Source organism: Kineococcus aurantiacus (genome assembly GCF_013409345.1).
Lineage (GTDB): Bacteria > Actinomycetota > Actinomycetes > Actinomycetales > Kineococcaceae > Kineococcus > Kineococcus aurantiacus.
Genome location: NZ_JACCBB010000001.1, coordinates 4,246,132 through 4,301,872, shown reverse-complemented (window position 1 = coordinate 4,301,872; position 55,741 = coordinate 4,246,132). Strand labels below are relative to the sequence as shown.

The window sequence follows — 55,741 nt, the reverse complement described above, 5'->3', positions numbered from 1 at the left end:
GGGCCCGCGCCGGGGGCACCTTCCCGACCTGCGAGGCGCGGATCGTCAGCCGGCGGGAGTGGAAGCCCTCCCCCAGCCCGACCTGGACGCTGCGGTCGCCGTACCAGCTCAGCTCGGCCAGCAGCCCCTCGTCGCCGAGCAGCTGCAGGCCGGTGGTCAGGCCCGCGCCGGTGCCGCTGGTGTGCAGCACGACGTCGCGGCCGCGGCGGGCGTCGTCGGGGGCGACCAGGGCGAACCCGAGCCGCTCGGCGGCGGCGGCGCGGTCGGTGCGCACGTCGACGGCCTCGACGTCGGTGCCGGGGACCCGGGCGGCCAGGGCCGCCACGAGCAGGCCGAGCACGCCCGCGCCCACGACGCTGACGCGGTCGCCGATGCCCACCCCCGCGTCCCAGACGCCGTTGACGGCGGTCTCCAGCATCCCGGCCAGCACGGCCCGCCCCGCCGGGACACCGGCCGGGACGGGCAGGACGGCCGCGGCCGGCACGACGTACCGGTCCTGGTGGGGGTGCAGGCAGAAGACCCTGCGCCCCACCAGGTCCAGCGCCCGGGGACCGGCCTGCTCGACCGTGCCGACCGACAGGTAGCCGTACTTCACGGGGTAGGGGAACTCACCGGCCTGGAAGGGGGCGCGCATGACGTCGTGCTGGCTGGGCGGCACGCCCCCGGCCAGGACCAGCGACTCGGTCCCGCGGCTGACGGCGGAGAACTCCGCCCGTACCTGCACGTCCGCGGTCCCGAGGACGGGCAGGAACTCCTCACGCAGTTCCACCGTCCCGGGCCCGGTGGTCCACAACGCGTGCGCGACGCTCACCCTCCGACCTCCAGCTTCGACGTGACGAACTCGGTGACGGCCGACTCCCACCCCGCGGGGTCGACGTTCCACTCCTTGGTGTGCCGGGCGGTGGAGCTGCCGACGTACGTCACCAGGTCCGGGCGGGCCCGCGCCAGCCGCTGCGAGGGGCCGGACGGGACGTAGTCGTCGGCGTCGGAGTGCAGCAGCAGCACGGGCAGCGAGAGCTCCTCGGCGCGCGTGACCCAGTCCATGGTCCGCAGGTCCACCGGGCCCTCCAGCCCCACCAGCCGGCGGCCCAGCGGGTGCCCCAGCAGCTGCACCCCGTAGCGGCCCAGGCGGACCGGCACGCCGCGCTGGCGCGCCTGGTGGTCCAGCACGTCGAACCAGTCGACGACCGGGCCGTCCAGGACCAGCCCGACGACCTCGGCGGCCAGGTCCGAGCGGGCCACGAGCTGCAGCAGGATCGCCCCGCCCATGGACCAGCCCACGAGGAGCAGGCGCTGCGCGCCGTGGTCCAGGGCGTACCGGGCGACGGCCTCCACGTCGTGCCACTCGGTGTCCCCGAGCCCGTACAGGCCCGGCTCCGCCTGCGGGGCGTCGGCGTCGTTGCGGTAGCTGGGGACCAGGCACGGCAGGCCCAGGGCGTGCAGGGCGGGCACCGCGCGCAGCGCCTCCTCGCGGGTCGCCCCGCGGCCGTGCACGAGGACCGCCCACGTCGGGGAGTCCCCCGGGACGAACCAGCAGGGCAGGTCGCCGACCGCGCTGCGGACCGTGAGGTCCCGGTGCTCCAGGCCCAGGGCCGTCGTGGGGTCCCCCGCGTAGTAGTACTGGTTCCAGCGGGCGTGCCCGGGGACCGGGGTCCCGGCGTCGACGCCGAGCAGTTCCCGGGTGACGCGCCCGGGGCCGGCCTCCAGGACGTCCCCGACCCGGAAGTGGCCCCGCCCGCCGTCGGTCCACACCCCGTACCGGCCGGGCACGACGGTGTCCGCCGTGGCCGACAGGACCACGCGCCGCGGCCCCACCTGCAGGACCTCCAGGTCGTCGGGCTTGTGCCGGCGCGGCGTGACGACGGCCCGCGCGAAGGACACGGCCGCCCCGGTCAGCGCCACCCCCGTCACCGTCGCGGCGGCGGTCGTGGCGAGGGCCCCGACGGCCGCGGCCCGGCGCCCGTTCACCGGCCGGCCGCCGCGACCAGGCGGATGAGCGGCACCTGCAGCGGCAGCCGGGCGGTCGTCACCGCGCGCCGGGCCACCGACCCCGAGCGCCAGGCGTCCAGGGCCATCTGCGCGTTGGCGGGCCAGACGGCCAGCAGGAGGACGACCCCGGCCCGGCTGGCGGGCCGGCGCGTGGCCGGCAGCGCCAGACCGGCCGCCAGCGCCAGCTCGGCCCACCCGGAACCGGTCGTCCACCACCGCGGGCGGCCCGGCAGGACCCGGGGCACGATGGCGTCGAAGCCCTCCGGCCGCAGCAGGTGGGCCACCCCGGCCACCCCGAAGAGCGCCGCGGGGGCGGCCCGGCGCAGCCGTCCGGAGCTGATCACGGCCCGATCCTGCCGGACGCGGCGGTCCCGGGCGCACGCACCCCCGCCCCGGGCCGCCGTTAGGGTCGTGGCCGTGCCGACCGCAGACACCCAGCCCTGGACCGTCGTCGTCCTCACCGAGGAGGCGTTCGGTGACGTCGACGCCCGCAACGTCGCCGGGCTGCACGCCGCCGAGCGCGCCGAGGGCCAGGACGTGCGCCACCTCGTCCTGGTGCCCGCCGACACCCACCGCAACCTGCTCGCCGACGTCCTGGACCGCCTCAGCCTCGGGGAGCTGCGCCAGGCGCTGGCGGACCTGCGCGCGGGGCAGCCGGCCCCCGACGCGGCGCGCGCCGACGCCGAGACCGCGCTGCGCGCCACCGTGGAGGCGCTGCGCGCCGAGGGGCTGACCGTGGAGGGCCGCACGACGGACGACGACCCGCTGCCGGCGGTGCGCCGGGCGCTGGCGGAGGAGCCCGACGCGCGCGAGCTCGTCGTCGTGACGCGCCCGCACGCCGTCGAGGACACCTTCCACGCCGACTGGGCCTCCCAGGCCCGCGACAGCCTGGGGGTGCCGGTCCTGCACGTCTACGCCGGCACCACGCGGCTGGGCTGACGGAACACCACCACGCCCGGGAGGGTTGGACGGGACATGACTGCGCACACCCCCGAGACCAGCGGCAAGACCTACAGCGTCACCAAGTCCGACGAGCAGTGGCGCGCCCAGCTGGACCCGATGGAGTACCACGTGCTGCGGCAGGCGGGGACCGAGCGCCCGTTCACCGGTGAGTACGAGGACGAGGAGACCGAGGGCGTCTACGCGTGCCGCGCGTGCGGGGCCGAGCTGTTCACCAGCGACGAGAAGTTCAACGCCCACTGCGGGTGGCCGGCGTTCTACGACCCGAAGGACTCCTCGGCCGTCGAGCTGCTCGAGGACGACTCCCTGGGCATGCGCCGCGTCGAGGTGCGCTGCGCCACCTGCGGTTCGCACCTGGGCCACGTGTTCGAGGGCGAGGGTTTCCCGACCCCCACCGACCAGCGGTACTGCATCAACTCCATCAGCCTCACCCTGCGGCCCACGCAGGCCTGAGGCAGGCTGGGCTGCATGAGCGAGCAGCCCTACGAACCGCGCGACCCCGACGTCGACCCGCTGGCGGACCCCGACCTCCAGCAGGTCGACCCGGACGCCTCCCCCTCCGCCGACGACCCCGAGGTCCTGTCGACCGACACGCTCATGCGCGACGACCAGGACGACCAGGGGTGGGAGCCGGAGTACCGGCTGAGCGGCTTCACCGCCGAGCTCATCGCCGACGGCGACCGGGACGACGAGACGCTGGAGACGCGCCTGGCCCAGGAGGAGCCCGACGTGGACCCCTCCTCGGCCGCGGCGTCCGACTCCGACCAGGACTACCGCCAGGTCTGAGCCGGCGCGACCGGGCCGGGGTCAGGGCAGGGTGGAGACCAGCTCCCCCAGCTCGACCCGGGGCCCGGTGAAGAACGGCACCTCCTCGCGGACGTGGCGGCGGGCCTCGGTGTTCCGCAGCTCGCGCATGAGGTCGACGATGCGGTGCAGCTCGTCGGCCTCGAAGGCGAGGATCCACTCGTAGTCCCCCAGCGCGAACGCGGAGACCGTGTTGGCCCGCACGTCCTCGTAGGGGCGCGCCGCCAGCCCGTGGTCGCGCAGCATCTTGCGGCGCTCGTCCTCGGGCAGCAGGTACCAGTCGTAGGACCGCACGAACGGGTAGACGCTCATGTAGTCGCGGGCCCGCTCCCCGGACATGAAGGCCGGGACGTGGCCGCGGTTGAACTCGGCCGGGCGGTGCAGCCCGACGACGGACCACACGGGCGTCAGGTGCCGGCCCAGGCGGGTGGTCCGGAAGCGGCGGTAGGCCTCCTGGACCAGTTCGACGGTCGGGGCGTACCACCAGAACATGAGGTCGGCGTCGGCGCGCAGGCCCGCGACGTCGTACAGGCCGCGGACGACCAGCCCCTTGCCGGTGAGCTCGTCGAGCAGGTCCTGGACCTCCTGGGCGTACGCGGCCCGATCGGCCTCGCCGAGGGTCGTCTCGACGGCGAAGACCGACCACATGGTGTAGGCGATCGTGTCGTTGATCTGGTCGGCGGTGGGGGCTGCGTGCTCGGACATGCCCCGATTCTCCCTCAGCCCCTCGCGGTCACCGCGCCGGCCTCCGCCCCGGGCCGACCCGCGAGCTGCGCGGTGACCTCGGCCGCGGCCCGGCGGGCGGCGGCGACGCACGCCGGGACCCCGACGCCGTCGAGCACCGACCCGCAGACCGCCAGCCGGCCCGTCGCGGCGACGGCCGCGCGCAGCCGCGCGACCCGGTCCACGTGCCCCACCGCGTACTGCGGCAGCCCGTCGGCCCAGCGGACGACGGCGTGGTCGACGGGGCGCAGCGGGCGCCCCAGCAGCCGCCCGGCGTCCTCGGCGGCCCAGCGCACGACGTCGGCGTCGTCGGCCTCCAGGGCCTCGCCCTCCCCCGCCCGGCCCAGGGAGACGCGCAGGACGGCCAGGTCGCGGCTCTGCCGCCCCACCCAGTCCCACTTGTTCCCCGACAGCGTCAGCGCCTTGGCGCGCAGCCCCTGCGCCGCGCCCACGACGGGGGGCACCAGGACCCCCGAGCCGGCCAGGCCGGCCAGCTGCCCCGCCGGGACGGCCAGCGCCGCGATGACCACGCCCGCCGTGACGACCTCGCGCAGCTCGGCCGCGGCGGCGGGGACGGCGGCGGCCAGCAGGCGGGCGGCGACGGGGGCGGGCACGGCCAGGACGACGGCGTCGGCGGGGGTCCCGTCGACGAGCCAGCCGGTCGGGGTGCGCTCCAGGCGCGTCACCGGGGTGCCCGTGCGGACCGCGACGCCCCGGGCCCGCAGGCGCTCGGCCAGGACGAGGGGCAGCCGGGCCAGGCCGCCGGCCAGACCGGCGAAGACCGGGGCCGTGCTCGGGGCCGGGGCCGGGCCCAGTCCGGCGAGCAGCGAACCGCCGCGGCGGGCGTGGGCCCACAGGGCCGGGACGGTCGCCCGCAGGGACAGCTGCGCGGCGTGGCCGGCGTAGACGCCACCGAGCAGGGGCTCGACGAGGCGGTCCACCACGGCGGGGCCGACGCGGTCGGCGACGTACCGCGCCACGCTCACGTCGTGCTCCAGCGGGGCGGCCGGGTGCGACGGCTCGTCGCGGACCCGGTCGACGTCGGCGGCGGCGAGCAGGCCCCGCACGGAGTCGGCCGTGCGGGGCACGCCCATGACGGTGCCCGCCGGCAGGGGCCGCAGACCGTCCTCGGTGGCCAGCGACGCGCGGGTCGTGGCGGGGTGGACCAGGTCCAGGCCGAGCTCGGCGGCCAGGCCGGTCGCCTCGGGCCGGCGCGCCAGCACCGACTCGGCGCCGACGTCGACGGTGAGCCCGCCGACGTCGCGCCGCTGCAGGACGCCCCCGACGTGGGCGGCGGCCTCCAGGACCTCCACCTCGTCCCCGGCCGGCAGGTCCTGCGCGAGCTGCCAGGCGGCGGTGAGGCCGGAGACCCCGGCCCCCACGACGACTACGCGCGCCACGCGTGGACCTCGTCGACGACGCGCTCCAGGACGGCGGGGTCGGCGGTCGGGGGGACGCCGTGGCCGAGGTTGACGACGTGCCCGGCACCGGCGAGCTCGCCCTCGCGCAGGATGCGGTGCAGGTCGGCGCGCAGCACCTCCCACGGGGCGAACAGCAGGGCCGGGTCGAGGTTGCCCTGGACCGCGACGGGCCGGCCGGCCCCCTCGCGGCCGCGGGCGGCCCCCACGTGCAGGGGGACGCGGAAGTCGACGCCGAGGACGTCGACGCCGCCGTCGACGGCGGCCATGGCGCCCAGCAGCTCACCGGTGCCGGTGCCGAAGTGGGTGCGGGGCACGCCCAGGTCCCCCACGTGGGCGAGGGCGGCGGCCGAGTGCGGGGCGACGAGCTCGGTGTAGGTGGCCAGCGGCACCGAGCCCACCCAGGAGTCGAACAGCTGGACCGCGGAGGCGCCGGCGAGCACCTGGGCCCGCAGGAAGGTGCCGGTGATCTGGGCCAGGCGGGCGGCGAGGTCGTGCCACAGCCCCGGGTCGGCGTGCATGAGCGCCTTGGTGCGCAGCAGGTCCCGCGAGGGGCCCCCCTCGACGAGGTAGCTGGCCAGGGTGAAGGGGGCGCCGGCGAAGCCGATGAGCGGCACGTCCCCGAGCTCCCCGGTCGTCAGCCGCACCGCGTCGGTGACGTGCGCGAGGGCGTCCAGGGACAGCTCGGGCAGGCGGTCCAGGTCGGCGCGGGTGCGGAACGGCTCGGCGATGACGGGACCGGTGCCGGCCACGATCTCGACGCCGACGCCGGCGGCCTCCAGCGGCACGACGATGTCGGAGTAGAAGACGGCCGCGTCGACGTCGTACCGGCGCACCGGCTGCAGGGTGATCTCGGCGACCAGCTCGGGGCGGTGGCAGGACTCCAGCATGGTCGTCCCGGCGCGGACCTCGCGGTACTCCGGCAGGGACCGCCCGGCCTGGCGCATGAACCACACGGGGGTGCGGGAGGGGCTGGTCCCGCCGCGGGCGGCGTGCAGGTAGGGCGAGTTCACGGGGGCGATGCTCCCACGGCGTGGCAGCACCCCCCGCCGGGGTGCGGTGCCTACGCTCCGTGGCGTGAGCGTGCGTCGACCCCCGGGTGCGCCCGTCGCCCCGGCGGCCTTCGAGGCCGCGGTGGCCGCGGTGCGCGAGGTCCGCCTGCGCTCGGAGGTGGTGCTCACCGAGGTGCCCGCGCCGGCCCGGATCGCGCCGCACGCCTGGGCCGTGGCCGGTGACGTCGTCGTCGACGGCGAGGAGCTGGCGACCGGGCGGTTCATCCTGCTGCACGACCCCTCCGCCCCGCAGGAGTGGGGCGGGACGTTCCGCGTCGTGACGTACGTGCGGGCCGACCTGGAGGCCGAGCTGGGGTCCGACCCGGTGCTGGGCGCGGTCGGCTGGTCGTGGCTGGAGGACGGGCTGGCCAGCGCCGGCGCGCTGGCCGGCGGCGTCGGGGGCACGGTGACGCGGGTGCTGTCGGAGGGCTACGGGGCGCTGGCGGACCGGGAGGCGTCGGTGGACGTGGAGCTGCGGGCGTCGTGGACGCCGCAGGACCCCGACCAGCTGGACGCGCACCTGCGGGCGTGGGGCGTGCTGGTGTGCACGGTGGCGGGTCTGCCGCCGCTGCCCGAGGGCGTCATGTCCCTCGGACGCCGCAGCCGCTGAGGCCGACCTGCACCAAACGTTCAAGGCCACCCCCCGGGTGGCCGATCACCTCCTCAGCAACCAGAGGCGTGCCCGCGAGGGGTGCGCCGTTTCCGCTGCAGGAGGACGACGGTGACTGCGCTCGTCGAACGCCCCGGGATGGCCGTTCCTTCCCGTCTCGGCCGCTTCGCGGCCCTCGTCGCCGTCGCGGACCCCGCGGTGCGCGAATCGGTCACGCGCACGCTGCGCATGCTCGGCGCCGTGAACGTCGAGCACGCCACGAGCGTGGCCCAGGCCCGCGCGATGGCCCGCACCGGCCCGCGGGCCCTGTTCATCGCCGACGCCGGCCTGCCGGACGGCTCGGGCGCCCAGCTGGTCTCGGAGCTGCGCGCGGCCGGCTGGAACCGCTGCGTCGTGCTGTCCTCGAACGCCGACCCGTTCGCCGTGCGCGGCGCGGTGGCGGCCGGGGTGCGCTGCTACCTGGTGACGACCCGCCCCGAGGGCGTGGGCTTCGAGGGTCGCGGCGGGGAGTCCGGCGTGGACTCGCTGTCCGAGCGCGAGGTGGAGGTGCTCCAGCACGTCGCCGACGGCCGCTCCAACAAGGACACCGGCGCGCTGCTGGGCCTGTCGGCGCTGACGGTGAAGAGCCACCTGGCGCGCATCGCCCGCAAGCTCGGGACCGGCGACCGCGCCGAGATGGTGGCCATCACGCTGCGCGCGGGTGTGATCCAGTAGCACCGTGACCCTCGCCGCCCGACGCGCCGCCCGCCTCCGGTGGGCGGCGTTCGTCGTCCCCGTCCTCGTGCCCGTCCTGGTGCTGTCCGCTCCGCACGCTGCGGCGGCCGAGGATCCCGGGTGGCCCGCGGGCTCTCCGCGGACGGCCGGCTCGGACCGGTTCGAGACGGCGGCGCTGCTGGCGCTGCGCACGTTCTCCCGGGCCGACACCGTCGTCCTGGCCAACGGGGTCAACGGGGGGATCGACGCCCTCAGCGCGTCCTACCTGGCGGGTGTCCTGCACGCCCCGGTCCTGCTGAGCACCGCCGATGAGCTGCCCGACGTGACGGTGCGGGCGATCGAGGCCATCGACCCCGAGCAGGTCGTGGTCGTGGGCGGGGCGCCGTCGGTCTCGGACGAGAGCCTGGAGGTCCTCGACGACGACGGCTACGCGCTCTCGCGGATCGCCGGCGAGGACCGGTACGCCACGTCGGTGGCGGTGTGGCGGGCGGCGGCCGCGTCGGGTGCGCCGGCCCCGGCGGAGGTGTTCGTGGCCCGCGCCGACGTGGCGGCCGGGGACGTGGCCGCGGACGCGCTGGCGGCCGCCCCGGTCGCCTACCGCGCGGGTGTGCCCGTCGTGCTGACCGCCCGCGACCGGTTGCCCCCGGTGAGCGCCGCGGCGCTGGCGGCCAGCCCGTCGGTCACCACCGTGACCGTCCTGGGGGCGGAGTCGGCGGTGAGCACCGCGACCGCCGCGGCCGCCGCGCGCGCCGCCCGCCTGAGCGGGGTGCGACGCCTGGCCGGCGCGGACCGGACCGGGACGGCTGCGGCGATCGCGGACGCGTACGGCCCGCCGGCCCCGGCCGAGGTGCTCGTGGCCAACGGGTACCGGGTGGACGCGCTGGCCGCCGGGCCGGTCGCCGGGGAACGGGGGGCCAGCGTGCTCCTGGTGGCCGGACCGGACGCTCCCGGCGCCGCGCAGTCGTTCGCCAGGACGCACGCCGCCTCCTTGCGGACGGCCGAACTCGTCGGCGGCTGGGACGCGGTCAGCAGCTCCGTCTTGGAGCGGATGCGCGCCGACGCGCCGTCGCTGGCCGCCGAGTCCGGCCGCTGGCCGGACGCGTGGGACGGCGCCGTGGGGCAGACGGCGGTGCTGATCTACACCGGGCAGACCGCCGGACGGTGGCCGGGTTCGGTGACGGGGGTGGTCGACGGACGTGAGGTGCGGTTCAACCTCTGGCCGGTCTGCTACTCGGTGGACTGCCCGGGGTGGACCTACCCCGACGGCGTCCCGCAACCGACCTTCGTCGACGACGGCGACCGGACGATCTTCACCGACCGGTTGCAGGTGGGCGACGTCCTGACGGCCACCCGGATGCCGAGCGGCGAGTTCGCCTTCGGCAACCCCTTCGGGCTGCAGGAGGTCGAGGGGTACCTGCGGTTCGCCGGGGGCAGCCCGCCCGACCACGTGGACCGGGTCGACGTCGGCGTGGTGCGGGAGGAGGCCGTACCGGGCGAGACGAGCGGGTCCTCGACGACCTTCCGGCTGTGGCTGGACCCGGCCACCGACGTCTACCTGGACGCCGCGGGGGCGCGGGTCGACCAGCGCACGTTCCTCGGCAGCTACTACGAGGGTCTGCGGGTCGAGGTGGTCAGCTACGACAGCCGGGGGGCGACACCGCTGGTCCTGCGCCGCCTGACCTGAGGGGTCACGTACGGTGGGGCGGTGACTTCCACGCCGACCGAGCCGGACCAGGTCGAAGAGCCTGAGCTCCCGCTCCTGTCGGCACCCTCCGACGGCCTGCCGCCGGTCGTGGCCGACGAGGCCGCGCTGGCGCAGGTCGTCGCGGCGTTCGCGGCCGGCACCGGGCCGGTGGCGGTGGACGCCGAGCGCGCCTCGGGGTACCGGTACGGGCAGCGCGCCTTCCTCGTGCAGCTGCGCCGGGAGGGCGCCGGGACGGCGCTGATCGACCCGGCGGCGCTGCCGGACCTGTCGGCCCTGGGCGAGGCCCTGACCGGCGTGGAGTGGGTGCTGCACGCGGCCAACCAGGACCTGCCGTGCCTGGTGGACCTGGGGATGCGGCCCACGACGCTGTTCGACACCGAGCTGGGTTCCCGGCTGGCGGGACTGCCGCGGGTGGGGCTGGGCGCCGTCGTGGAGGAGCTGCTGGGGCTGCGGCTGGCCAAGGAGCACTCCGCCGTGGACTGGTCGACGCGGCCGCTGCCCGCGCCGTGGCTGAACTACGCGGCCCTCGACGTGGAGGTGCTCGTGCCGCTGCGCGAGGCCCTGGCCGCGCGCCTGGCCGCGCAGGGGAAGCTGGAGTGGGCGCGGCAGGAGTTCGCGCACGTCGCGGCCACTCCCCCGCCGGCGCCGCCGGCCGAGCCGTGGCGGCGGGTCTCGGGGTTGCACGCGGTGCGCTCGCGCCGCCAGCTGGCGGTCGTGCGGGAGCTGTGGCTGGCCCGCGACGGCGAGGCCCGGGAGAAGGACACCTCCCCCGGCCGGCTGCTGCCCGACTCCGCGATCGTCGCGGCCGCGCGCGCCGTGCCGCGCACCGCGCAGGCCCTGGCCTCCACGCCGGGGTTCACCGGCCGCGCCTCGCGGTCGCGGCTGCCGCTGTGGTTCGACGCCGTGGCCCGCGGCAGCGCCCTGCCGGAGGCCGACCTGCCCGCGCACACCCCCCGCAGCGACGGTCCCCCGCCGCCGCGGGCGTGGGCGGCCAAGGACCCGCTGGCGGCCGCGCGGCTGACCGCGGCGCGCGCGGTCGTCACGGCGCTGGCCGGGGAGCTGGACCTGCCGGTGGAGAACCTCCTGCAGCCGGACGCGCTGCGCCGCGTGGTGTGGTCGCCGCCCGCGCCGCTGGACGCGGCGGGGGTGCGGGCGGCGCTGGCGGCGCGCGGCGCCCGGGACTGGCAGCTGGACCTGGTCGTCGAGCCGGTCACCCGGGCCCTGGTCGAGGCCAGGGTCGAGGCCCCCGTCGAGACCCCCGTCGAGACCGTGCCGCCGCAGGGGCCGGGCGGCGGGACCACCGCCGGCTGAGCACGCTGACACCTCCCGCCTTGCCGGGTCCCCGTCCGTGCGTCATGGTCGGGTGGTCACGACGCGGTGACGACGGCCGACGCTGACGGAGGTGGACGTGGAACGTCTCACCCTGGACGAGCACCTGTCCGCCGCGGCGATGGCGCGGCACTGGGTGTGCGACCACTGCCCGGACGAGCACCTGCCGTCCGCACGGCGGTGGATCGCCGAGCTGCTGACCAGCGAGCTGGTGCAGAACGCCCTGGACCACGGCCGCGGGCCGGTCGTGCTGACGCTGAGCCACGACGACGAGGGGATCCTCGTCGGCATCACCGACGCCGAGGGCCGCGGGCCGCGGCTGATGCCGCAGACCCCGCAGGCCGTCGGGGGCCGGGGCATCGCGCTGGTCGACGCGCTGGCCACGACGTGGGGCGTCTACAGCAGCGACGGCGGCGAGCAGGACGGGCAGGGCTGGCCCCAGCCGTGGGAGGGCGGCGCGCCAAGCAAGACGGTGTGGTTCCACCTGGCGACACGCTGACCCGTCCGGGCGACGCCGACGGGGTCCGGCGGCCGCCCTCGCCTACGGTCGGTGGGGTGAGCACCGATCAGCCGTCCCCCGTCCGGGCTCTCCTGCGGCGCTGCGTGCTCGCCACCAGCGTCGTCGACGACCTGGACCTGGAGCTCGACGACGAGGGCGTGCGCCTGCCCGGGACCGCCGACCTGGCCTGGGACGACCTGGCGCGCGCGGCCGGTGAGGCCCCGGAGGAGACCGCCCGGCTGCGGGTGGCCGCCCTGCTGCACGCCCACGCCGAGCTGCACCGCGACGACGCCCGCGTCGTCCCGCTGGCCGTCCCGGTGGGCGCCGACCGGCACCCCGCCGCCGGCTGGGCCCACCGCGGGCTCCTGGGCGGGGCGCTGGACCTGGGGCTGGGCGTCGTCGTGCCCCGCGGGCGCAGCGAGCGGCTGCTGCCGCTGCCGGAGGTCTCGGCCCGGGCCACGGGGCGCCCGGTCCTGCCGGGCGAGGCGGACCTGGCGCGGCTGGAGGGGTTCGGCGCGCTGGTCGTGGAGCGGCTGGTGCGCGACGCCGGTGGTTCCGGCGACGGCGTCCTGCGCCCGGTGGGCGGGTGCGACGTGCCGACGCTGCTGGCGTCGCGGACCCTGCGCGAGCACCTCGTCGCCGGTCCGGACCGGTCCCCGGGGAACCTGCTGCGGGCGGTCGCCGTCCCCGACCGCACCCGCGGCTGGTTCGATCTGACCCGCATCGACCCCGCGTACGTCGGCGCCGCGTGGGTGGCGACCGACCCGGCCGAGCGGGGCCTGCGCCGGCCGGTGCTGGTGACGCGCGAGGAGGTGGCGCTGGCGCCGACGAACCCGCGGCTGGTGGAGGAGGTGCTGGCGGGCAGGCAGTAGCCGGCGGCGGGCGGCGCGGCCGGACCGCGAGCCGGGTCACGAAAGTGACACGGAGGTGGTTCGTCCGGTCCAATGGGGGCGTGCAGCTCGGAGCCACAGCGGCGGAGTCCGTCTCGATCGTCGGCAACGACGTCTTCCTGCGCGCCGAGGGGCGCACCGAGGTCTACGACCTGGCGTACGCGCGGATGCTCGTGCCCTACCTCCTGGGGGAGAAGCACGTGCCGCCCATGCGGATGGCGCACTTCCGCCCGGGCATCAAGCCGTGGATCTGCCTGAGCGTGATCGAGGACGACGGCCACGAGCCGAACCTGTCCGGCATCGCGATCTACTCCGGTCTGGGCACCCACCGGGAGCTGGGCTTCCACCTCAGCCGCGCCGAGGCGTGGCGGCTGGCGGACATGCTCGAGCACGCGGCCCGCGAGCGCGAGGCGGCCTGACGCCGGAGGCGACGGTGGTGGCGACGGTGACGACGATCAGCGCGGTGACCCGTCCCCTGCCGGGCACGGGGGCCTCGGTCGGCACCAGCGGGGGCCGCTCGGTCGTCGTGGACCGGCCCGAGGGGGTGGCCGGCGGCGCCGGTCTGGGGTTCAACGGCGGCCAGCTGCTGGCCCTGGCGCTGGCGGGGTGCCTGGCGAACGACCTCCGGTACGCCGCGCCCGACCCGCTCGACCCCCGGCTCGACGCCGTGCGGGTGCACGTCGACGTCGACGTCGAGGAGGGCCGGGTGACGGGGGCGCGGGTGCGCTTCGAGGGCGTCGGGGACGGCGCTCAGGGCCTGGCGGAGCTGGTGCGGACGGCGCTGGCGGGCTCGACGGTCCTGGCCGCGGTGCGCGGGGGCTTGCCCGTGCAGGTCCTGCCCGGGTGAGCGTCGAGGACCACCTCGCGCGGGTGCGCGCCGGGCTGGACCGGCTGACCCCGGCCGAGCTGGCCGTCGAGCAGCGCGCGGGCGCCCTCGTCGTGGACACCCGCACCCCGGCGCACCGGGCCGAGCAGGGCGAGTTCCCGGGGGCGCTGGTCATCGACCGCACCGTCCTGGAGTGGCGGCTGGACCCCACCTGCCCGTGGCGCATCCCGGAGGCCACCGGGCCGGACCTGCGGGTGGTCGTGGTGTGCCGGCACGGGTTCAGCTCGTCGCTGGCGGCCGCCTCGCTGCGGGCGGTCGGGCTGCACCGGGCCACCGACCTCGTCGGGGGCGTCGAGGCGTGGGTGGCCGCGGGGTTCGGCGTGCACCGGGGGCCGGTGGACCTGCGGGTCTGACCCCGCCGGGCCTACCGCGAGGGGAACTCCTCCGCGCGCGGCGCCACGCCGTCCGGTTCCCCGGCGGGCCCGGGCTCGCCCGCCTGCCCCGGTCCCTGGCCCGCCTCCTGGGCGACGGCCTCGACGAGGGCGCGGGCGACGTCCTGGGGGGCCAGGCCGGCGGCGTCGAGCAGGCTCTCGCGGTCGCCGACGTCGAGGAACCGCTGGGGCAGGGCGAAGCCGTGCACGGGGGTGGCGTCGTGGCGCTCGCGCAGGGCCGCGGCCAGCGCCCAGCCCAGCCCGCCGACCTCGCAGCCGTCCTCCAGGACCGCCACGTGCCGGTGGGTGCGGGCCAGCTGCACCAGGGCCTCGTCGACGGGCACGACCCAGCGGGGGTCGACGACGGTGACGCCGACGCCGTGGGCGCGCAGGCGCCGGGCGACCTCCAGGGCCCGCGGGACCAGGGAGCCGACCGCGACCAGCAGGACGTCGTCGCCGGTGGCCCAGCGCTCGCCCTCCAGGACGTCGGCGTGGCCGGTGCGGGCCAGGGCGGGGATCGCCGCGGGGACCTTGCCCTTGCTGTAGCGCACCACCGTGGGGGCGTCGGCGACGGCGACGGCCTCGCCGAGCTCCTCGCGCAGGGTCTGCGCGTCGCGGGGGGCGGCCAGGCGCAGGCCCGGCACGAGGCGGCACATCGCCAGGTCCCACATGCCGTGGTGGCTGGGCCCGTCGGGGCCGGTGACCCCCGCGCGGTCCAGGACGAAGGTGACCCCGGCGGCGTGCAGCGCGACGTCCAGCAGCAGCTGGTCGAAGGCGCGGTTGAGGAAGGTGGCGTAGACGGCCACGACGGGGTGCAGGCCGCCGGCGGCCATGCCGGCGGCGGAGGTGACGGCGTGCTGCTCGGCGATGCCGACGTCGAAGACGCGCTCGGGGTGGGCCTGGGCGAAGGCCTCCAGGCCCACCGGGATGCGCATGGCGGCGGTGATGCCGACCACGTCGCGGCGGGTGGCGGCGATCTGGACCATCTCGTCGGAGAAGACGCTGGTCCACGACGAGCCGGAGGTGGCCTGGGCCTCGCCGGTCTCGGGGTCGATGACGCCGACGGCGTGGAAGTGGTCGGCGTCGTCGGCCAGGGCCGGCTGGTAGCCGCGGCCCTTCTGGGTGATGACGTGGACGATGACGGGCCCGCCGAAGGACCGCGCCCGGCGCAGGGCGTGCTCGACGGCCTCGGTGTCGTGGCCGTCGACGGGGCCGACGTACTTCAGGCCCAGGTCCTCGAACAGCCCCTGGGGCGCGACGATGTCCTTGATGCCGCGCTTCATGCCGTGCAGCGTCTCGTAGGCCAGCCGGCCCGGGACGCCCCCGCGCTTGAGGGACTGCTTGCCCCAGTCCAGGAGCTTCTCGTACTCGCGGGTGGTGCGCAGCGTCGCCAGGTGCGAGGCCATCCCGCCGATGGTCGGGGCGTAGGAGCGCTCGTTGTCGTTGACGACGACGATGACGGGCCGGTTGGCCGCGGCGATGTTGTTCAGCGCCTCCCAGGCCATGCCGCCGGTCAGGGCGCCGTCGCCGATGACCGCCACGACGCGCCGGTCGACCTCACCGCGCAGCTCGAAGGCCTTGGCCAGCCCGTCGGCCCACGACAGCGACGTCGAGGCGTGGGAGTTCTCCACCACGTCGTGCTCGCTCTCGGCGCGCGAGGGGTACCCCGACAGGCCGCCGGCCTCGCGCAGCCGGCTGAAGTCCTGCCGCCCGGTGAGCAGCTTGTGGACGTAGCTCTGGTGGCCGGTGTCGAAGACGATCCGGTCGCGCGGGGAGTCGAAGACGCGGTGCAGACCGATGGTCAGCTCCACCACACCGAGGTTGGGGCCCAGGTGCCCCCCGGTGCGGCTGACGGCGGCCACGAGGAAGTCGCGGATCTCCGCGGCCAGCTCGGGCAGCTGCTCGGCGGTGAGAGCTGCGAGGTCCTGCGGCCCCTGGATCGTGTCGAGCAGCCCCATGCGGGGTGGCCTCCTGAGTCGCGGGGTCGAGCGGTCTGACTCGGCGAGTGTAGGAGGCCGCCCCGGCAGCGGCGTCCTGAACCCGCCCGCGCGGCGCAACCGTGCACGAGCAGTTCACAGACGGGGCACGAAGCGCGTGCCGTCGAGGGCCTGCTGGAGCAGGTCGACGGCGCGGGCGACGCGGCGCAGGCGCAGGTCCTCGCGCTCCAGGACGTCGAAGACGGCCGGGGCCACCTCCGGGGGCAGCCGGTGGGCCAGGTCGCGGCGGGCGGTGCCGGTGGCCCGCCGCACGGCCTCGTGCTGGGCGGCGACGTGGTGGGCCACCAGCCAGGCCAGCAGCACCGGGTGGTGCCGCACGACCCGGTAGCCGCGGAACTCCGGCGGGGCCTGGTCGAGCAGCCACGCGACCGCGTCGGCCCGCCAGTCCTCCACGTCCTCGGCGTCGGGGGGCGGCACCTCCTGCGGCCACCCCGGCGGGCCGTGCCGCCGCCGCCCCCTGTCGAACACGCGTTCGACGGTACGCGACGGCGGCGGGCGGGGCCCGCCCGGCGTCAGCTCCGCATGCCGGTGAGGAAGCCGCTGATCTGCGAGCGCAGCTCCTCGGCCAGCTGCGACAGCCCGCTGGTGTCCTGCGCCGAGCTCCAGTCCGAGGACCCGTCGACGGCGGTGCGCACCCCCTCCACGAGGGTGTTCATCTCCCCGATGGTCGTGCCGATGCCCGTGATCGCCCGGACGGCGTCCTGGGCGTTCTGGCGGATGGAGTCGACGCGCTGGCTGACCTGCTCGGTCGCGCGGCCGGACTGGTCGGCCAGCTCCTTGACCTCGGCCGCCACGACGGCGAAGCCCTTGCCGGCCTCCCCGGCGCGCGCGGCCTCGATGGTGGCGTTGAGCGCCAGCAGGCGCGTCTGGTCGGCGATCGCGTTGATGACGGAGACGACCTGCTGGATCTCCCGGGAGGCCTCGGTGAGGGCCTGCATCGTCAGGGTCGCCTGGTCGGCCTCGACGCTGGCGGCGCCGGCGGCCGAGGCCAGGCCCTGCGCCGAGGCGCTCAGCTCCGTGGAGGCGGTCGCCAGCTGCTCGGAGACCCCCAGCACCCCGGCCTCGAACTCGTCGGCCAGCGCGAGGCGGCTGGTGCGGGCGTCCTCGGCGGCACGGCTGCCCGCCTGCACGGTCGCGCGGCCGGCGTTGATGGCGGCGGCGGCGTGGCGGAAGGCACCGCCCAGGCCCCCGGTCAGCAGGCGCCGGTGGAAGCGCCCCTCGGCGGCCGCGGTCAGGACCTCCCCGGCTTCGCGCACGAAGGCGTCGGAGACGTCGAGGGACCGGTTGACCGCGTCGGCGAGCCGGCCCAGCTCCGGGACGGCCGCCGACCCCGGGACCTCCCCGACGCGGGCCTCGAGGTCACCGGCGGCGGCCTTCTCGCAGACCGCGGCGACCTCCTGGACGACCCGGCGGTACAGGGCCGCCTCGTCGGTGGCCGAGCGGGCGGTGCGGCGGAACGGGTTCACGGACGGGCCTCCTCGGGGACGATGGACCACACGAACTCCTCGTAGGTGGTGCCGCGCTCGGCCAGCATCCGCGTCAGCAGCGCCGAGGAGGCCTCGACGGCGGCCTTGCCGGTGCCGTGGCGGCGCTCCTCGGCCAGCAGCACGTCGTACAGGCCGCTGGCCGCGCGCACCCCCTCCGGGGCGGGGCGGCGGCGGTTGGAGTGGTAGCCGGTGATCCGCCCGGAGGCGTCCTTGCTGGCGGTGACGTGGGCCAGGACCCAGTAGTTCGCGCCGTCCGCGGCGAGGTTGTTGACGTAGGCGAACAGCTCGTGGCCGCTGGAGACGGTGTCCCACAGCAGCTTGAAGACCGCCTTGGGCATGTCCGGGTGGCGGATGAGGTTGTGCGGCTGCCCGATCACCTCGTGGCGCTCGAAGGCGCCCACGCGCAGGAAGACGTCGTTGGCGTAGGTGATGAGCCCGCGCGGGTCGGTCTTGGAGACGATCAGCTCGTCGGCGGAGAAGGTCCGCTCCTGCCCGGTGGGCCGGACCTTCGCCCGTGACCCGTGGGTCGTGGTCGTCATGGTGGACCTCCCGGTCGCTGGGTCGCCGGGTGACCTGAGGGCCCCGGTTGGACGGTTCCCCATCGGCTCGCGGCACCGGGACTTGAACCGGCACCGGTCCCGATCCCGGTCCCGACGCGCGAGGACTTGACGCCGGGCCCCCGGTGGACGATGGATGGAACGTGAGTTCCGACGTCGCCGGGCGCGGGCGGCTCCCGCGGCGCCGCGCCGGCGGGCCGCGGGTCGTGGTGCGCCCGCTGCCCGCGCGCGCCCGGCGATGAGCGTCGCGCGGCGGGGGGCGCCGCACGCGCGCCCGCGGCCCACCGGTCCGCTCCGGCTGCTGCCGACCCGCTGGTCCCTGGCGCGCTGGTCCCTGACCCGGCTCGTCCTGGTCGCCAGCGCCGTGGCCCTGGTGGTGGTCCTGGCCACCGGCGCGCTGCTGCTGTCGAGCACGCAGGGGGTGTCGGTGGCGCGGTCGCGCCAGAGCGCGGCCCAGGACGCCCGGCAGTCCCTGGCGCAGCTGACGACGAGCTACGTCGACCAGGAGACCGGCCTGCGCGGTTACCTCGTCAACGGCGACCCCCGGCTGCTGGAACCGCTCAACACCGCTCAGACGACCCTGCCCCGCCTGGAGCGGGAGGTGCGCCGGAGCGCCGCGGCGCTGGGCGCCCGCGCGGGGCTGGTGGACGCGCCGATGGCCGCCCACGACGTGTGGGCGCGGTACGCGGCGGTGCAGCGGCAGCGCGTCCTCGACGGCGACCGCGCCGGGGCCACCGAGCTGTCCGAGACCCTGCGCGGCAAGGGGCTCTTCGACCGGGTGCGGGCCGGGTCGGCGGCGCTGGACGGCTGGCTGGCCCGGGAGGAGGCGCAGGAGCAGCACCGCGTGCGCGCCCTCCAGCGGCGGCTGCAGGTCGTCCTCGTGGTGGCGGTGGCTGCGCTGGCCGTCGCGCTGGTCGCGGGGTTCCTCGTCCTGTGGCGCGGGGTGACCACCCCGCTGGCGCGGCTGGCGCGCGCCAGCCGGGCCGTGGCCGACGGGGACCTCGCCGCGGAGCTGCCCGCCGGGGGGACGACGGAGGTGCAGGCGCTGGCCGGCGGGGTCGCCGCGATGCGCGACCGGCTGACCGCCGACCTGTGGCGCACCCGCCGCGCGCTGGAGGCGCTGGCCCAGGGCGATCCCGCGCTCGACGCGCTGCAGCGGGACCTGCTGGGCCCCGGGCAGGGGGAGTCGTGGGCGCCGTCGGGCGCCGGCCCCGCGCTGCCGCTGCGGTGGCCGGACCTGGACGTGCAGGTCCGGGTCGAACCCGCCGAGGGCGTCCTGGCCGGTGACTGGTGCGACGTGTTCGAGGTCGGCGCCACGCGCGTGGCGGTGGTCGTCGGCGACGTCGCCGGTCACGGTCCGGTCAGCGCCGTGTTCGCCTACCGCCTCAAGCACGTCCTGCGGACGGCGCTGACGCTGGTGCCCTCCCCCGGTGAGGCGCTGGGGGCCGTGGCGCGCCGGCTGTCGGGGGTGGACGCCGAGCTGTTCGCGACGCTGGTCGTGGCCGTCGTGGACCGCGCGGCCGGGCAGCTGACCTGCGTCAACGCCGGGCACCCCGCGGGTCTGCTCACGGCGGCCGACCCGGCGGTCGCGGCGCCGGTCGCGGCGCCGGTCGTGGCGCCGGTCGTGGCGCCGGGCGCGAGGCCCGGGCAGGAGCGGCACGTCCTCCTGGAGCAGCCCGGCGCCGGGGACGGACCCGGCGGCACCGGGTGGTGGCGGGAGCTGCCGGCCACCGGGCCCATCCTGTCGCCGGTGCTCCCCGACGCGCAGTGGTCGGAGGTGGTCCTGCCGTTCCCGCCCGGGCAGCAGCTGCTGCTGTTCACCGACGGGGTGCTGGAGACCCGCGACCGGCAGGGACGGGAGTTCGGCCCGGAGGGGGTGCTGCGGGCGGTGCGGGACAGCCACCGCCAGCGCTCGGGCCGGGTGGTCGACGCCGTGGAGGCCGCGGCCGTGCGGCACGGCGACTTCGCGGCCCGCGTCGACGACCACACCCTCCTCAGCCTCACCCGCCGCCGGGCCGGGGACGGGTAGCTCGGGGGTCCCGGCCTCCACCGCAGGGGCCCTCCCCCGGCCGGGCGCGTCGCCCGAGCGGCGCATCCAGCGCGCGGGCCGGGCACCCGACGCTCATCCCGTGTTCTCCCCCGTCCTCACCGCGGCCCGCGTCGTCGGGTTCACCCGCGAAGGCGGCTGGTGCCAGGCCCCCGGTTGCCGGCACCCGCTGCAGGAAGGTGCCGCCCTGGTCCGGGACGCCGACGGGGTCCTGCGCCACTACGGTCCGGCGTGCGTGCGCCGGGTGCTCGGGCTCGCGCTGACGGCCACCGACCTGCGGGCCATCGAGGCGCGCCGGCACGCGGCGTTCGTCATGGACCTGGCCTTCGTGCACGCGGCCTTCGTCGCCGAGGACGGTGCGCTGTGCGCGCGGCTGCTCGGCGTGCTGGAGACCCTGTCCCCGGCCACGGTGGCCGAGCGGGTCGTGCTGGAGTCGGCGCGCAACCGGCTGGAACTGGCGCGGCTGAGCGGCGCGTAACCTCGGGCGGGTGCCCCTGCCGATCAGCCACCCCCACCAGCGGTACAGCGTCAGCGGCTACCAGGAGACCGACCTGCCCTCAGGGGCGGTCGCGTGGTCGGTGAACCTGCTGCGCTACGGCCAGGGTTTCGGCCTGGCCACCGACCACGGCCTGGGCGGGCCGGTGGACTGGGCCTTCACCGATTCCGGGTACGGGCGGGAGTTCCTCACCGCCGCAGCGGAACTGCACCCGGGGGCGGCGAACCCGGGGGACGTGCTCGTCGAGGAGCTGATCACGATCCGGCAGCTGAACGCGCTGGAGGAGGTGGCCTACTGCCTCGACGACGACCGGTTCGAGGAACGGGGTGAGCACCGGGTCGCCGAACCCGGCCGCAGCTTCCTCGACGTCCGCCGCGAGCTGGCCTCGCGGTTCGCCGACCGGAACCCGCGGATCTGGGACAAGAGCGTCTCGGCGATGGTGCCGGTGGCACCGGAACCGCCCGCCACCCCGGCGGGGTGACGGGCGGACGGGACGGGTCTCAGGCGGCCTTGGCCTGGGCGGCGGCCACGAGCCCGCCGAGGACGACCTGGACCTTCTCCACGACCTCGGCGTCGTCCTTGGGGTGGACGTCGGCGAAGCGCACGACCGAACCGGGGATGGCGAAGGTGACCTCGGTCAGGACGTGGGCGCCGGCGATGCCGAGGGCCTTGCGGGCGTCGTCCTGGGCCCACACGCCGCCGTACTGGCCGAACGCGGACCCGACGACGACGAGCGGCTTGCCGGTCAGGGGGCTGGCCCCGTACGGGCGCGAGGCCCAGTCGATGGCGTTCTTCAGCACGGCCGGGACGGTGCCGTTGTGCTCGGGGGTCACGACGAGGATGGCGTCGGCGGCGGTGATCGCGGCGCGGAAGTCGACGGCGGCCTGCGGGACGCTGCCCTCGACGTCGACGTCCTCGTTGTAGAAGGGCAGGTCGGCCAGGCCCTCGTAGATGCGCAGCTGGGCGCCCTCGGGGGCGTGGGCCACGGCGGTCTCGGCGATCTGGCGGTTGGTGGAGGCGGCGCGCAGGCTGCCGACCAGGACCAGGACGTCGGTCATCGGGAACTCCTCGGGAAGCGGGTCGGGGCGGCGCGGCGCTCACCCTCGATGCGGACTGTAGTCCGTTTCTGCTGCGACCTTCAAGCACCCCTCGCCCGGTCGGGGGCTTAGTCTGCGGGCGTGGCACGGATGCTGGCCCGGCTGGGCGCCCCGGGCGTCCCCGGGCGCGCGGACGCCTCCCGCAACCGCGAGCTGCTGCTGTGCACCGCCCGCCGGCTCGTCGAGGAGGTCGGCGTCGCGGGCCTGAGCATGGACGCCCTGGCCGCCGCGGCCGGGCTGGGCAAGGGCACCGTCTTCCGGCGCTTCGGCTCCCGCGCCGGGCTCTTCGCCGCGCTGCTGGACGAGTACGAGCGCGAGTTCCAGACCGCCTGCCTCACCGGCCCCCCGCCGCTGGGCCCCGGCGCCGACCCCGTCGAACGGCTCGTGGCCTTCGGGCACGACCGGCTGCGGTTCACCTCCGAGCGCGGGCACCTCATCCGCGAGGCCAACGGCCGCCCCGCCGCCGGGGCCGCACCGGCCGGTTTCAGCCGCCTGCACCTGCGCGTCCTGCTGCGGTCCGCGCAGGTCGGCGGCGACGTCGACGTGCTGGCGTTCCAGCTGCACGCGGCCCTGGAGGCGCCGCTGGCCTTCTACGTCGAGGGGCACGCCGACGGCGTCCCGCACGTCTCCCCCGAGCGGCTCGCCGCGGGCTGGACCGACCTGGTGCACCGGGTCGCGGGAACGCGGTGAGTTCGCGGGCCCCCGCGAGTCGGTAGGGCATGGGACTCATCCACCTGGAACTGTTCGCCACCCTCGACCTCGTCGCCCAGGCCCCCGGCGGCCCCGAGGAGGACCCGATCGGCTTCGCCTTCGGCGGCTGGCAGGCGCCCCTGCTGGACGAGGTCGCCGGGGCGCAGGTGCAGGCCGCCTACGAGGGGACCGACGCGCTGCTGCTGGGCCGGCGCACGTACGACGTCTTCGCCGCGTACTGGCCCCACCAGGAGGGCGGGCAGGACGACGACATCGCCACCCTGTTCAACCGCGTCCCCAAGTACGTGGCCTCCCGCGGCACCCCCGACCTGTCCTGGGCGGGGTCGACGCAACTGGGCCCGGACCTGGTGGCGGCCGTGCGGGAGGTCCGCGACCGCCACGAGGACGTCAAGGTCGTCGGCAGCCTGAACCTCGTCCAGACCCTGCTGCGCGAGAAGCTGTTCGACCGCCTCGACCTGTGGGTGCACCCCGTCGTGCTCGGCACCGGCAAGAAGGTGTTCGACGGCGGCGCGGTGCCCTCCAACCTCACCCTGCTCGAGCCGCCGGTGGCCTCCCCGAGGGGTTCGGTGTTCCTGCGCTACGGCCTGGCGGAGGGGGTCCCGGCCACGGGGGACATGTCGGCCCCCGACCGCGGGGTCTGAGGCTCAGGCCGGGGCGACGCGCTGGTACAGCACGTGGTCCTGCCAGCGCCCCGCGATCCGCAGGTACCGGCGCGCCACGCCGATCCGCTCGAAGCCGTTGCGCTGCAGCACGGCCTGCGAGGCGGAGTTCGACAGCAGGGTGCCGGCCTGCAACCGGTGCAGGCCCAGGCCGGCCGGGTCGAAGGCCACCTCGGCCAGCGCGGCCACGGCCGCCGTGGCGACGCCCCGGCCGTTGACGGCCTCGGCGACGAAGTACCCCACGTCGGCGGACTGGAACGGGCCCCGCACGATCCCCGACAGCGTGAGCCGGCCGACCAGCTCACCCTCGAACTCGATGACGTAGGGCACGGCGCGGCCCGCGGCGTGCTCGGCCAGGGCCTGCGTCAGCAGCACGGCCTGGCCCTCGGTGGTGAAGTGGGACTCGTCCCGCTCCGGCTCGTAGGGCTCCAGGAACGGCCAGTTCTCGCGCAGCAGCGCCGCGACGGCCGCGGCGTCGCCGGGCGTGGCCAGCCGCAGCGCCGTCCCGGTCACGAGATCACGAACCACACGGTCTTGCCGTTCTCGTCGTGCTCGACGCCCCAGCGGTCGGAGATGATGTCGACCAGCGCCACGCCGCGACCGCCCTCGGCCTCGGGGGCGGCGTCGCGCCGCACGGGTGGCTGCGGGTTGCCGTCGCGGACCGCGACGTGCAGCGCGGGCCCCTCACCGTCGCAGGACACCCGCACCAGGACCGGCGGGCCGCCGTGGCGGACGGCGTTCGTCACGAGCTCGGAGACGAGCAGCTGCGCCTCGTCCAGGACGCGCGCGTGGTGCGCGGCGCAGTACGCCTCGGACAGGAAGGCCCGCGCACGCCGGGCGGAGTGCTCCTCGTCGGGCAGGGTGATCTCCGCCGCCGGGGTCGCCTCGCACACGGTCCCATCCAACACCATGCCGGGCCGCTCCTCACCCGGCCCCGCCGCACCCGCGCGCCCCGGTCAGGACGTGAGCAGCTGCACCAGTTCCGCGGCCGTGCGCGTCACCGGGGCCCGCACGGCGTCCAGCTCGGCGTCGCGGACGTGACCGGCCGACAGCAGGTCGGCCGGGGCGGGCCGGCGCGCGGGGTCGAGGATCCGCTCGGACAGCTCCAGGCCCAGCCGCACCGACGTGGCCAGCGGCGTCGCCCAGCCGGCCCGGTCGACCTGCGCCAGGGCCTGGGCGAGGTCGTCGGGGAAGGCCCACGCGGCCAGCGCCTCGGCCGACACCCGCGTGTGGTGCGCGCCGTACCGGCGGTTCTCCGCCGCCAGCAGTTCCTCGCGGTCGGCGGCGCCGGCCACCAGGCGCGGGTACTCCACCGGGTCGCAGCGCACCAGCAGCGCCTGGCCCAGGCGGGCCAGCAGGCCCACCGAGAACGCGTCCGGGGCCTTGGCCCCCAGCCGCGGCGCGAACTCGGCCGCCGCCACGGCCGTCAGGACGCTGCGCTCCCAGAAACCCTCCAGGGCCTCGGGGACCTCGTCGAGCCCGGCCATCGCCGAGACCGCCAGGCTGCGCACCGTGGAGAAACCCACCACCGTCACCGCGAAGGCGGGCGCCGACACCCGGCCGGACAGTCCGAAGTAGGCGGAGTTGGCCAGCCGCAGCACCTTCGCGACGAGCGCGGGGTCGGCGCTGAGGGTCCGGCCCAGCGACCGGGCGTCGGAGCGGTGGTCGTCGGCCTCGGCGATGACCTTGGCCGCCACCGGCCGGTGCGCCGGCAGGTCGTCCAGGGCCGCGGAGATCCGGCCCAGCACCTCCACCGCCCCCGGCGCGGCGGACGTCGTGACCCCGCTGACCGCGGCGTCCACCCGGGCGTGCGGCTGCGCGCTCACGCCGGCACCTCCCGCGGGGTCGGCAGGCTCGGGCGCGGGACCAGCTCGCCGCCGCCGCGCAGCAGCTCCACCAGGTCCTCGCGCACCAGCGGCCGCGAGTACAGGTACCCCTGGACGGCCTCGCAGCCCAGGTCCGTGACGACCTCGTCCTGCTCGAACGTCTCCACGCCCTCGGCGACGACGCCCAGCCCCAGCGTGCGGGCCAGGGACACCACCGCCGCGGCGACCGCGCGCGCCGGTCCCCCGGCCACCCCGTCGCCGGCCGAGCGCAGGTCGCGCACGAACGAGCGGTCCACCTTCAGGTGGTCGACGGGCAGGTCCTTGAGGTAGGCCAGGGAGGAGTAGCCCGTCCCGAAGTCGTCGATGGCCACCCGGGCCCCGTCGGCGCGCAGCTCCTCCAGGACCCGGCGGCAGGCCCGCAGGTCGCTGGCCAGGGCGGTCTCGGTGACCTCCAGGCACAGGTCGTGCAGCTGCAGCCCGGCGGCGGCCACGACCCGGCGCACCCCGTCGGCGAACCCCTCGGCGGCCAGGCTGACGGCCGAGACGTTGACGGCGACGTGGTCGGGGCTCGTGGGCAGCTCCCCCGCGGCGTGGGCGGCGCGCCAGGACGCCAGGTCCCGGCAGACGACGGCCAGGACGTGGGCGTCCAGGGCGGGCACGAGGTTGGCCCGCTCGGCCAGCTCCACGAACGTCTGCGGCGAGACGGGCCCCAGCTCGGGGTGCGTCCAGCGGCACAGCGCCTCCAGGCCGAGCAGCCGCGCGGGGTTCCCCGGCCGCACGATCGGCTGGTAGTGCACGTCCACGCCGCCGCGGGCGATGGCCTCGCGCAGGTCCGCGACGAGCCGCAGCGCCCGGCGGGCCCGGGTGCGGACCTCCTCGTCGAGCAGCGTCCAGCGGCCGCCGCCGGCGGCCTTGGCCTCGTGCACGGCGATGCCGGCGTCGCGCACGACCTCCTCGGCGCTGCACGTCAGCCCGTCGAGCAGGACGACGCCGATGCTGGCCACCAGCCGCAGCCGCAGCCCGTTGACCTCCACCGGGGCCAGCACCGCGTCCAGGACCCGGCGCGCGGTGGCCCGCACGGCGTCGAGGTCGCCGACGTCGGCGCACACCAGGACGAACTCGTCCCCGCCCGGGCGCGCCACCATGTCCCCGCTGCGGACCGCGCGCGCCAGCCGGCGCGCGACCTCCACGAGGACCGCGTCGCCCGCCTCGGGGCCCAGGCCGTCGTTGACCGTCTTGAAGTCGTCGAGGTCGACCATGAGGACGCCGACGTCGCTGCTGCGGCCGATGAGGTCGGCCAGCCGCTCCAGCAGGGCCAGCCGGTTCGGCAGCCCCGTCAGCAGGTCGTGCTGGGCCTGGTAGGCCAGCCGGTGCTCGCGGGCCAGCCGGTCGGTGACGTCCTCGACGGTGCCGATGAACCCCGCCCCGTAGCCGGGGGTGCGGCTGGGGTTGAGCCGCACCGTGACCCAGCGCACCTGGCCGGCGGCGTTGCGCAGCCGCGTGTCGAACACGACGCGCTCACCGGCCAGCACCGCGGCGATGGCCTCCACGACCCCGGCGCGCTCGTCGTCGACGACGTGGGTCAGCCACCCCGTGCCGCACAGCTCCTCGGCGGGCAGGCCGAGGAGCTCGGCGAACGCGTCGTTGACGCGGGACAGGCGGGCCCCCACGTCCGAGACGATCGTCGGCACCGGGGACCCGTGGGCCAGCGTCGCGAACCGCTCCTCGGCCGCGCGCAGCGCCGCCTGGGCCCGCTCGTCCTGCGGCAGCACGACCGCGATGACCCAGAAGTGCTCCAGCGGGTCGCGCTCGGGGGCCGGCCAGGCGGTGACCTCGACGCGGCGCACGTCCCCGCTGGAGGTCACGGCGTCGACGCCGTAGCGCACCCGGCGCTCGCGCACGAGCCGCTCGGAGGTGTCCTGCGCGCGCAGCAGCCGCGTCACGGCGAGGTCGACGAGGTGGTCGGCGTCGACGCCGAAGAGGTCGGCGGCCGCGCCGTTGGCCCAGCGGACGCGGGCGATCTCCCGCCCGGCGGGGTCCTTGGGGCGGGACACGACGAGGACGGGCTGGTCGGCGGCGGTCGCGTAGTGCAGGAGGGCGGCGTCGACCCCGGCGGGGACGTCGCTCGCCCCGGGGTGGTGGTTGCGCCACGCCTCGTTCAGCACAGGTTCCGTCCATCGGGTCGGGCCGTCCCGTCCGTGGGACCGCGTCGAGGGGTACATCGGCACGTTCGGCCACGAACTGATCTCCACGGGTGGTGCGGTGTTCGCCTGGACGGGTCCAGACGCACGCAGAGCGACGAAGCGCTAGCGTCGGGGCAAACGCCCGGCCCCCAGGCCGGGCCGCCCCTGCAGGGAGGACGCGCCGTGCTGACGGCGTTCTCCGCCGCGGCCGCGTGGGGGCGGGTCGGTCTGGCCATGACCCCTCTGGCGCTGCTGCAGCTCGTGCACCACCGCACCGGTTCGTGGGCCGCCGCCGGGCTGGCCGCCGCCGGGCTCGCCCTCGCCGAGGCCGTCTGCGGCCCGCAGACGGCCCGCCTGGCCGACCGCTTCGGGCAGACCCGGGTGCTGGTGCCCCTGGCCGCCGCGCAGCCCCTCGCGCTGGCCGCGGGTCTCGTCCCCGGCGCTCCCCCGTTCCTGTGGGGGGCGCTGGTCGGGGCCTGCCTGCCGCAGCTGGGGGCGTTCTCGGCGGCCCGCTGGTCGCACCGCCTGGAGCCGCCGCAGCTGTCCCGGGCCCTGGGGTGGGAGGCCGTGGTGAACGCGACGGCGTTCCTGCTCGGGCCCGTCCTGGTCTCCGCGCTGGGCGCGGCGGGGCGGCCGTCGTCGGCCGTCGTGGTGGCCTGCGCGCTCGTGGGGTCCGGCACCGGGCTGCTGGCGGCGGCGCGGGGGGCGGCGCCGCCGCCGGCCGGGCGCGGGCCCGGCCGCCGGTCGGGGTTCCCCCGCGGGCTGGGTGTGCCGGCGGCCGTGAACGGGTGCGTGGGAGCGCACTTCGGGGCCCTGCCGGTGGCCGTGGTGGCGGCGTGGCCGGCCGCGGCCCCGGCGCTGTTCGCGGCCTCCAGCGCCGGGGGGCTGGTAGCCGGGGCGCTGCTGACGCGCGCGGGCGCGTCGGGGCTGCACCGGGCGGCGTGGGTGGCGGCGGGCGCCGGGGCGCTGCTGCCGGTGGTGGCGCAGTGGCCGGGGGCCGGGCGGTGCCGGCCGGGGTGGTGCTGTGCGCGGTGGGGGCGGCGCTCCCGCCGGTGGTCGTCGCGGCCTCGGTGCGGGCCCGCCGGGACGTCGCGCCGCAGCACCTCACGAGCGCCTTCGCGTGGCTGGCCTCGGTCTCGGCGGCCGGGTCGGCCGCGGGCGCGGCGCTGGCCGGGCGCGGGGTGGACGCCCTGGGCGCGGGCGCCGCGGCGGCGCTCGCGGCGGCGGCGCTGGTGGCCGTCCCGGCGGTGGTGGCGGTGCCGGTGCTGCTCGCCCGCGGCCGGGCCGGCCGGTGGGGGGCGGCCCGGTGAGGGGAGGGCCTCACCGGTGGGGGCGGTCCCCCGCGCCGCACCGCGCCGCGCGCCAGACGCGGTCGGCCGACATCGGCAGCTCGTGCAGCCGCACGCCGATCGCGTCGCGGACCGCGTTGGCCAGCGCCGGCGCGACGGGGTTGTACGGCGCCTCGCTCATCGACTTCGCCCCCCGGGGGCCGATGCTGTCGCTGGTGGCGGCGAACAGCACCTCGGTCTCGGGCACGTCGGCGGAGCGGGGCACGAGGTACTCGCGCAGCGAACCGGTGGGGCTGGACCCGTCCGGGTCGATCCGCACCTCCTCGTGCAGCGCCGAGCCGAGGGCCTGCGCGACCCCGCCCTCGACCTGCCCGCGCAGCTGGACGGGGTTCAGGACGGTGCCGGCGTCGACGGCCTGCACCGACCGCAGGACGCGCACCTCCCCGGAGGCGGTGTCGACGGCGACGCGGAAACCCTGGACGGTGAACGCGACCGAGCGGACCGCGGCGTCCTCGAAGCCCTGCGCGGCCGGGGCGGTCCCGTGGCGGCGCACGGCCTCGGCGTGGACCTGCGCCAGCGTCACGGACGCCGCTCCGCACGCCGCCGCCCCCGGGCGCAGCTCGACCCGCCCGGGCGCGACCCCCAGCAGGGCGCCGGCGACCTCCCGGACCTGGCCGGCGACCCGCTCGCAGGCCTGCAGCAGCGCCTTGCCGGCCACGACGGAACCCGCCGAGCCGAACGCCCCCGTGTCGTGGCCCACGACGTCGGTGTCGCTCTGGCGCAGCACGAGCAGCTCACCCGTGGTGCCCAGCGCGCTGACGGCGATCTGGTGGTGGACGGTCGTGGTGCCGTTGCCGAACTCCGCGGTGCCGACGCTCAGCTCCCAGCGCCCGTCCGGCAGCAGCCGGACGGCGGTGTCGGCGAAGTGCCCGCGCGGCGGCGTCGTCGCGATGGTCGCCAGCGCCATCCCCTGCCCCGTGCGCCAGCCCGGTCCGGGCGGGACGGGGTCGCCGCCGCGGGTCAGCGCCTCCTGCACCAGGTCCAGGCACTGGTCCAGGCCGTAGCTGCCGTAGCGCAGGCCGTCGTCGGCCTCGACCCCGTCGGCGGGGTGCGACGTCACGACGAACGGGTCGCCGGGGACGACGACGTTGCGCCGGCGCAGCTCGAAGGGGTCCACCCCCAGCTCCCGGGCCAGGTCGTCCAGCGCGGACTCCAGGGCGAAGGCGACCTGCCCCAGCCCGTACCCGCGGAAGGCCCCCGAGGGGACGGTGTGGGTGTACGCGGAGCGGGCGTCGACGCGCTTGTTCTCGCAGCGGTAGGTCGCCACCGTCTCGTGGCAGGAGTGGAACAGCACCCCCGGGGAGTGGTTGCCGTACGCCCCGGCGTCGGCCAGGACGTCCAGGGCCAGAGCCGTCAGCGTCCCGTCCCGGCGCGCGCCCAGCCGCACCGACACCCGGAACGGGTGCCGGGTCGGCAGGTGCCGCAACGTGTCCTCGCGGGTCGTCTCGTGCACCACGGCGCGGCCCGTCCGCAGCGTCGCGAGGGCGACGAGGTCCTCCACGAGCATCTCCTGCTTGCCCCCGAAACCCCCGCCGACGCGGGCGGAGAACACCCGCACCCGGTCGCGGTCCAGGTCCAGCAACCGGGCCAGCTCGTCGCGCACGAGGAACGGCACCTGCGAGCTCGTGCGCACCACCAGGCGGCCCCCGTCGTCCAGCCAGGAGACCGCGGCGTGCGTCTCGAGGGCGACGTGGGAGACCCGCTGGGTGCGCCAGGTGCCGCTGACGGTGACGTCGGCGGCGGCCAGCGCGGCCTCGACGTCGCCCACGCCGCCGTGCAGCTGCGCGACGAGGTTGCGCTGCGGGTCGGCGATGCGCGAGGTCGCCGCGTCCTTGTCGCCGTGCACGGCCGGGGCGCCGGGGGCGAGCGCCTCCTCGGGGTCCAGGACGGCCGGCAGGACCTCGTACTCCACGACGAGGCGCCGCAGCGCCTCCTCGGCCGTGGCGAGGTCGTCGGCCACGGCCACGGCGACGCGCTGGCCGTGGTGGCGCAGCACGGGGTCCAGGACGAGGGTGTCGTCGGGGTCGTCGAGGCGGTCCTGGTGGCGGCCGGTGGAGAACAGCGTGCGGGGGACGTCCTCGTGCGTCAGCACCAGGTGCACCCCGGGCAGGGCCCGCGCGGCGGTGGCGTCGGTGCGGGTGACGCGGGCGTGGGCGTGCGGGCTGCGCAGGACCGCCAGGTGCAGGGCCCCGGCCGGGACGTCGTCGAGGGTGTAGGCCTCCCGGCCCGTGACGACGCGGTGGGCGGCGGGGGCGGCGACCGCCGCGCCGAGGGGGCCGCTGGCCGGCAGCGGGGCCGGCGCCGGCCCGGTGACGGCGTCGCGGATCGCCCGGTACCCCGTGCAGCGGCACAGGTTCCCCTTGAGGTGCTCGTCGAGGTCGGCGCGCTGCTCGTCGGTGAACGTGGAGGCCGTGACGACCATGCCGGGGGTGCAGAAACCGCACTGGAACCCCGCGGCGTCGACGAAGCGCTGCTGCACCTCGCTGAGGTCGCCGGGTGAACCCAGCCCCGCGACGGTGGTGACCTCCCGCCCGGCGGCCCGCGGCGCCGGGACGAGGCAGGAGTGCACCGGCTGGCCGTCGAGCAGGACGGTGCAGGCGCCGCAGTCGCCGGTGTCGCAGCCCTTCTTGACCTCCACGTGGGAGGTCTGGCGCAGCAGCGTGCGCAGGCACTGCCCCGCGCGGGGGGAGCACTCGTGCGTCGTGCCGTTGACGGTGAGCTTCACGCCAGTTCCTCCGCGATCTCGGCGGCGAACCGCAGGGTCGTGGCGCGCCGCCAGTCCGGCGCGCCGTGCACGTCGTCCCACCAGGCCCCCGCCACCCGCCGCTCGACGGCGGCGGCCAGCTCGTCCGGGCGCGGGGTGGTGGGCAGGCGGAACACCTCGGGACGGGCGGTGGAGGCGGTGACGGTGAGGACGAAACCCCCGTCGGGGTCGCGCCGGCCGACGACGAGCGCGGCCGAGCGGCCCCCGCGCGTCAGGGAGGAGCGGCGGGAGGCCGTGGTCGAGCGCAGCGCGGCCGCGGGCAGCCGCACCGACCGCAGCACCTCCCCCGGGCCGAGCACGGTGCTCCGGTTCCCGGTCACGAACTTCTCCACCGGGACGTGGCGCACCCCGCCGTCGGCGGCCCACAGCTCGGCCACCCCGTCGAGGGCGGCCGTCAGCGCGGTCACCGCCCCCGCGGGCAGGGCGGTGCACAGGTTCCCGCCGACGGTGGCGACCGAACGCACCTTGGGCGAGGCCAGCAGCGCGCGCACGCACTGCCGGAACAGCGGCCGCGCCGCCCAGCCGGCCGGCAGCGGGATCCGGTCCAGGACGCCGATCGGGCACGTCGCGGCCAGTTCCAGGCCGCCGTCGGTGACGGTGAACGGTTCCCACTCCAGCGTCGTGAGGTCGACCAGGGTGCGCAGGTGCGGCTGCGGGGTGGAGAACAGCCACGTGCCGCCCGCCACCACCGCCACGGCCGGGTCCCCGTCGTGGACGCGGCGCAGCTGCTCGGCGTCGACGGCCGCGACCCAGTCCTCGACGGTGTTCAGGTCCACGTCAGCTCCACGTCAGGTCCACCTCGGGTCCGCCTCGGGTCCACGCGCCGTCCCGGCCGTCAGTAGTCGACCCGCGCCGCGCTGGCCAGCCAGGCGTCGAACGGGGCCGGGGAGTTCTCGTCGCGGCGCTGCCGGACGGGCACCGACCACCGGTCGCGGGGGGTGTCGAACAACTCGTAGAAGGCGCGGTCGTCGAAACCCCCGCGGGCGGCGTCGTCGCGGTCGGCGGCGAACAGCACCCGGTCCACCCGCGCCCACAACGAGGACGCCAGGCACATGGGGCACGGCTCGCAGCTGGAGTACAGCGTCGCCCCGGCCAGGCTGAAGCTGCCCAGGGCCGTGCAGGCCGCGCGGATCGCCTGGACCTCGGCGTGGGCGGTGGGGTCGTTCTGGGCCGTGACCCGGTTCACCCCGGTCGCCACGACCTCCCCGTCGCGCACGACGACGGCGCCGAACGGCCCGCCGCCGGCGGCGACGTTCTCCACCGCCAGCCGGACGGCCAGGTCGAGGAAACCCTGCTCCACGGGGCTCACCGCTCCCACGCCAGCGGGGCGGCCGGCACGTCGTCGCGCGCCACGACGGCCGTGATGAGCCCGTACGGCCGGTCGTCGGCGTGGAACACCTCACCGGCGTTCTCGACCCCGAAGCGCGCGGTGTCGTAGAGGAAGTGGTGCTTGTTCGGCGCCGCGAGCCGGACCTCCACGACGGCCGGCACGGCCTCGATCGCCGCGGTCCCCATGTGCCACAGCGTCTGCTGCAGGGCCAGGGAGTCCAGCGTCGCGAACTGCCCGACGAACGCCGCGCGCACCGCGTCGTAGGCGGCGTCGAAGGCGAAACCGTCCGCCAGCGCCTGCTCGTCGTAGCGCCACTGCGCCACCAGCGACGTCGCCATGACGCGGTCGTCGGTGGGTTCCAGCGTCGTGTACCCGTCGGTGAGGAAACCCTTGAACGCCGACCCGGTCGACTTCAGGACGGTGAGGTCCTTCAGCCCCGCCACCACGAACGCCTCCTGCGCGGCGCCCTTCCCGGACACGGTGACGGCGGCCGTGCGGACCTCGCCGCCGCTGCGGGTCCAGGTGTGGTCGTGCTCGGCGCCGTCGACGACGGCGCGGGTCCACCGGTAGGAGTCGACGTCCAGGCGCGCGCCGGTGACGGGCTCGACGTCGTCGACGAAGTGCCGGGCCAGGTCGAGGGCGTACCCCTCGACGCTCGCGATGCCCTTCTCCTTGGCGTAGGAGTAGATCGTGTTCTTCTGCGAGTCGGTGGGCAGGACCTTGGACTGGTCCCCGGTGAGGTAGGCGTCGGCGAAGTCGCCGCGCAACGTCGAGGTGACGTTGAGGTCGACGATCTCGTGGCGCGGGGTGTCGCGCTGGAACCGGACGACCCGGTTCTCCGCCTTGCCGTACGAGTGACCCGCCAGGACGACGGCCATGTGCTTCAGCTCCCTCGGTAGGTGGAGTAGGCGAACGGGGACAGCACGAGCGGCACGTGCAGGTGGGGTTCGTCGCGCACGGTGAACGAGACGACGACCTCGGGGTGGAACGCCTCGTGGCCGGCCGCGGCCCACCACGCGCCGGTCTCGAACAGCAGCCGGTACGTGCCCGGTCCCAGGTCCTCGGCCAGGCGCGCCCGGCCCCCGGCGTCGGTGCCGCCGCTGGCCACGGGTGTCCCGTCGACCGTGGCCAGCACGAGGCCGACGCCCACGGCGGGGGTGCCGGTGACGGTGTCCAGGACGTGGGTGGACAGGCTCGTCACGACGCCACCAGCCGGGCCAGCCGCAGGTCGGTGATGGCCGCGAGCTCGCGGCGCACGACGGCGCGCTCGGTGGCGGGGTCGTTGCCCAGCCGCGCCCGCAGGACCGAGAGCAGCTCGGGGGCGCTGCGGCCGGAGGCGCAGACGAGGTAGACGTGCCCGAACCGCTCCTCGTAGCGCCGGTTCCCCGCCGCCAGCTCCTCCAGCACCTGCGGGTCGCCGGCCAGCACGGCCGCCTGCTCGAGCCGGGAGCTCTCCCCCGCGGGCCGCTCCCCGATGCGCGGGTGCGCGGCCAGGGCGGTGTCGACGTCGGCCTCGGGGGTGGTGACCAGTTCGGCCGCCGCGGCGGCCCGCAGCGCCTCGGGCGTCCCGAACGGGCGGGCCGCCGCGACGCGCGCGGCCCAGCGCGGGGCGTCGCAGCAGGTCCGCAGGACCTCCTCGCACCGCGCCGGGTCCAGCCGGTCCAGTTCCTCGACGTGCACGACGCGGCCTCCTGCCGGTGGGGGTCCGGGGCGTGGCCCGGACCGTGGTGTGCTGGGTGCGTGAGCACCGCGGGGATCGTGCTGGCCGCCGGGGCCGGGCGACGGATGGGCCGGCCCAAGGGGCTGCTGCGCCGGCCCGACGGGACGACGTTCGCGGCGGCGGCCGCCGCCCTGCTGACGGGCGCGGGGTGCCGCCCCGTGCTGGTGACCGTCGGCGCGCGCGGGGACGAGGTCCGGGCGGGGCTGGCGCCGGGGACCGTGGCCGTGGACGTCCCGGACTGGGACCGCGGCCCGGGTGCCGGGCTGGTGCGGACCCTGCGCGAGCCGGCGCTGGCCGGGTGCGAGGCCGTGCTCGTCGTGCTGGCCGACCTGCCGCGCGTGACGGTGGACGGGGTCCGCGCGGTGCTCGCCCACGCCGCGCCCGGCGCGCTCGTGCGCGCCGTCGACGCCGGCCGCCCCGGGCACCCGGTGCTGCTGGGCCGGCGGCACCTGCCGCGGGCCGTGGAGCTGGCGGCCTCGGGGGCGGGGCTGCGGGCGCTGTTCGAGGGCCCGGACGTGCTGCGGGTCCAGGTGGAGGGGGCCGCCGACGACGTCGACCGGCCCGGTGACCTGCCGGCGGGGACGCGCTGACCCTGTCACCGGGGACCCGCCGCGGGGGCGAGGTCGCCGACGCCGGAGACGACGGTGGTGAACGGGTCGTGGTGGATCCGCCCGCGCAGCGTCCGCAGCGGCCGGCCCGTGCCGCCCCAGCGGGCCGCGACGATCTCCGCCGCGATGGAGACGGCCGTCTCCTCCGGGGTGCGGGCCCCCAGGTCCAGCCCGACGGGTGAGCGCAGGCGCGACAGCTCCTGCTCGGTCAGCCCCGCGGCCCGCAACCGCTCCAGCCGGTCGGCGTGGGTGCGGCGCGAGCCCATCACCCCGACGTAGCCGGCCGGCCCGCGCAGCGCGACCTCCAGCAGGGGGACGTCGAACTTGGGGTCGTGGGTCAGGACGCACAGGGCGGTGTCCGCGTCGACGCTCGTGCGGGCCAGGTAGCGGTGCGGCCAGTCCACGACGAGCTCGTCGACGTCGGGGAAGCGCAGCCGCGTCGTGAACACCGGGCGGGCGTCGCAGACGGTGACGTGGAACCCGAGGAAACCCCCGATGCGGGCGACGGCGGCGGCGAAGTCGATGGCCCCGAAGACGACCAGGCGCGGTGCGGGGGCGAGGACCTCGACGAACACCTCCAGGTCGTCGGGGCGGCGCCCGCCGTCGGCGCCGACCCGCAGGACCCCCGACGTGCCCGCGGCCAGCAGGCCCCGCACGTCGTCGGTCACGGCGTCGTCCAGGCGCGCCGACCCCAGGGACCCGCTGCGGTGCACCGGGTCCACGAGGAGCTGCCGGGTGCCGGGCCCGGTCAGGGCCGTCACCAGCGCCACGTGCCGGCGCTCGTCGACCGCGGCTGAGAGCTGCTCGACGACCGGCGCCGCGGCCAGGGCGACGAACACCTCCAGCACCCCGCCGCAGGTCAGGCCGGCGGCGAGGGCGTCGTCGTCGCTGACGCCGTAGCGCGCCCGCCGCGGTTCCCCGTCGGCCAGCACGGCGCAGGCCAGCTCGTGCACGGCGGCCTCCACGCAGCCGCCGGACACGCTGCCGGCGACCTCCCCGCCCTCGGCGACCGCGAGGGCGGCCCCGGCCGGGCGCGGCGCGGACTCCCAGGTCCGGACGACGGTGGCGACGGCGACGCGGCGCCCCGCGCCGACCCAGCCCGCCACGACGTCCAGCACGTCACGCACGGGGGTCACCCCCGCCCGGGCTGCTGCCCGCGGGCGGCCAGCACGACGGTCTCGAGGACGGTGACGAGGGTGTAGAGCAGGATCGAGGTGAACGTGACGACCACGACGATCGCCCACACCTGGTTGTACTGGACCTGCGCGTTGGCCCGGAAGATCTCCGCGCCCATGCCCGTCCCGGAGAACAGCCACTCGTAGAGCATCGCGCCGATGACCGCACCGGGCACCGAGATGCGGACGGCGGCGAACAGGTTCGGCAGGGCGCTGGGGATCGCTACCCGGCGCAGCGCGGTCCACCGGGTGCCGCCGTTGACGCGGATGACGTCGACGGCCTGCGGGGAGGCCGAGCGCAGCCCGATGGTGGTGTTGACGAGCACGGGGAAGAACACCACCACCCCGCCGATCGCGGCCTGGCCGCCGAGGCCGCGGCCGAAGAGGATGCCGATGAGCGGGGCCATCGCGACCAGCGGCACCGAGCGCAGCAGCATCGCCAGCGGCATGAAGGCGAACTCCAGGGGCCGCACGAGGGTGAACAGCGAGGCCACGACGATGCCGCCGACGACGCCGGCGGCGAACCCCGTCACCGAGTCGGTCAGGGTGATCCGCAGCGCCGCCGCGATCGCGTCCCGGTGGGCGGGGGCCTCGGGGGCGGTGACGAGGTAGGCGTAGACGTCCAGGGGCCGCTTGCCGACGAAGGCGTCCACGTCGAACAGGCGCAGCAGGGCGTACCAGGCCGCGACGAGCACGACGGTGGACACGACGAGCGTGAGCAGCGAGAGCCCGACGCGCCGGCCGACGGCGGCGGCCAGCGAGGCGCCGCTGCGGTTCTCGTGGACGGGGGACGGCGAGCCGGTGGTGGCGGGGGCGGTGGTGGCCATCACAGCTCCCCCGTCCGCACGCCGGTCGAGGACCACGGGGTCAGCAGCCGGGCGAGCAGGCCGATGAGCAGGTACCCGGCGCCGGCGACGGCTCCGCTGAGCAGGGCCAGCGCCCAGATCTGGGCGTACTGCAGGTTCGTCTGCGCGGCGACCACCATGATCCCCAGCCCGGAGTCGACGCCGCCGAAGTACTCCCCCAGCACCGCGCCGAGGAAGGCCGCGGGGGCCGCCAGCTTCAGGGCGGCCAGGACGTTGGGCAGCGCCGCGGTCAGCCGGACCTTGACCAGGGCCGTCCAGCGGGACCCGCCGTAGGCCTGCACGACGTCCAGCGCGGTGCGGTCGGCGGCCCGCAGGCCCAGCAGGCAGCCCACGACGGAGGTGAACACGACGCTCATCGAGGCCAGGAACACCGACGTGGTCCGCGAGCCCGGCGGGGAGACGATGAGGACGATGGGTCCGATGGCGGTCATCGGGATGCAGTAGGAGATGACGGCGACCTGGTTGGCGGCGCCCTCCAGCGGCGGGACCAGGAGCACGACGACCGCGATGGCCAGCGCGACGAGGTTGCCCCACAGCCAGCCCTGCGCCGCCGAGGCCGTCGTCACCGACAGGTTGCCCCAGTAGGTGCTGAAACCGGTGGCGCCCAGCTGCTCCAGCACCGCCCACGGGGCCGGGACGATCCCGCCGGAGCCGAAGAAGAGCGTGCTGACCAGGCTCCAGGCCACCAGCACCGCGGTGATGCCGATGGCCCCGCCGGCCCACGGTGGCAGGTCCCGGCGGACGCGGGCCGGGCCGGTGGTGCTCGCCATCAGCGGCCCCCGCCGAAGAGGATCTCCGAGAGGCGGTCGTGGTAGGCGTGGAACTCCGGGGTCCGCATCATCTCCGGGGTCCGCGGCCGGGGCAGGTCGATCTCCACGACCTCCACGACGCGTCCGGGGCGCGGGCTCATGACGGCCACCACGTCGGACAGGAAGACCGCCTCGCTGATGCCGTGGGTGACCATGAGCGTCGTGGCGGGCCGCTCGGTCCAGATGCGCAGCAGCTCGACGTTCAGCCGCTGCCGCGTCATGTCGTCCAGGGCGCCGAACGGCTCGTCGAGCAGCATGACGCTGGGCTGCACGACGAGGCAGCGGGCGATGGACACGCGCTGGCGCATGCCCCCGGACAGCTGGGCGGGCTTGGCCTTCTCGAAGCCCTTCAGCCCGACCAGGTCGATGAGGTCCTCGACCAGGCCCTTGTCCGGGGTGACCCCGGCGACCTCCAGCGGGAGGCGGACGTTCTGCGTCACCGTCCGCCACGGCAGCAGGGCGGCGTCCTGGAACGCGACCCCCAGCGCGTGGCCGCGCTGCAGCTCACGGGTGGTCAGGCCGTTGACCAGCGCCTGCCCGCCCGTGGGGCGTTCGAGCCCGGCCAGGATCCGCAGGATCGTCGACTTGCCGCACCCCGAGGGCCCCAGCAGGGACAGGAAGGTGTCCTTGCGGGTGCCCAGGTCGGTCTGCTCCAGGGCCAGGACGCTCTTGCGCCCCAGGTCGAAGCGCTTGGTCAGGCCCTGCAGGTTGAACCCCGTGGCCGCCTCGGGGTGGTGCTGCGGGGTGGTCGTCGCCGCGAGCTGGGCCGGCGCGGTGGCGGACAGGGCGGGGGTTTCGTGCGACACGGGGGGTGACCTTTCTCGCGGGGCTCAGCCGGTGATGAGGTCGGGGTTCTCGTCGTACACCTCGGCCAGGAGGGACAGGTCGAACAGCTGCTCGGCGGTGATGGTGGTCCCCATCTGGGCCAGCGCCTCGATGTTCTCGGCGATCAGGGCGTCGGTCATGGTGAACAGCCCGTTGGCCTTGGTGTCGTCGGAGACGATGAGCTCGTTCTGCGCCTGCGCCTCGGCGACCTGCTCGGCCAGGTCGAGGTCCTGGTCCTTGCCGTAGGTGTTGACGGCCAGGTCCGCGGAACCCTGCGGGTCGGCGACGGCGTCGTTCCAGCCCTGGACCTCGGCCTTGAGGAACGCCTTGAGGAAGTCCCGCTGGTCGTCGATCGTGGTCTGCAGGACGGTGAACGTCTCGGCGACGACGGGCAGGCCGTTGTCGGCGAAGCCGAGGGTGACCGGCACGATCGGCTGGCCGTCGACCTGCCGGGCCGCGAGCAGGATGGGCTCGTTGGTCAGGTAGGCCATGAACGCGTCCACCTCGCGGGAGACCACGACGGAGGGGTCGTACTGCACGGGGACGATCTCGAAGCTCGACTTGTCGATGCCGTTGGCCTTGCAGAACCCGTCGAAGATCGTCTCGTTGCCGCCGGTCTGGATGCCGATCTTCTTCCCGGCCAGGTCCGCGATCGAGCGGACGGGCTTGCCCTGCTCCATCGACACCAGGCAGAACGGGTTCTTCTGGAAGGTGGTGCCGATGATCTTCAGCGGCGCCTGCTCGTTGACGATGGCCGGCCCCGTGAGCGTCGGGGAGGACAGCCCGACGTGCGCCTTGCGCGAGAGGACCATCGCCTCGGCGGCGGTGCCGGCGCTGCCCCCGGCCAGCAGGTTCACCTTGGAGAAGCCGGCCTGGGTGTAGTAGCCCTTGCTGTCGGCGAAGTACTCACCGGCGAACTCGATGTTCTTGATCCAGGACAGCTGCACCGTCAGCTCCCCCAGGCCCGAGGAACCGTCCGAGGACGACCCGGCGCTGGAGTCGGCGTCGCCGCCGCAGGCCGCGAGGCCGCTGAGCCCGGCGGCTCCCAGCAGGCCGAGCCCGGCCCCCCGCAGGAGGGTGCGGCGCTGGAGGGCGGCCTGGCCGGCGGGACGCGGGCTACGGGGGAGGTTCATGCGCTGCTCCGTGAGGGGTGAGGCCCCGCCGGCCGCCGGGTGGTCGGGGCGGACGGTCGAGGGGGGACGGACCGGACACGCCGTGGCGTCGGTCTGCGCAGTACTGAAGCACCCGCTCGCGGCGCGCTCGTCACAGCGGTGTGAACCCCGTGTTACACGGGCCGCGGCGTGTGACGTTCGTGTTTCGCGCGCCGATCTTTACACGGCGGAAACACCGGCGTGGTCTCCTGTGAACCACCTGGTTCAACGAGAGGAGTTCGGCCCCGTGCGCACGATGCACCTGGGAGTCTTCGAGGTCGCCTCACCGCAGGTCGGGGGGACGCTGTCGTGGTCCCACCCGTACAGCGACTCCGTCCACCACCGCGAGCAGCAGCACTGGGTCGACGTGGCCCAGCTGCTGGAGGCCGCGGGCTTCGACTTCCTCTTCTTCGCCGACGGGTACGGCTACCCCAGCGTGGGCGGCGACCTGCCGGCGGCGGCGGCGCGCGGGGGGCTGAACTTCTCCGGCCTGGACCCCATGCTGCTCATCCCCACCCTGGCCCACCACACGTCCCGGCTGGGTTTCGTCGTCACCAGTTCCACCGGCATCGACCACCCCGTGGCGATGGCCCGCCGGTTCGCGACCCTGGACCACCTCACGGGTGGCCGCGTCGGCTGGAACGTCGTGACGGGCGCGTCGCAGGACACCGTCGCGGCGCTGTTCGGCCACCCCCGCATGACCGGTCACGACACCCGGTACGAGATCGCGCAGGAGTACGTCGACCTGTGCCTGCAGCTGTGGGAGGGCTGCTGGGAGGACGGCGCGCTCGTGGAGGACAAGGCCTCGGGGGTCTTCGCCGACCGCGACAAGCTGCACCGGGTCGAGCACGTGGGCAAGCACTTCCGCTCCTCGGGGTTCTTCACCGTGCCGCCCTCGGCGCAGCGCACGCCCGTGCTGTTCCAGGCCGGGACCTCCACCGCGGGCCGGGAGTTCGCCGCCGGCCGCGCCGAGTGCGTCTTCCTGCAGGGCACCACGCTGCCGCACGCGGCGGCCAACGTCGCCGACATCCGGGCCCGGGCCGCCGCGCACGGCCGGGACCCCCGGTCGGTCAAGGTCCTCGTGGGGGTCAGCGTCACGGTCGCCGCGACGCACGCGGAGGCCCTGGCCCGGCGCACGGAGTTCGAGGCCATGCAGACCGACGAGGTCGCCGCCGTCATCTACGCGGGCAACACCGGCATCGACCTGTCGGCCCTGGACCCCGACCGGCCCCTGTCGCAGGTCCTGGAGGGCACGGGCGAGTCCCGGGTCGGGCAGATGGGCCAGAGCAACATCGACCGGTTCCGCCGCCCCGACGGCAGCTGGCCGCTGGTGCGCGAGGTCCTGCGGGAGCTGCGCGGGCGCGGGACCCGCGGTTTCACCGTCGTCGGCGACCCCGTCGAGGTGGCCGACCAGCTCGAGGAGATCGTCGAGGCCACCGACGTCGACGGCTTCCTGCTCGAGGCCCTCTTCTCCCCCGGCGACCACGCGCTGTTCTGCGAGCTCGTCGTCCCCGAGCTGCGCCGCCGCGGCCGGCTGCCCGCCGACCCCGCCCGCGCCCCGGGCACCGGGACGCTGCGCGAGCGCCTGGGCGCTCCCTCGCCCCGGCTGGCGGCCGACCACCCCGGCTCCCGCTACGTGCCGGCGCCCGCCCCGGCGTGAACCCCGGCGCGGGCGCAGAACGCCTCCAGCGCCTGCGCCTGCACCCGCCCCACGGCGGCGGCGTCGCCGGTGAGGATGAGCGTCATCTGCAGCCCGCGCCACGACGCGGTGAGCTCGTGCGCGAAGGCCTCGGCCCGCTCGGCCGGCCAGCCCTCGCGCCGCAGCCGGCCCACGGCCGGCCGGTGCCAGTTGGCGATGTCACCCATGAGGTCGGCGTACCCCGGCTGCCGCGTCGCCTGCCCGAACACCTCGAAGAACAGCCGCAGGAACGGCAGGTTGACGGGGTCGGCGATGTGGTCCCACACGCGCTGCAGGTCCTCCTGCAGCGTCCCCGTGCCGTGCTCCAGCTCCGACCAGGCGTTCTCGAACCCGGGGAACAGGTCCCGGGCGACGGTCCGCAGGGCTTCCCCGACCAGCTGCTCGCGGCTGCCGAAGTAGTACAGCAGCATGCGGTTGTTCGACCCCGCGGCGCGGGCCAGACCGCGCAGGGTCGAGGACGTGACACCGTGGTCGAGCAGGTGGCCGGCCACCAGCCGCAGCAGCCGTTCCCGTTCGCTCACCGTTCCAGCCTAGCCAGAGGAGAAGACCCGTGCGTGACCTCGCCGCCCTGCCCAAGGCGCACCTGCACCTGCACCTGGAGGGCGCGATGCGCCCGCAGACCCTGGCCGAGTTCGCGGCGCACGCCGGGGAGGTCGTGCCGCCGGTGCGGGGGTACACCAGCTTCCCCCAGTTCGTGGAGATGTACGACGGCGCCGTCGGCCTCGTCCGGACCCGCGACCAGCTGGCCCGGGTCGTGCGCGAGGTCGTGCAGGACGCCGCCGCCTCCGGCGCGGTCTGGCTGGAGGCCCAGGCCAACCCGATGTTCTACGTCCCGCAGTTCGGGACCCCCGAGGAGGTCACGACGTTCCTGCTCGAGACCGGCCGCGCCGAGGCCGACCGGCTCGGGATCGGCTTCGGGCTGATGCTGGTGGCGATCCGCAACCTGCCGCCCGCACAGGCGGAGGAGCTGGCCGTCCTGGCGGCGGGGTTCGCCGGCCGCGGCGTCGTCTCCTTCGGCCTGGCCGCCGACGAGGCGCTGTTCCCCCCGGCGCCCTTCGAGAAGGCGTTCGCGATCGCGCGCGAGGCCGGGCTGGTGTCCGCCCCGCACGCCGGGGAGCTGCTGGGCCCCGAGAGCGTCGTCGACGCCCTGGACCTGCTGGGGGCGCGGCGGGTCCAGCACGGCGTCCGCGCCGTGGAGGACCCCGAGCTCGTGCGCCGGCTCGCGGCCGAGGGCACGGTGCTGGACGTGTGCCCGACCTCGAACGTGGCCCTGTGGGTGGTCCCCGAGATCGGCGCCCACCCGCTGCCGGCGCTGCTGGAGGCGGGGGTCCGCTGCTCGATCAACGGCGACGACCCGCTGCTGTTCGGCCCGGGGCTGCTGGAGGAGTACGAGACCGCCCGCACCTCCCTGGGGCTGTCCGACGAGCAGCTGGCCGCCGTGGCGAAGGCGTCGCTGGAGGGGTCCGGCGCCCCGGCGGCGTTCGTCAGGGAGCAGGTGGCCGCGGTCGACGCCTGGCTGGCCTGACCGGGGCCGGCGGCCCCGCGACGGGACGGGCGCGGACCCGGGCGGCCAGGTGCTCCTGGTGGTCGCGGGCCGCGGCCAGCAGCGCGGCGGCGTCGGCGGCGGCGAAGGCGTCGAGCATCCGGCCGTGGTCGTCCTGCAGCTGCTCGGCCTCGCGGGGGGCCAGGTCCCCCATCGGCCGGTAGGGCTCGGTGAGGTCCCAGACCCGCTCGAAGACCCCCAGCAGCCGGGGCATCGCCGAGGGCCGGGTCAGCGCCTGGTGGAAGGCGCGGCTGTGGTGGTGGTACTCGCGCTCGTCCCCGCGCCGGGCGGCCTCGCCCAGCGCCTCGTGGGCGGTGCGGGCGGCCTCGACGTCGTCCGGCCCGCCGAGGCGGACCGCCACCCGCAGGGCCGCCAGTTCCAGCGTCCCGCGCACCTCGAACAGCTCGGCCAGCTCCCCCTCGGCCAGCATCGCCACCGAGTAGCCCCGCCGGGGCCGGTGCTCGACGAGCCCCTCCCCCACGAGGGTCATGAGCGCCTCGCGGACCGGGATGCGGCTGACGTCGTGGCTGGCGGCCAGCGCGTCGACCTCCAGGAACGACCCCGGGGGCACGACCCCCTCGACGATGTCGCTGCGGATCGCGTCGAGGACCGGGCGGCCGGGGGGACTCACCCGGGGATCATCCCAGGTTCGGGAAGGGCCAGCCCCGGACCGGTTTCGGCCTCGGCGGGGCGTAGCTGCGGACCTTGGACGTCGACAGGCCCAGCGCCACGAGGGACTCGGCGGTGCGGGCGGCCGCGGCGACGCCGTCGACGACGGGGACCTCCAGCTCGGCGGCGACGGCCCCGTGCAGGCCGGACAGCCCCGCGCAGCCGAGGACGACGACCTCGGCGCCGGCCTCGACGAGCCGCCGGCCCTGCTCGACGAACGCCTTCGCGGTGACGCCGGGGTCGGTCTCGAGGTCCAGGACCGGCAGGTCGACGCTGCCGATCCCGGCGCAGCGCCCCGCCAGCCCGGCCAGCAGCAGCCGGTCGTGGATGGCCGGTGCGGTGCGGTCCAGCGAGGTGACGACCCCGAAGCTGCGGCCCAGCAGGCAGGCCGTGTGCGCGGCGGCCTCGGTGATGTCGACGACGGGCACGCTCAGCACGTCCTGCAGCGCCTCCCGGCCCACCTCCCCGAACCCGGCGTGCACGACGGCGTCGAACTCCCCCTGGTGGTGCTGGACCGCGTCCAGGACGCCGACGGCGGACAGGTGGCTCTCGTAGTTCGACTCCACCGAGGCCGGGCCGAACCGCGGGGTGAGGGCCACGACCCTGGTCGCCGCCGACACCGCCGCCCGGGCGGCGGCGGCGATGACGTCGGTCACCGCCGGGGAGGTGTTGACGTTGACGACCAGGACCGTGGGCATCAGGCGCGCACCGACGCGGGGATCGAGTTCTTCAGGGCGACGTACAGGCCGAAGGCCAGACCGGCGCCGATGAACCAGCTGAAGCTGGCCGCGGTGGCGTTGGTGAAGAACACGATGCAGATGCCGACCAGGGCGGCGACCGCGGTGACGCCCACGGCGACCGGGTTCCAGCCCTTGCGGTAGTGGTAGGCGCCGGCGGGGTCCATGGTGAACAGGTCGTCGACCCGGACCAGCTGCTTCTTCACGACGTAGTAGTCGGCGATGAGGACGCCGTACAGCGGCCCGATGAACGCGCCCAGCGTGTCGAGGGTGTAGTGGATGGTCTCCGGGGAGTTGTACAGGTTCCACGGGGTGATGAGCACGGACCCGACCGCGGCGATCATCCCGCCCATGCGCCAGCTGATGCGTTGCGGGGCGACGTGGGAGAAGTCGAACGCCGGGGAGACGAAGTTCGCCACGATGTTGATGCCGATGGTGGCGATCATGAAGGTGAGGCAGCCGAGCACGGCGATCGTCGTGTTGTCGAGGCGGTAGACCGTGTCGACCGGGTCGGTGACCAGCTCCCCGTAGACCGGGACGGTGGCCGAGGCCGTGACGACGCACAGCACGGCGAACACCAGGAAGTTGACGGGCAGGCCGAGGAAGTTCCCCTTGCGCACCGCGGCCATCGTCCGGCCGTACCGGGCGAAGTCGCCGTAGTTCAGCATCGGGCCGGAGAAGTAGGACACGACGAGCGCCACGGCCGAGACCATCACCCCGAGCGCACCGAGGCCGGTGTGGTCGACCGACCCCAGGTTCAGCGAGACGTTCGAGAACCCGCCCGCCTCGGTCACCAGGTAGGCCGCCAGGGCGAACATCACGACGTAGACGGCCGGGCCGCAGAAGTCGATGAACTTCCGGATGGCCTCCATGCCCCGCCAGAACACCAGGGCCTGCAGGACCCACATGACGCCGAAGGCGATCCAGCCCAGGGTGCTCAGCCCCAGGAAACCGTGCTGGGCCACCTCGGCGTACGGACCCCACGCGGGGTTGACCTTCAGCGCGAACAGGACGAGCGCGTTGGAGGCCAGGTAGGTCTGGATGCCGTACCAGGCCACCGCGATGAGCCCGCGCACGACGGCCGGGACGTTGGCCCCCACGACGCCGAAGGCGACCCGCGAGGCGACCGGGTAGGGCACGCCCGTCGCCTGGCTGGGGCGGGCCACGAGGTTGCAGAGGAAGTAGACGATGACGATGCCGACGAGCAGCGCGACGAGGACCTGCCACGCGGCCAGGCCGAGGGCGAACAGGCTGCCCGCCGTGACGTACCCGCCGACGCTGTGCACGTCGGACATCCAGAAGGCGAAGAAGTTGTACGACGACCAGTTCTGCCGCTTCAGCGGCGCCAGGTCGGAGTTCGTCAGCCGGGGGTGGTACCCCTGCTTGACCAGCCCGTCCCCTGCTGCGTGCGAGGGGCCGGAGAGTTCCACCTCGGCCCGCGTCACCTCGGTCATGGCCGCTCCTGAGCTCGGTCCTCCCCGTGCGGGGAGCGCCGGGATCGGGACCGGCGCCTCTCGAACGCTAGTGAGCCCAGGTTTCACCCCTGTAACCTCACGGATATATCTGACGGCCGCCCAGGCTTCGTACTTCCGGGGTCCGCGCGTTCAGGGTTCGCGGGGGGCCACCTCGTCCAGCAGCGCCAGCAGCGAGCGGTCCGCCCCGCGCGGTGCCAGGACGCACAGGCCCACGGGCAGTTCCCCGACGCGTCCCCACGGCAACCCCAGGGCGGGGACCCCGGTCTGGGAGGCGAGGGTGGACAGCTGCAGCGTCCCGGCGCGGGCGGCCTCGAACTCCTGCGGGGTGGAGTCCACCGGGGGTGCCGGGGTCGCGGTGCTGGGCAGGCACAGCCAGCCCCGGGCGAGGAACCCGTCCAGCCGCTCGCGGGTGCGCTCGATCGTCGCCCGCGCCGCCGCGAGGTCCTGCGCGCCGACGTCGGCGCCGGCCCGGAACCGTGCCGCCACGGCCGGGGACAGGGCGTCGGGGTGGGCGGTGAGGAAACCGCCGTGGGCGGCCCACGCCTGCGCGGCCTGCACGGTGCGGAAGGCCTCCGTCCAGGCCCGGACCTCCTCGGTGGTGACGTCGTCCTCGACGTCGAGCAGGGGCAGGCCCGTCTGCACGGCCAGCGCCGTCAGCGCCGCGTCGACCGCGAGCGCCGTGGCGGGTTCGGCCAGGGCCGTCAGGGTGCGGCTGCGCAGCAGCGCCCCGGGTCGGCGGGCGGGGCCGCCGTCGGGCGCGGGCAGCAGCACCGACGCCGCGGCCGCCAGCACCGCCGCGCGCCGGGCCAGCAGGCCGACGGTGTCGAAGGAGGGGGCCAGGGGCAGCACCCCGGTGGTGTCGACGGCGCCGTGGGTGGGCCGCCAGGCGTAGAGCCCGCAGAAGGAGCCGGGCACGCGCAGCGACCCGGCGGTGTCGGTGCCCAGCCCGAGGTCGGCGGTCCCGGCGGCGACGGCGGCGGCCGACCCGGAGGAGGAACCGCCGGGGACGCGGCCGGGGGCGGCGGCGTTGGGCGGGGTGCCGTGGTGGGCGTTGACGCCCATGAGGGAGAAGGCCAGCTCGTCGGTCTGCGCGATGCCCGCGACCGCGGCCCCGGCGTCCAGCAGGGCCTGCAGGGCGGGGGCGTTCGCGGGGTTGACCCGGGCCTGCTGCAGCCACCGCGGGACGCCGCCGCCGGTGCGCTGCCCGGCGACGGCGACGAGGTCCTTGACCGCGACGCGGACCCCGCGCAGCGGTCCGTCGCCCGAGCCCGCGGGCAGGGGGGCCGGTTCGGTGGGCCGGCGCCAGGTGGCGGTGTCCTCGAACGGGTCCGCGGCGGGGTCCGCAGCGGCGGCGCCGGGGGTGCCCTGCGCGGGGCCGGCGCCGGAGACGTGCGCGGCGGTGACCTGCCAGCCGTCGGGCCCGCGGTGCCACAGCTGGGTCTGCAGCCCGCTGCCGCCGTCGAGGCGCTCGGTCTCGGAGACGGTGAGGGCGTCGTCGGGGGACACCACGCGCAGGTGCACGCGGCGCAGCCAGCGCGGCGGGGCCCCGCCCCGGCGGCGGCGGAAGGCGGCGACGTGCGTGCTGCCCACGAGCGCGGACCCGCCCTCGGCGCGCAGGGTCTGCGCGCCGGGCGCGAACAGGTCGTCCAGCGCGCTGACGTCGTCGCGGCGCAGCGCGTCCTCGTAGCGGGCCGCGGCGGCCAGCAGCCCGGCGGTGTCGAACCCGTTCACAGCTCCTCCAGCTCTCCCAGCGTGCGGTGCGCCCGGGCCACGTCGCGGACCCGGTCCCGGCCGGCCCGGCCCCGGCGGGCGAGGACGCCCTCGGCCAGCACGGCGACGGTCGTCATGACCGCCGCGTAGCTGTCGAAGGCGCCGGGTCCCTCGACGGGGACCACGAGGCGGTGCGCCACCGGGACCGGCGGGGGCCCGGCGGCGGGGTCGGTGAGCAGCAGGCAGGGCACGCCGAGGTCGGCGGCCACCCGCAGGACGGCCGCCGCGTCGGGGGTGCGGCGGCGGAAGGCGACGACGACCAGCGCGTCGCGGCCGTCGAGGCCGGTGAGCTCCTCGGCGACGGTCTGCCCCGGGGCGGGGCCGACGGACACGTCGGCCCGGGCCTGCAGGAGCTGCTCGCGCAGGTGCAGCGCGACGGGGTGGCTGTTGCGCCAGCCCAGCACGAGGACCCGCCGGGCCCCGGCCAGCAGGTCGACCACGGCCGGCAGGTCCTCCGCGGCCAGGTGCGCCGCGGTGCGGGTGAGGTTGTCGACGTCGTGGGCGACGTGGACGTCGACCGGTCCGGTGCCGCCGGCGGGCAGCCCCCCGGTGGGGACGCCGCGGGCCCGCAGCGCGCGGGCGTCGGTGCGGGCCTGGGCGCGGGCCTGGGCGTAGGAGGCGTAGCCGAGCCGGCGGAAGAACCGGCTGACGGTCGCCTTGGACGCCCCGGCGAGCTCGGCGACCTCGGCGCCGCTGAACCCGGCGAGGTCGTCGGCGTGCTCGGCGGCGAACTGCGCCACCTGCCGCTCGGCGGGGGTGAGCCCGGGCCAGGCCGCGTCGATGCGCTGCCGCAGCCCCGGCGGGGACCCCGCACCGGGCACGGTCAGGACCGCCGGGCGGCGACGTCGAGCACGGCGGCCTCGAAGGCGTCCAGGCCGGCGGCGACGTCCTCGAGGGTCACGCGCTCGCCGGGGGCGTGGCTGACGCCGTCCTCGCAGCGCACGAAGAGCATGGCGACGGGGGTGACGGCCGCGACGGCCATCGCGTCGTGCCCGGCGCGGCTCCACAGCCGCGGCGGGGCGGTGTCGCCGGTGGCGGCGATCCCCGCGGTGACGCAGGCGGCGAGCCCGGCGTCGCAGGTCACCCCGGCGGCGTTGTGGGTCTCGGTGAGCTCGAAACCCAGACCCCGTGCGGCGCAGGTGCTCTCGGCGTGGCGGTGGATGCGCTCGACGAGGGCGTCGCGGTCCTCGTCGTGCTCGGCGCGGACGTCGAGGGAGAACTCCACGAGACCGGGCACGACGTTGACGCCCCCGGGGTGGGCCTGCAGCCGGCCCACGGTGGCGATGCCGCCGAGCTCGACGGCGAACCGCTCGACGGCCAGGACGACCTCGGCGGCCCCCACGAGGGCGTCGCGGCGGCGCGGGTAGGGGGTGCCGCCGGCGTGCCGGGCCTCCCCCACGACGCGGCCGGTGAACCGGCGGGCACCGGCGATGGAGGTGACGACGCCGAGCGCGCGCCCGGCGGCCTCCAGCTGCGGTCCCTGCTCGATGTGCAGTTCGAGGTAGCCGACGAGGTCGTCGGGCCGGCGGGCCGCCTCCCCGATGCGGGCCGGGTCCAGCCCGAACGCCTCGGCCGCCTGCCGCACCGTGACCCCGTCGCGGTCGGCGCGGTCCCACCACTCCTCGTGCCAGTTCCCGGCGACGGCGGAACTGCCCGTCAGGGCGGTGGAGAAGCGGGTGCCCTCCTCGTCGGAGAACGCGACGACCTCCAGCGCGAACGGGAGTCCGGCGGCTCGCGGCGCGAGGCGGCGGGCGACCTCGATGGCGGACAGGACCCCGAGCATGCCGTCGTAGCGGCCGGCGTCGGTGACGGTGTCCAGGTGCGACCCGAGGACGAGGGCGGGCAGGCCGGGTTCGCGGCCCTCCAGCCGGCCCCACTGGTTCCCGGCCTGGTCGCGCCAGGTCCGCATGCCGGTCCCGGTCATCCACGCGGCGGCCAGCTCGTTGACCTTCGCGTGCTCGGGCGAGAGGTGGACGCGTTCGATGCCGTGCGCGATGGCCGACACCGCGGCGAGCTCGTCGCACCGCTCCAGCACCCGCTGCGCGTCGCTCACGCGTAGACCTCCTGCGCGGCAGCGGTTCCCGCGCCGGGGTCGACGGGTGCGCCGTGGCGGCGCAGCACCTGCTCCAGTGCGGCGAGGGTGACCAGGACGGCGTCCTTGCGGGCGTTGTAGCCCATCGTCCCGAGGCGCCAGACCCGCCCGGCCAGCGGGCCGAAGCTCGTGCCGATCTCGATGCCGTAGTCGTGCAGCAGCTCGGCGCGCACCGCGTCGCCGTCGAGGCCCGCGGGGATCTCCACGGCCACGACGTTGTGCATCTTGTGCGCGACGTCGCCGAACACGGACAGCCCCAGCCCACGGACCCCGGCGAGCATCGCGTCCCCGTGCAGCCGGTGCCGCGCGACCGCCGCGTCGATCCCCTCCTCCAGCAGCAGCCGGGCGCACTCGCGCGCGCCGTAGAGCATCGTGGTGGCCTCGGTGTGGTGGTTGAGCCGTTCCTCGCCCCAGTAGTCGAGGATCATCCCGAGGTCGAAGTAGTTGGAGCGGATCCGCACGCCCGCCGGGGCGGTGCCCTCGGCCGAGGCGGGGTCGGCGCGCAGCCCGGCCTCGACGCTGCGGCGGGCCCGCACGACCTCGACGGCGCGGGGGGACAGCGACAGCGGCGCGCTGCCGGAGGGGCCGCCGAGGCACTTCTGCAGACCGGCCGTGGCGGCGTCGACCTCCCAGGCGTCCATCTCGAAGGGGTTGCCGCCCAGGGAGGCGGTGCAGTCGACGTACAGCAGGGCGCCGTACCGGTGGCACAGCGCCCCGACGCCCTCCAGCGGCTGGTTCATCGTCGTGGAGGTGTCGCCCTGCACGAGGGCCACCAGGTGCGGGCGGACGTCGCGGACGGCCTCCTCCAGGGCCTCGAGGGTGAAGACCTCCCCCCACGGCACCTCCCGGACGTGGACCTCGGCGCCGCAGCGTTCGGCGATCTCGCGCAGCAGGTGGCCGAACCGGCCGAAGACGGGGACGAGCACGCGGTCGCCGGGGCTGACGAGGGAGACCAGGGCGGCCTCGATGCCGGCCCGGCTGGTGCCGTCGACGAGGACGGTGGCCTCGTTGGCGGTGCGGAACACCGCGCGGTACAGGGCCTGCGTCTCGTTCATGTAGGCCGTCATCGCGGGGTCGTACTGCCCCACGAGCTGGGCGGACATGGCGCGCAGGACGCGGGGGTCGACGGTGATCGGCCCCGGGCCCATGAGCAGGCGCGGCGGCGGGGCGACCGGGGCGCCGACGGCGGTCCGCAGCAGGGCCGGGTCCACCGACGGGTCCACCGACGAGCCGCCCGAGGTCTGGATCAACTGTTCCACGAAAGCCATACTAGGCAACAGACGTTCCAGCGTCGATCCCCCACCGACCCCCGGGAGCCCCGCGTTGACGGTCCACCTGCTGCCCTCGACCCCCGCCACCGTCCGCTGGGGCGACCTGCCCGTGGCCGGGGACCGCCCCGTCCTGGAGGTCGACCCCGGCGACGTCGTCGTCGTGGACACCGTCAGCCACGAGGGGATCCTGGAGGACCAGGGCCGGGACCCGCTGGCGTTCTTCACCGCCCGCGGCGTCGAGGCCGCCGCCGTCCTGCCCGACGCCGTCGAGATCGCCCGCACCGTCGCCCACAACCCCGCCGTCCAGGGCCCGCACGTCGTGACCGGCCCCGTGCGGGTGCGCGGCGCGCGCCCCGGCGACGTGCTGTCGGTGACCGTCGAGGACCTCGAGCTGCGCGCCGACTACGGCGTCGTCAGCAACCGCCACGGCCGCGGCGCCCTGCCCGCGGAGTTCCCCCTCGCCGGGGCCGACGTCGTCTCGGTCCTGGCGCGGGTGGAGACCGACCCGGTGACCGGCGAGCGCCACGGCTGGCTGCCCGCCGGCCCGCACACCGACGCCCGGGTCAGGTTCCCCCTCAGACCCTTCCTCGGCCTGGTCGGCGTCGGCACCCCCGGCCCGGAGCACCTGCACTCGGTCCCGCCGGGGCTGCACGGCGGGAACCTCGACGTCTCGGTCCTCGGAGCCGGTTCCACCCTGCACCTGCCCGTGCAGGTCGACGGCGCCCTCTTCCACTGCGGCGACCCGCACTACGCCCAGGGCGACGGGGAGGTCGCGCTCACCGCCTTCGAGGCACCGCTGCGCGCGCGGGTCCGCCTCGACCTCGTCCCCGCCGACGCCGTCCGGGTCCGCGACGCGTTGTGGGGCGAGACCCCCGAGCTGCTCGTCCCCATCGGCCTCGACGCCGACCTCGACGAGGCCCTGCGCCGGGCGGTCCGCACCGCCATCGCCCTGCTCGTCGACCTGGGCATGGACCCCGCCCACGCCCTGGCGTACCTGTCGGCCGCCGGCGACTTCGCCGTCTCCCAGGTCGTCGACCGGGTCAGCGGCGTGCACGGCCTGATCCGCAAGGCCGACCTGGCCGAGCTGACGGGGCGGGGCGGGGTTCCCGGGGACTGACCGTCCTCCTCCTCCCGGAGGAGGAGGACGTGCCGCGACCTCGTCCCCGAGCAGGTCCCCACCCGGCGCGAGCGCTCCTAGCGTCGCGGTCGGCCGGCCGGTGAGCGCCGGTGCGGTCGGGGACGAGGGAGGACGCATGATCACGGCTCGGGGACTGACGAAGCGCTACGGGACGACGACGGCCGTGGACGGGTTGTCGTTCACGGCACGGCCGGGGGTGGTGACGGGTTTCCTGGGTCCCAACGGGGCGGGGAAGTCCACCACGATGCGCATGGTCCTGGGGCTGGAACGCCCGACGGCCGGGACGGTCACGGTGGACGGGCAGCGGTACGCCGACCTGCGCGCGCCGCTGCGCTCGGTCGGGGCGATGCTCGACGCCCGGTCGGTGCACCCGGGGCGCACGGCCCACCGCCACCTGCTGGCCCTGGCCCGCACCCACGCGATCCCCCGGTCGCGGGTGGAGGAGGTCATCGGGCTGACCGGCCTGGAGGCGGTGGCGGGCAGGCGGGTCAAGGGGTTCTCCCTCGGGATGGCGCAACGGCTCGGGATCGCGGCCGCACTGCTGGGCGACCCGGCGACGGTGGTGCTCGACGAACCGGTCAACGGCCTGGACCCCGACGGGGTGCTGTGGGTCCGGCAGCTGGTGCGGGACCTGGCCGGCCAGGGCCGCACGGTGTTCCTGTCCTCCCACCTCATGCACGAACTGGCGCTGTGCGCGGACCGGGTGGTGGTCGTCGGCCGCGGCCGGCTGCTGGCCGACGCCTCGGTCCCCGAACTCCTCGAACGCTCCCGGGGCGCCGGTCTGGTGCGCGTGCGGACCACGGGACCGGACGCGCTGGCGCAGGCGCTGCGGCGGTCGGGGGCCGAGGTCACCGCCCAGCCCGACGGCGCGCTGCACGTGCGGGGGACCTCCGCCGAGCAGGTCGGGGCCGTGGCGGGCCGGGTGGGTGTGACCGTCCTGGAACTCGCGGCCGAGACCGGTTCCCTGGAGGCCGCCTACCTGGAACTGACCGGTGGTTCCGTGGAGTACCGGGCGGGTGCCCGGTGAGCGCCACCTCGACCCCACCCACCCCGGCCGCGCCGGTCCCGGGTCCGTCCTTCGCCCGCGTCGTCCGCGCGGAGTGGGCGAAACTGCTCGGCCTGCGCTCCACGGCCGTCGTCTGCGTGGCCACGGTGGCGCTGACGGGGCTCCTGACGCACCTGTTCACCAGCGCCTCCTCCGGCGACCCGGGGTTCGTGCCGACGCGGGACCTGACGGCCGCCCTGCCGCTGGCGTTCTTCGGCCCGCTCGTCCTGGGGATCCTCGTCGGCACCGGGGAGTTCAGCACGGGGACGTTCCGCTCGACGTTCGCCGCGGTGCCGCGACGGGTCCCCGTCCTGCTCGGGCAGGCCGCCGTCACGGCCGCGCTCGGGCTGGGGGTGGGGGTGCTGACCGTCGGCGCGGCGGTGCTGGGCGTCCTGCCCGCGGCCGCGTCGCGGGACGTGACGCCCGACCTCGCCGGGGCGCAGGTCCCCTCGCTCCTGCTCGGCTCGGTCTGCTACCTCGTGGGTGCGGCGCTGCTGGGCCTGGCGCTCGGGGCGCTGCTGCGGCGCCCGGTCCCCGCCCTGGTGGTCGCCGTCGTCGCGCTGCTGGTCCTGCCCGTCGTCCTGTCCTTCGCGGCCGAGGCCGGCACCGACCCGACGGCGGTGTACGACCCGCAGCATGTGCCGGCCGCGACGGCGGCGGTGAACACGGTGGAGACCTTCACCCCCGTCGGGGTCGGCACGGCACTGCTGAGCCCGGGCGGCGGCGGCCTCGACGGCGCCCCGGAGCTCGGTCTGGCCGGGGGCGCGCTCGTCCTGGCCGCGTGGGTCGCCCTCCCGCTGGCCGCCGCCGCCCACCGGTTGCGTCGTCGTGACCTCGGCTGAGGCGCCGCCCGTCGACGGGGCGCGCGGCGGGGCGGTGACGCCCCTGCGCGTGCTCGCCGGGGAGTGGACGAAGGTCGCGGGCCTGACCTCGACGGCCTGGCTCGTCGCCGGCACGGTCGTCGCGGCGGGGTCCCTGGTGTTCGTCCTGGGCCTGTTCACCGGGCCGGGGGACGCGGTGAGCGGCACGACCCCGGTCACCTCCGGGCACCTGCTGGCCCAGCTCGGCGTGCTGGTCCTCGGGGTGCTGGTGGGCAGCGCGGACTTCGCCACCGGGACGTCCCTGACGACGTACGCCGCGGTGCCGCGCCGCGTCCCCGTCCTCGCGGCGCAGGTGCTCGTGACCGCGGCCGTGGCGCTGGGCACCGGGACGCTCGCCCTCGCCGCGTCGGTCCTGGCGACCGCGGGCGCCCGGCGCGCCGCGGGCCCGGCGTCGGCGCTCCCGGCCCCCGTGGACCTGCGCGTCGCGGTGGGGTACGTGCTGTTCCTGACCGGCGCCGCGGTGTGCGGGGTGCTGCTGGGGTCCCTGCTGCGCCGGCCCCTGGCGGCGCTGGCGACCGCGGTGGTGCTGTTCGTGCTCCTGGACCAGGTGCTGGCCGCGAACCCCGGGCACGTCACCGGCACGGTGCGCGCGCTGCTGCCGAGCAGCGGCACCCGGCTGTTCGCCGACGGGGAACGGCTGGCCGCCCTGGCCGCCGGCGGCGGCCCGGACCTGGGCGCGGGCGGCGGCGGGCTGGTGCTGGGCGCCTGGTGCACCGTGCTGGCCGTCCTCGCCGGCCACCGGCTGGTGCGCCGTGACGTCCTCTGACCGGCCGGCGGCGACGGGGACCGCCCCCACCCGGTGGCAGAGTGCCGGGGTGACGACACCACGCGCCGGGTCCCCCGAGGCGCACGGGACGCCCGGCGGCCCGCCGGCCCTCACCGCGTCGCAGGTGCAGCGGCAGACGACCGCCGGCCGGCTGCTCGCCGCCCACCCGTGGACCGCCCACGTCGCCCTCGTCGCGCTCGTCCTGCTCGTCGGGGCGGTCACCGCGGCCCTGGCCTCCGAGACGGTCCGGGGCGCCACGGCCCTGGGGTTGTTCCTGCCCGGCTCCCCCGTCCACGACCGCGTCGTGCGCGCGTGGCTGGCCGGGGCGCTGCTGGGGGCGCTCGTGCTGCCCGCCCGGAACCGGTGGCCGCTGGCCGTCACCGCGGTGCTGACGGGCCTGGCCGTGCTGTCGCTGGGGGTGGGTGGGGTCCTGGGGGTGCTGGGGCTGTGCCTGGCGTGGGCGCTGCGCGCCGTCGCCGCACGGCACAGCGCCCGCACCGCGTGGGTCGCCGGCGCGTCGGCGCTGGCCGTCGTGGCGGTCGGCGCGTGGTGGTGGCAGGACGTCGGCCTGGCCGAGGTCCTGCTGTGGAGCGACGAGATCCCGGTGGGCGACCGCCCGCCGGTCCAGCAGCTGACCGGTCCCGGGTTCTCCTCGGGGCGCCGGTCCTGGACGGTGGTGCTGCTGCTGGTGCTGCTGCTGCTGGGCGGCCTGACCGGCGCCGGCGTCCAGGCCCGCCGCGTCCACGCCCGCGACCTCGCCGAGCGGTACGCGGCGCTGGCCCGCGAGCGCGACGCCAGCGCGGCGCTGGCGCGCTCGGCCGAGCGCGCCCGGATCGCACGGGAGGTGCACGACGTCGTCGCCCACAGCGTCTCGGTGATGGTGGCCCTGTCCGACGGGGCGGCCGCCGCCCTCGACCGCGCCCCGGGGGCCTCCCGGCAGGCGCTGGCCGAGCTGTCGAGGACGGGCCGGGAGGCCCTGGCCGACATGCGCGGCGTCCTGGGTTCGCTGCAGCCCGACGACGAGGGGGGTGCGGCCGGGCCGCCGGTG

Annotated in this window: 60 protein-coding genes (2 of these 60 running past the window's edge); 26 read left to right on the top strand and 34 right to left on the bottom strand. The window is 76.4% G+C overall.

Annotated elements, in window-relative coordinates; translation table 11 throughout:
• The 3 genes in view from BJ968_RS20580 to BJ968_RS20570 are tightly spaced (each overlapping or abutting the next) and all read right to left on the bottom strand, a layout consistent with a single transcriptional unit that may run on beyond the window.
• A protein-coding gene (locus BJ968_RS20580; RefSeq protein WP_179755002.1) for a zinc-dependent alcohol dehydrogenase crosses the window boundary here: on the bottom strand, positions 1 to 811 show its 5' portion. It extends 167 nt beyond the left edge of the window; the window shows 811 of its 978 coding nt (coding positions 1-811); it begins with the start codon at positions 809 to 811; its stop codon lies off the left edge, out of view.
• On the bottom strand, positions 808 to 1,968 hold the full coding sequence (locus BJ968_RS20575; RefSeq protein ID WP_179755000.1) for an alpha/beta hydrolase: 1,161 nt from the start codon (positions 1,966 to 1,968) through the stop codon (positions 808 to 810). Before BJ968_RS20575 ends, BJ968_RS20580 begins: the two co-directional genes overlap by 4 nt.
• On the bottom strand, positions 1,965 to 2,330 hold the full coding sequence (locus BJ968_RS20570; protein ID WP_179757112.1) for a DoxX family protein: 366 nt from the start codon (positions 2,328 to 2,330) through the stop codon (positions 1,965 to 1,967). Before BJ968_RS20570 ends, BJ968_RS20575 begins: the two co-directional genes overlap by 4 nt.
• Before the next feature lie 76 nt (positions 2,331 to 2,406).
• On the opposite strand from BJ968_RS20570, the gene BJ968_RS20565 reads away from it, so the two are divergent.
• The 3 genes from BJ968_RS20565 to BJ968_RS20555 are packed head-to-tail and all read left to right on the top strand — an operon-like array spanning position 2,407 to position 3,735.
• Complete coding sequence (locus tag BJ968_RS20565; protein WP_179754998.1) at positions 2,407 to 2,928, top strand: hypothetical protein; 522 nt, start codon at positions 2,407 to 2,409, stop codon at positions 2,926 to 2,928.
• 36 nt (positions 2,929 to 2,964) lie between these two features.
• Positions 2,965 to 3,402, top strand: a complete 438-nt coding sequence (gene msrB / locus BJ968_RS20560) for a peptide-methionine (R)-S-oxide reductase MsrB (RefSeq protein ID WP_179754996.1) — start codon at positions 2,965 to 2,967, stop codon at positions 3,400 to 3,402.
• Positions 3,403 to 3,417: 15 nt separating this feature from the next.
• On the top strand, positions 3,418 to 3,735 hold the full coding sequence (locus BJ968_RS20555) for a hypothetical protein (RefSeq protein WP_179754994.1): 318 nt from the start codon (positions 3,418 to 3,420) through the stop codon (positions 3,733 to 3,735).
• Positions 3,736 to 3,756: 21 nt separating this feature from the next.
• Here the strand turns inward: BJ968_RS20555 and hemQ are convergent, their stop codons facing one another.
• From hemQ to hemE, 3 genes are read right to left on the bottom strand one after another with little or no spacing between them, the layout of a single operon-like run.
• Entirely contained in the window at positions 3,757 to 4,458 is a 702-nt protein-coding gene (hemQ, locus tag BJ968_RS20550) for a hydrogen peroxide-dependent heme synthase (RefSeq protein WP_179754992.1), read from the bottom strand.
• A 14-nt stretch (positions 4,459 to 4,472) separates the two neighbouring features.
• Positions 4,473 to 5,876 (bottom strand): protoporphyrinogen oxidase, encoded by a 1,404-nt coding sequence (hemG, locus tag BJ968_RS20545; RefSeq protein WP_179754990.1) that lies wholly within the window; start codon positions 5,874 to 5,876, stop codon positions 4,473 to 4,475.
• Positions 5,864 to 6,907, bottom strand: coding sequence for a uroporphyrinogen decarboxylase (gene hemE / locus BJ968_RS20540; protein WP_425491537.1), 1,044 nt, complete (start codon positions 6,905 to 6,907; stop codon positions 5,864 to 5,866). The genes hemG and hemE overlap by 13 nt, the downstream gene beginning before the upstream one ends.
• A 64-nt stretch (positions 6,908 to 6,971) precedes the next feature.
• On the opposite strand from hemE, the gene BJ968_RS20535 reads away from it, so the two are divergent.
• The 9 genes from BJ968_RS20535 to BJ968_RS20495 all read left to right on the top strand — a co-directional run bounded on the left by BJ968_RS20535 (position 6,972) and on the right by BJ968_RS20495 (position 13,932).
• Positions 6,972 to 7,556 (top strand): DUF3000 domain-containing protein, encoded by a 585-nt coding sequence (locus BJ968_RS20535; protein ID WP_343078186.1) that lies wholly within the window; start codon positions 6,972 to 6,974, stop codon positions 7,554 to 7,556.
• A 111-nt stretch (positions 7,557 to 7,667) separates the two neighbouring features.
• The gene (locus tag BJ968_RS20530) at positions 7,668 to 8,270 is read left to right on the top strand and encodes a LuxR C-terminal-related transcriptional regulator (protein ID WP_179754984.1); all 603 of its coding nucleotides are present in this window, start codon (positions 7,668 to 7,670) and stop codon (positions 8,268 to 8,270) included.
• Between the two features lie 4 nt (positions 8,271 to 8,274).
• Positions 8,275 to 9,954 (top strand): cell wall-binding repeat-containing protein, encoded by a 1,680-nt coding sequence (locus tag BJ968_RS20525; RefSeq protein ID WP_179754982.1) that lies wholly within the window; start codon positions 8,275 to 8,277, stop codon positions 9,952 to 9,954.
• Between the two features lie 21 nt (positions 9,955 to 9,975).
• Positions 9,976 to 11,286, top strand: coding sequence for an HRDC domain-containing protein (locus BJ968_RS20520; protein ID WP_179754980.1), 1,311 nt, complete (start codon positions 9,976 to 9,978; stop codon positions 11,284 to 11,286).
• 91 nt (positions 11,287 to 11,377) lie between these two features.
• Positions 11,378 to 11,803, top strand: coding sequence for an ATP-binding protein (locus BJ968_RS20515; RefSeq protein WP_218885203.1), 426 nt, complete (start codon positions 11,378 to 11,380; stop codon positions 11,801 to 11,803).
• 56 nt (positions 11,804 to 11,859) lie between these two features.
• Positions 11,860 to 12,675: a hypothetical protein gene (locus tag BJ968_RS20510; RefSeq protein WP_179754978.1), complete on the top strand. Its 816-nt coding sequence runs from the start codon at positions 11,860 to 11,862 to the stop codon at positions 12,673 to 12,675.
• 80 nt (positions 12,676 to 12,755) lie between these two features.
• Positions 12,756 to 13,112 (top strand): hypothetical protein, encoded by a 357-nt coding sequence (locus BJ968_RS20505; protein WP_179754976.1) that lies wholly within the window; start codon positions 12,756 to 12,758, stop codon positions 13,110 to 13,112.
• 44 nt (positions 13,113 to 13,156) lie between these two features.
• Positions 13,157 to 13,540 carry an OsmC family protein gene (locus BJ968_RS25110; protein WP_179754974.1) on the top strand — a complete coding sequence of 128 codons (384 nt, stop codon included), beginning with the start codon at positions 13,157 to 13,159 and terminating at the stop codon, positions 13,538 to 13,540.
• The gene (locus tag BJ968_RS20495) at positions 13,537 to 13,932 is read left to right on the top strand and encodes a rhodanese-like domain-containing protein (protein ID WP_179754972.1); all 396 of its coding nucleotides are present in this window, start codon (positions 13,537 to 13,539) and stop codon (positions 13,930 to 13,932) included. Before BJ968_RS25110 ends, BJ968_RS20495 begins: the two co-directional genes overlap by 4 nt.
• A gap of 11 nt (positions 13,933 to 13,943) precedes the next feature.
• On the opposite strand, the gene dxs is transcribed toward BJ968_RS20495, so the two are convergent.
• From dxs to BJ968_RS20475, 4 genes are all read right to left on the bottom strand, one after another.
• Positions 13,944 to 15,908: a 1-deoxy-D-xylulose-5-phosphate synthase gene (dxs, locus tag BJ968_RS20490; RefSeq protein WP_179754970.1), complete on the bottom strand. Its 1,965-nt coding sequence runs from the start codon at positions 15,906 to 15,908 to the stop codon at positions 13,944 to 13,946.
• 114 nt (positions 15,909 to 16,022) lie between these two features.
• Entirely contained in the window at positions 16,023 to 16,415 is a 393-nt protein-coding gene (locus tag BJ968_RS20485; RefSeq protein ID WP_343078185.1) for a hypothetical protein, read from the bottom strand.
• A 44-nt stretch (positions 16,416 to 16,459) separates the two neighbouring features.
• Positions 16,460 to 17,413: a methyl-accepting chemotaxis protein gene (locus BJ968_RS26965; RefSeq protein WP_343078184.1), complete on the bottom strand. Its 954-nt coding sequence runs from the start codon at positions 17,411 to 17,413 to the stop codon at positions 16,460 to 16,462.
• The gene (locus BJ968_RS20475) at positions 17,410 to 17,973 is read right to left on the bottom strand and encodes a PAS domain-containing protein (RefSeq protein ID WP_179754968.1); all 564 of its coding nucleotides are present in this window, start codon (positions 17,971 to 17,973) and stop codon (positions 17,410 to 17,412) included. The genes BJ968_RS26965 and BJ968_RS20475 overlap by 4 nt, the downstream gene beginning before the upstream one ends.
• Before the next feature lie 256 nt (positions 17,974 to 18,229).
• Here BJ968_RS20475 and BJ968_RS20470 point away from each other — a divergent pair, with 256 nt between their 5' ends.
• The 3 genes from BJ968_RS20470 to BJ968_RS20460 all read left to right on the top strand — a co-directional run bounded on the left by BJ968_RS20470 (position 18,230) and on the right by BJ968_RS20460 (position 21,015).
• Positions 18,230 to 20,020 (top strand): PP2C family protein-serine/threonine phosphatase, encoded by a 1,791-nt coding sequence (locus tag BJ968_RS20470; protein ID WP_179754966.1) that lies wholly within the window; start codon positions 18,230 to 18,232, stop codon positions 20,018 to 20,020.
• 100 nt (positions 20,021 to 20,120) lie between these two features.
• Positions 20,121 to 20,516, top strand: coding sequence for a hypothetical protein (locus BJ968_RS20465; protein ID WP_179754964.1), 396 nt, complete (start codon positions 20,121 to 20,123; stop codon positions 20,514 to 20,516).
• A gap of 10 nt (positions 20,517 to 20,526) precedes the next feature.
• On the top strand, positions 20,527 to 21,015 hold the full coding sequence (locus BJ968_RS20460) for a hypothetical protein (protein WP_179754962.1): 489 nt from the start codon (positions 20,527 to 20,529) through the stop codon (positions 21,013 to 21,015).
• 19 nt (positions 21,016 to 21,034) lie between these two features.
• Here the strand turns inward: BJ968_RS20460 and BJ968_RS20455 are convergent, their stop codons facing one another.
• Positions 21,035 to 21,592, bottom strand: a complete 558-nt coding sequence (locus BJ968_RS20455; RefSeq protein ID WP_179754960.1) for an NAD(P)H-dependent oxidoreductase — start codon at positions 21,590 to 21,592, stop codon at positions 21,035 to 21,037.
• 129 nt (positions 21,593 to 21,721) lie between these two features.
• Between BJ968_RS20455 and BJ968_RS20450 the strand changes: the two genes are divergently transcribed.
• Both BJ968_RS20450 and BJ968_RS20445 read left to right on the top strand, forming a co-directional pair.
• Positions 21,722 to 22,321 carry a TetR/AcrR family transcriptional regulator gene (locus tag BJ968_RS20450; protein WP_179757105.1) on the top strand — a complete coding sequence of 200 codons (600 nt, stop codon included), beginning with the start codon at positions 21,722 to 21,724 and terminating at the stop codon, positions 22,319 to 22,321.
• 29 nt (positions 22,322 to 22,350) lie between these two features.
• On the top strand, positions 22,351 to 22,983 hold the full coding sequence (locus tag BJ968_RS20445; RefSeq protein WP_179754958.1) for a dihydrofolate reductase family protein: 633 nt from the start codon (positions 22,351 to 22,353) through the stop codon (positions 22,981 to 22,983).
• Positions 22,984 to 22,986: 3 nt separating this feature from the next.
• Here the strand turns inward: BJ968_RS20445 and BJ968_RS20440 are convergent, their stop codons facing one another.
• The 4 genes from BJ968_RS20440 to BJ968_RS20425 all read right to left on the bottom strand — a co-directional run bounded on the left by BJ968_RS20440 (position 22,987) and on the right by BJ968_RS20425 (position 26,992).
• A complete protein-coding gene (locus tag BJ968_RS20440; RefSeq protein WP_179754956.1) occupies positions 22,987 to 23,514 on the bottom strand; it encodes a GNAT family N-acetyltransferase in 528 nt (175 codons plus the stop codon).
• A complete protein-coding gene (locus BJ968_RS20435; RefSeq protein ID WP_343078183.1) occupies positions 23,511 to 23,894 on the bottom strand; it encodes an ATP-binding protein in 384 nt (127 codons plus the stop codon). The genes BJ968_RS20440 and BJ968_RS20435 overlap by 4 nt, the downstream gene beginning before the upstream one ends.
• Before the next feature lie 63 nt (positions 23,895 to 23,957).
• Positions 23,958 to 24,827, bottom strand: a complete 870-nt coding sequence (locus tag BJ968_RS20430) for an HDOD domain-containing protein (protein ID WP_179754952.1) — start codon at positions 24,825 to 24,827, stop codon at positions 23,958 to 23,960.
• Entirely contained in the window at positions 24,824 to 26,992 is a 2,169-nt protein-coding gene (locus BJ968_RS20425) for an EAL domain-containing protein (RefSeq protein WP_179754950.1), read from the bottom strand. Before BJ968_RS20425 ends, BJ968_RS20430 begins: the two co-directional genes overlap by 4 nt.
• 1,004 nt (positions 26,993 to 27,996) lie before the next feature.
• Between BJ968_RS20425 and BJ968_RS20420 the strand changes: the two genes are divergently transcribed.
• Complete coding sequence (locus tag BJ968_RS20420) at positions 27,997 to 28,320, top strand: hypothetical protein (protein ID WP_179754948.1); 324 nt, start codon at positions 27,997 to 27,999, stop codon at positions 28,318 to 28,320.
• A gap of 10 nt (positions 28,321 to 28,330) precedes the next feature.
• Here BJ968_RS20420 and BJ968_RS20415 read toward each other — a convergent pair whose 3' ends face one another.
• From BJ968_RS20415 to uraD, 6 genes are read right to left on the bottom strand one after another with little or no spacing between them, the layout of a single operon-like run.
• Entirely contained in the window at positions 28,331 to 31,084 is a 2,754-nt protein-coding gene (locus BJ968_RS20415) for a molybdopterin cofactor-binding domain-containing protein (RefSeq protein WP_179754946.1), read from the bottom strand.
• Positions 31,081 to 31,899, bottom strand: coding sequence for an FAD binding domain-containing protein (locus tag BJ968_RS20410; RefSeq protein WP_179754944.1), 819 nt, complete (start codon positions 31,897 to 31,899; stop codon positions 31,081 to 31,083). The genes BJ968_RS20415 and BJ968_RS20410 overlap by 4 nt, the downstream gene beginning before the upstream one ends.
• A 59-nt stretch (positions 31,900 to 31,958) precedes the next feature.
• Positions 31,959 to 32,441, bottom strand: a complete 483-nt coding sequence (locus BJ968_RS20405) for a nucleoside deaminase (RefSeq protein ID WP_179754942.1) — start codon at positions 32,439 to 32,441, stop codon at positions 31,959 to 31,961.
• Positions 32,429 to 33,331 (bottom strand): factor-independent urate hydroxylase, encoded by a 903-nt coding sequence (gene pucL / locus BJ968_RS20400; protein WP_179754940.1) that lies wholly within the window; start codon positions 33,329 to 33,331, stop codon positions 32,429 to 32,431. Before pucL ends, BJ968_RS20405 begins: the two co-directional genes overlap by 13 nt.
• A gap of 5 nt (positions 33,332 to 33,336) precedes the next feature.
• Positions 33,337 to 33,654 carry a hydroxyisourate hydrolase gene (uraH, locus tag BJ968_RS20395; protein ID WP_179754938.1) on the bottom strand — a complete coding sequence of 106 codons (318 nt, stop codon included), beginning with the start codon at positions 33,652 to 33,654 and terminating at the stop codon, positions 33,337 to 33,339.
• Positions 33,651 to 34,133: a 2-oxo-4-hydroxy-4-carboxy-5-ureidoimidazoline decarboxylase gene (gene uraD / locus BJ968_RS20390; protein ID WP_179754937.1), complete on the bottom strand. Its 483-nt coding sequence runs from the start codon at positions 34,131 to 34,133 to the stop codon at positions 33,651 to 33,653. The genes uraH and uraD overlap by 4 nt, the downstream gene beginning before the upstream one ends.
• Positions 34,134 to 34,193: 60 nt before the next feature.
• Between uraD and BJ968_RS20385 the strand changes: the two genes are divergently transcribed.
• Positions 34,194 to 34,763, top strand: coding sequence for an NTP transferase domain-containing protein (locus tag BJ968_RS20385; protein WP_179754935.1), 570 nt, complete (start codon positions 34,194 to 34,196; stop codon positions 34,761 to 34,763).
• 5 nt (positions 34,764 to 34,768) lie between these two features.
• Here the strand turns inward: BJ968_RS20385 and BJ968_RS20380 are convergent, their stop codons facing one another.
• Genes BJ968_RS20380 through BJ968_RS20360 form a run of 5 tightly spaced genes read right to left on the bottom strand, consistent with a single transcriptional unit; the run spans position 34,769 to position 39,589 of the window.
• Positions 34,769 to 35,908 (bottom strand): XdhC family protein, encoded by a 1,140-nt coding sequence (locus tag BJ968_RS20380; protein ID WP_179757103.1) that lies wholly within the window; start codon positions 35,906 to 35,908, stop codon positions 34,769 to 34,771.
• A 5-nt stretch (positions 35,909 to 35,913) separates the two neighbouring features.
• Positions 35,914 to 36,783, bottom strand: coding sequence for an ABC transporter permease (locus BJ968_RS20375; RefSeq protein WP_179754933.1), 870 nt, complete (start codon positions 36,781 to 36,783; stop codon positions 35,914 to 35,916).
• Positions 36,783 to 37,592, bottom strand: a complete 810-nt coding sequence (locus BJ968_RS20370; protein WP_179754931.1) for an ABC transporter permease — start codon at positions 37,590 to 37,592, stop codon at positions 36,783 to 36,785. Before BJ968_RS20370 ends, BJ968_RS20375 begins: the two co-directional genes overlap by 1 nt.
• Positions 37,592 to 38,416 carry an ABC transporter ATP-binding protein gene (locus BJ968_RS20365; RefSeq protein WP_246316105.1) on the bottom strand — a complete coding sequence of 275 codons (825 nt, stop codon included), beginning with the start codon at positions 38,414 to 38,416 and terminating at the stop codon, positions 37,592 to 37,594. The genes BJ968_RS20370 and BJ968_RS20365 overlap by 1 nt, the downstream gene beginning before the upstream one ends.
• A 45-nt stretch (positions 38,417 to 38,461) precedes the next feature.
• A complete protein-coding gene (locus tag BJ968_RS20360) occupies positions 38,462 to 39,589 on the bottom strand; it encodes an ABC transporter substrate-binding protein (RefSeq protein WP_179754929.1) in 1,128 nt (375 codons plus the stop codon).
• 274 nt (positions 39,590 to 39,863) lie between these two features.
• On the opposite strand from BJ968_RS20360, the gene BJ968_RS20355 reads away from it, so the two are divergent.
• Entirely contained in the window at positions 39,864 to 41,267 is a 1,404-nt protein-coding gene (locus BJ968_RS20355) for an NtaA/DmoA family FMN-dependent monooxygenase (RefSeq protein ID WP_246316103.1), read from the top strand.
• Here the strand turns inward: BJ968_RS20355 and BJ968_RS20350 are convergent.
• Positions 41,240 to 41,827, bottom strand: coding sequence for a TetR/AcrR family transcriptional regulator (locus BJ968_RS20350; protein ID WP_179754924.1), 588 nt, complete (start codon positions 41,825 to 41,827; stop codon positions 41,240 to 41,242). The genes BJ968_RS20355 and BJ968_RS20350 overlap by 28 nt on opposite strands.
• Before the next feature lie 29 nt (positions 41,828 to 41,856).
• Here BJ968_RS20350 and add point away from each other — a divergent pair, with 29 nt between their 5' ends.
• Positions 41,857 to 42,831, top strand: coding sequence for an adenosine deaminase (add, locus tag BJ968_RS20345; protein WP_179754923.1), 975 nt, complete (start codon positions 41,857 to 41,859; stop codon positions 42,829 to 42,831).
• Here add and BJ968_RS20340 read toward each other — a convergent pair.
• The 7 genes from BJ968_RS20340 to BJ968_RS20310 form a co-directional block, all read right to left on the bottom strand.
• Positions 42,791 to 43,480: an FCD domain-containing protein gene (locus tag BJ968_RS20340; protein WP_179754921.1), complete on the bottom strand. Its 690-nt coding sequence runs from the start codon at positions 43,478 to 43,480 to the stop codon at positions 42,791 to 42,793. The genes add and BJ968_RS20340 overlap by 41 nt on opposite strands.
• 7 nt (positions 43,481 to 43,487) lie before the next feature.
• A complete protein-coding gene (locus BJ968_RS20335) occupies positions 43,488 to 44,216 on the bottom strand; it encodes an aspartate/glutamate racemase family protein (protein WP_179754919.1) in 729 nt (242 codons plus the stop codon).
• A complete protein-coding gene (locus BJ968_RS20330) occupies positions 44,216 to 45,709 on the bottom strand; it encodes an NCS1 family nucleobase:cation symporter-1 (RefSeq protein WP_179754917.1) in 1,494 nt (497 codons plus the stop codon). Before BJ968_RS20330 ends, BJ968_RS20335 begins: the two co-directional genes overlap by 1 nt.
• 150 nt (positions 45,710 to 45,859) lie before the next feature.
• On the bottom strand, positions 45,860 to 47,461 hold the full coding sequence (locus BJ968_RS20325; RefSeq protein ID WP_179754915.1) for an AtzH-like domain-containing protein: 1,602 nt from the start codon (positions 47,459 to 47,461) through the stop codon (positions 45,860 to 45,862).
• A complete protein-coding gene (locus BJ968_RS20320; protein WP_179754913.1) occupies positions 47,458 to 48,321 on the bottom strand; it encodes an SIS domain-containing protein in 864 nt (287 codons plus the stop codon). Before BJ968_RS20320 ends, BJ968_RS20325 begins: the two co-directional genes overlap by 4 nt.
• A gap of 2 nt (positions 48,322 to 48,323) precedes the next feature.
• Positions 48,324 to 49,553 (bottom strand): allantoate amidohydrolase, encoded by a 1,230-nt coding sequence (locus BJ968_RS20315; RefSeq protein ID WP_179754911.1) that lies wholly within the window; start codon positions 49,551 to 49,553, stop codon positions 48,324 to 48,326.
• Positions 49,550 to 50,740, bottom strand: coding sequence for a pyridoxal-phosphate-dependent aminotransferase family protein (locus BJ968_RS20310; protein ID WP_343078281.1), 1,191 nt, complete (start codon positions 50,738 to 50,740; stop codon positions 49,550 to 49,552). Before BJ968_RS20310 ends, BJ968_RS20315 begins: the two co-directional genes overlap by 4 nt.
• Before the next feature lie 175 nt (positions 50,741 to 50,915).
• On the opposite strand from BJ968_RS20310, the gene BJ968_RS20305 reads away from it, so the two are divergent.
• The 5 genes from BJ968_RS20305 to BJ968_RS25970 form a co-directional block, all read left to right on the top strand.
• The gene (locus BJ968_RS20305; RefSeq protein ID WP_218885200.1) at positions 50,916 to 51,980 is read left to right on the top strand and encodes an acetamidase/formamidase family protein; all 1,065 of its coding nucleotides are present in this window, start codon (positions 50,916 to 50,918) and stop codon (positions 51,978 to 51,980) included.
• Between the two features lie 136 nt (positions 51,981 to 52,116).
• The gene (locus tag BJ968_RS20300; protein ID WP_179754907.1) at positions 52,117 to 53,028 is read left to right on the top strand and encodes an ATP-binding cassette domain-containing protein; all 912 of its coding nucleotides are present in this window, start codon (positions 52,117 to 52,119) and stop codon (positions 53,026 to 53,028) included.
• Positions 53,025 to 53,888, top strand: a complete 864-nt coding sequence (locus BJ968_RS20295) for an ABC transporter permease subunit (RefSeq protein WP_179754905.1) — start codon at positions 53,025 to 53,027, stop codon at positions 53,886 to 53,888. Before BJ968_RS20300 ends, BJ968_RS20295 begins: the two co-directional genes overlap by 4 nt.
• A complete protein-coding gene (locus BJ968_RS20290; RefSeq protein WP_179754903.1) occupies positions 53,875 to 54,693 on the top strand; it encodes a hypothetical protein in 819 nt (272 codons plus the stop codon). Before BJ968_RS20295 ends, BJ968_RS20290 begins: the two co-directional genes overlap by 14 nt.
• A gap of 49 nt (positions 54,694 to 54,742) precedes the next feature.
• Positions 54,743 to 55,741, top strand: partial view of a histidine kinase gene (locus tag BJ968_RS25970; protein WP_179754901.1) — the 5' portion only. It continues 411 nt past the right edge of the window; the window shows 999 of its 1,410 coding nt (coding positions 1-999); it begins with the start codon at positions 54,743 to 54,745; its stop codon lies off the right edge, out of view.

Coding starts and splice junctions, on each gene's coding strand:
- msrB (WP_179754996.1), top strand. CDS start 2,965: ATGACTGCGCACACCCCCGAGACCAGCGGCAAGACCTACAGCGTCACC.
- BJ968_RS20555 (WP_179754994.1), top strand. CDS start 3,418: ATGAGCGAGCAGCCCTACGAACCGCGCGACCCCGACGTCGACCCGCTG.
- hemQ (WP_179754992.1), bottom strand. CDS start 4,458: ATGTCCGAGCACGCAGCCCCCACCGCCGACCAGATCAACGACACGATC.
- dxs (WP_179754970.1), bottom strand. CDS start 15,908: ATGGGGCTGCTCGACACGATCCAGGGGCCGCAGGACCTCGCAGCTCTC.
- BJ968_RS20475 (WP_179754968.1), bottom strand. CDS start 17,973: ATGACGACCACGACCCACGGGTCACGGGCGAAGGTCCGGCCCACCGGG.
- BJ968_RS20470 (WP_179754966.1), top strand. CDS start 18,230: ATGAGCGTCGCGCGGCGGGGGGCGCCGCACGCGCGCCCGCGGCCCACC.
- BJ968_RS20455 (WP_179754960.1), bottom strand. CDS start 21,592: ATGACCGACGTCCTGGTCCTGGTCGGCAGCCTGCGCGCCGCCTCCACC.
- BJ968_RS20450 (WP_179757105.1), top strand. CDS start 21,722: ATGCTGGCCCGGCTGGGCGCCCCGGGCGTCCCCGGGCGCGCGGACGCC.
- BJ968_RS20445 (WP_179754958.1), top strand. CDS start 22,351: ATGGGACTCATCCACCTGGAACTGTTCGCCACCCTCGACCTCGTCGCC.
- pucL (WP_179754940.1), bottom strand. CDS start 33,331: ATGGCCGTCGTCCTGGCGGGTCACTCGTACGGCAAGGCGGAGAACCGG.
- BJ968_RS20375 (WP_179754933.1), bottom strand. CDS start 36,783: ATGGCCACCACCGCCCCCGCCACCACCGGCTCGCCGTCCCCCGTCCAC.
- BJ968_RS20370 (WP_179754931.1), bottom strand. CDS start 37,592: ATGGCGAGCACCACCGGCCCGGCCCGCGTCCGCCGGGACCTGCCACCG.
- BJ968_RS20360 (WP_179754929.1), bottom strand. CDS start 39,589: ATGAACCTCCCCCGTAGCCCGCGTCCCGCCGGCCAGGCCGCCCTCCAG.
- BJ968_RS20355 (WP_246316103.1), top strand. CDS start 39,864: ATGCACCTGGGAGTCTTCGAGGTCGCCTCACCGCAGGTCGGGGGGACG.
- BJ968_RS20335 (WP_179754919.1), bottom strand. CDS start 44,216: ATGCCCACGGTCCTGGTCGTCAACGTCAACACCTCCCCGGCGGTGACC.
- BJ968_RS20330 (WP_179754917.1), bottom strand. CDS start 45,709: ATGACCGAGGTGACGCGGGCCGAGGTGGAACTCTCCGGCCCCTCGCAC.
- BJ968_RS20310 (WP_343078281.1), bottom strand. CDS start 50,740: ATGGGCCCGGGGCCGATCACCGTCGACCCCCGCGTCCTGCGCGCCATG.
- BJ968_RS20300 (WP_179754907.1), top strand. CDS start 52,117: ATGATCACGGCTCGGGGACTGACGAAGCGCTACGGGACGACGACGGCC.